Source organism: Neisseria subflava (assembly GCF_003044645.1).
Classification (GTDB): Bacteria; Pseudomonadota; Gammaproteobacteria; order Burkholderiales; family Neisseriaceae; genus Neisseria; species Neisseria subflava_B.
The window spans coordinates 1-57250 of sequence record NZ_POXL01000005.1 but is presented as its reverse complement, the minus strand read 5'-3'; the positions used below and the strand labels follow the sequence as shown (position 1 = coordinate 57250).

Sequence of the window (57250 nt, the reverse complement as noted above, 5' to 3'; positions counted from 1 at the left end):
CGACCGGACTGTCATCGCCAAACAAAAGTGCATCGTCGGTGAAATCATCCATATCCACATCGTCGGCCTTATCGGCCTCTTGCACGATTAACTTTTTCAATTCCGCTTCCAGCTCGTGCTCGGCCAGCGTAAAGGTGTAAGACATTTTTTAAACTCCCATTTTTATATCATGAAGCAACAACTTGTTTTAGCGAAACTCGCTACGCTCGTTTTCAGACGGCCCGAACTTTATGCAAAATCGCCCCAAAGCGTCTGCATGGCGGCGATGGCCGCAAGTGAGGCGGTTTCGGTACGCAACACCCGTTTACCAAGCGTAACGGATTGAAAACCGGCATCAAATGCCTGTTGCTCTTCCTTCTCCGTCCAGCCGCCTTCCGGGCCGACCATAAACACGACCTTACCGGACTGCGGCTGAACATCGCTCAGTTTTTGTGCGCGGTTCAAGCTCATTAACAGTTTGGTTGTTTCCTGCGGCAACTGCTGCAGAGCCTGTGCATAAGTCGTCAGTGGCAAAACCTTCGGCACAATATTGCGGCCGCTTTGTTCACACGCCGAAACGACGATTTCCTGCCAACGCGCTACCCGCTTTTCAGCGCGTTCGCCGCTCAAGCGGACGACACAGCGTTCGCTGATGACCGGGCGAATTTCTGCCACGCCCAATTCCACGCTTTTCTGCAAAGTGAAATCCATGCGCTCGGCGGCGGATACCGCCTGTACCAATGTAATGTTCAGCGGCGATTCGTTGTCCGTTGCCTCTTCACGCAAAATGCGCACGCTGGCGCGGCGTTTTTCCAAAACTTCGGGCAAAGCCGGATATGCCTTGCCATTGCCGTTGAACAACACGATTTCTTCCATGTTTTTCACGCGCAATACATTCAAATGGCGCACCACATTATCGGGCAATTCGACCACGCTGTCGGGGCTTAAGGCAAAATCAACATAAAATCGGGGCATGGTTTCCTGCTTTATTCATGTATATAATTTGAACTTTCGTGAACGAAGTTGAAACACGGCGACATACACTTGCCTGCCTGATTTTGATTTCATCCACTATAATTTAAAACTTCCCGAATTTTAATCCACTGTCACGCAAAACTGCAAAAAACAAGGATACGCCGTGCTATACCGTTTACAGAAAGTCGTCCGCCACATCGCCCAAACCGAAGTCATGCCGCGTTTTCTGAACACGCCGTCACGACGCAAGGAAGACGGCTCGGTTTTGAGTGAAGCGGATTTGGCCGCACAAACCGCTTTTGCCGCCGCCCTGCCCTTATTGGAGGATTGTCCGATGTTGGGCGAGGAGATGAGCGTTCAGGAGCAAACCCGTTTGTGGAACGAACATTCAGACGGCCTGTGGATTGTCGACCCTATCGACGGCACAAACAACTTCGTCAACGGTTTGCCGCATTTTGCCGTATCCGTCGCGCTGGTTAAAAACGGCCACGCCGAATTAGGCGTGATTTACAATCCGGTCAGCGGCGAATGTTTCTATGCCGAACGCGGCAAAGGCGCATTTCTCAACGGCACGCCGCTGCCGCTGCGTTCCGAAAACAAAAAACTCAACGAATCCATTGCCGGCGTGGAAATCAAATACCTGCGTTCGGGCAAACTCGCCAGCCGCATGAATACCCTTGCCCCATTCGGCACAATCCGCAGCATGGGCAGCAGCACGCTCGATTGGTGCTACCTTGCCAGCGGCCGCTACGATATTTACATCCACGGTGGACAAAAGCTGTGGGACTACGCTGCCGGCGCATTAATTTTTGAAGAAGCCGGCGGCTGCCTGACCACTTTGGAAGGCGACGATTTTTGGAGCGGCGAACATGTATTCAAGCGTTCCGTCATCGCCGCATTGCAACCCGAGCTGTTTCAGCAATGGGTGAAATGGATTCGAGAAAATCAGTAAAAATACCGTTTATCTTCAAAAAATCACGATTATCTTGCAACTTATTGAAATTATTTCACTTCTTAACAGCATTTAATACTAAAAACGGTAGAATATTAATCGCTGACACAACACCGCTCTTTCATCCCTTTTGGGCGGTGCAGCAAGTAAGACGTTTTCCCGCAATGTATTGGCCATTCATACTTCTCCCTTAGTATGAATGGTTTTTTTTATCTGCAAAAACAGCTCAGGCCGTTTGAACGTTCAGACGGCCTGTTTACACTACTATTTGAAAAACTGTCCGCAACACGCCTTAAACTTTTTACCCGAACCGCACAAACAAGGCTGTTTCATCGTCGGCAAAGCAACGGTTGGATCAATAAAGTACCAACGCCCGTCTATTTTCACAAACGCCGACAATTCATGATGGCACTCAGTTTGCCCGTTCTCTTCAAAATACGCCTCAAACTCGACCAAAGCATGCAGCTTCCCAAACGGCACATGACGGATAACCTTCAATCCCGACCACTGAGTCTGCCTACTCCATGCCGCCAAATCCTGCTTGTCCAACAAATTCTGCTGCGCAGGGACAGTCGTGTCCACGATATAGTCGATTTCCTGCAAAACATACGCGCTGTAACGCGAACGCATCAACTCTTCCGCCGTCAAGGCCGCCGCCTCACACGCATGAAACGGTGCGCAACATTCCGTATAAACACGCCCCGACTGACAAGGGCAAAGTGTAGCCGTCATTTCTAATTACCCGAATAAATCCATTTCAAAATTATAACGCAAACCCGACTCAGGCCGTCTGAAAACGAGTGTAGCGGGTTTCGCTAAAACGGGCGTAAAGAGTTTCGCTAAAATAAGCAAAGCGGGTTTCGCCAAAATAAACGCAACAATCTGATATAATGCGCCTTTTCGATTTTGACTATCCATGATGACCATTCCCATCCAAAGCATCAGCCGCCTGTTGCCGCAAACCCAATGTCGTGAGTGCGGCTATGAAGGTTGCCTACCCTATGCGCGCGCCCTGTCGGCAGGAGAAGCATCGGTAAACCTGTGCGCGCCGGGTGGGGAAACCGTCATGAAAGACATTGCCGACCTGTTGGGCAAGCCCTACCTCGCGCCGGCAAAAACACAAATCAAAGCCGTAGCCCTGATTGACGAAGCCGTCTGCATCGGCTGTACCGCCTGCATCCGCGCCTGCCCTGTCGATGCCATTATGGGCGCATCCAAACTGATGCACACCGTCATCAGCGACGAATGCACCGGCTGCGGCTTGTGCGTTACCCCATGTCCCGTCGACTGCATCGACATGGTTCCCGTATCGCAGCCCTTCCTGCCGTCCGCACGCCGTTTCAGCACCTCTGCCGAACCGCGCTTTGCCGCCGCCGAACACGCACAAAGCCGTTTTGAACGCCATACCGCGCGCAAACAGCGCGATGATGCCGAACGCAAAGCCCTGCTGGCGCAACGCGAAGCCGCCGTCAAAGCCAAACAGGCCGCACAGGCACAAACCCAAATAGCCGCACCAAGCGCCGCATTCAACCCCATGGATTTGATTGCCAAGGCCATGGCCAAAGCGCAATCGCAACAGGATAAACTCGTCTCCTCCGACAACCGAGAAGACTTCAAAGCGCGCCAAATCGAAGAAGCCAAAGAACGCGCCGAACTGCGCCGCGCCCAACGTGATGCCAAATACGGCAACGAAGCCGAAAAAGCCGCCGCCATCGAATTTCTGCGCCGCTACAAAGCCGAGCAGGAAGCGGCCAAGGAAGCCCGCTGATTTCCAAAACAACAAACCATTCCGACCGTATCAGGCCGTCTGAAAACATTGCATGAAAACCAATAACTTTATGACCACACAAGAATTTCCACACCAGCATACCGCCCATTGCGAAAGCGGTGTGATGTCCACCCTGCTCAAATACCATGGCCACAATTTAGACGAAGCCATGATTTTCGGTATTGCCCACGCGCTGACGTTTGTCTGGATGCCGCTGATCAAATTAAACGGCATGCCGCTGGTTTCCTACCGTACCGCGCCGCGCAGCATCATCAAAAACACCTGCAAAGCATTGGGGCTGAAATTATCCGTCCGCAAATTTTCCGACGCACAAAGCGGACAAGCCGCATTGGATGCCGCGCTATCCTCAGGCAAACTGGCCGGTTTGCAAACCTCCGTCTTTTGGCTGCCCTACTTCCCGCCACAAATGCGCTTCCATTTCAACGCACACAATCTTTTAGTGTACGGAAAAGACGGCAACGACTACCTCATCAGCGACCCCGTATTTGAAACCGTGCAACGCTGCGCCGCCGAAGATTTGCAACGGGCGCGCTTTGCCAAAGGCGTATTGGCGGCAAAAGGCATGATGTACACATTAGAAGACAACAGGCCGTCTGAAAAAATCATGGCAGACTTGCCCGCTATTATCCGCAAAGCCATACGCAAAAACGCCAAACATATGCTCGCGCCGGTCTTTTTCATCGGTGTAAAAGGCATCCGCACGCTGGCCAAAAAAATCGAGTCCCTGCCTGCCAAACAAAACGACAAATACAAAAAACTGTTCCTCGGCCATTTGGTGCGGATGCAGGAAGAAATCGGCACCGGCGGCGCGGGTTTCCGCTATATCTACGCCTATTTCCTCGAGCAGGCCGCCCGTATCTGCGACAGCCCCGCGTTTCAGACGGCCTCGGAACAAATGACCGCCATCGGCGACCAATGGCGGCAGTTTGCAGCAATGTGCGTGAAACAGTGCAAAAAGCCGTCCGAAAACGGCTGCCGCGAAATCGCCGCATTTTTGCGCAAGATTGCGGACGATGAAGAAGCCTTGTGGCGGGGATTGTTGAAATAATGGGAATCATGCGGCTTAACTTAAACCGCCGCGTACAGTTTTGAAATTAGGTCGTCTGAAAACTCAAAGAAAAGATAAAAATGCGTTACTTAACTGCTCTCTTATTATTGTGTTCCGCCTTAACCCATGCCGCGCCGCCGGACGGCTTTGCCTTGGTTCATGATGCCGACGGACATACCAATTTACGCGAAAGCCCCGATTTGAATGCCAAAGTCTTGGCAAAAATTCCCAACGGCACACCGTTGAAATGTCTGGGTGATGGCGGCGAAGGCAGCCTGAGTTTCTGTACTGCCCAGCTGCAACAACCTGCCGCAGAAGACTACGGTTTCATCCATTACAGCCGTCTGATATTTCCCGCCTCCGACAAAAGCTTCGCCCGACTGCGCGAACAATCTGGTCATGACGATACGCTGACTTTGTCCGGTAGCGGACAAAAGGTACACATCGTTGCCCGCCGCATCCATCCAAAACTCAGCGACTTCTCGGGCATCAACAAAGACAAATACACCGCGCGGCTCTATCGAGGCAAACCTTTCTATGGTACAGAGAACGACATTCCCAAAAGCGTATTTGCGCTTGAACGTATCACGCTAAACGGTCAAGCGGTTCCCGCTGCCGAACTGCAAGGACTGTTCTCGCCCGATTTTGCCGCCACCGCACGCGATAGCCAGGTGTACGACCGCTGGGAAGCCTATTACCGCAGCATCGATAAGAGACTCTATCTATTTGGCAGACAAGGCTCGGGCGCTGGTAGTTTCGATGTCTGCTTTATATTTAAGGACGGTAAATTCCAGCGCCGCTATTTATGGAATGCTGCGCTATAAATATCGCTCGAAAAGGTCGTCTGAAAACTCAAAGAAATGATCAAAATGCGTTACTTAGCTGCTCTCTTATTATTGTGTTCCGCCCTAACCCATGCCGCGCCGCCGAACGGCTTTGCCTTGGTTCATGATGCCGATGGACACACCAACTTACGAAAAAGACCCGATTTGAATGCCAAAGTCTTGGCAAAAATTCCCAACGGCACACCGTTGGAGTGTGTGGAAGAACTCAGTGAAAACAGACCGGACTTCTGTTTTGTTCAGCTACAACAGGCAAGCGCCGACGATTCCGGCTTTATCCATTACAGCCGCCTGATATTTCCCGCCGCCGATAAAAGCTTCGCCCGACTGCGCGAACAATCCGGTCGCGACGATACGCTGACTTTGTCCGGTAGCGGACAAAAGGTATACATCGTTGCCCGCCGCATCCATCCAAAACTCAGCGACTTCTCGGGTATCAACAAAGACAACTTCACGGCGCGTCTCTATCAAGGCAAACCGTTCTATGGCATGGACTCTATGATTCCCAAAAGCGTGTTCGCGCTTGAACGTATCACGCTAAACGGTCAAGCGGTTCCCGCTGCCGAACTGCAAGGACTCTTCTCGCCCGATTTTGCCTCCACCGCACGCGACAGCAATGTATATCAAGGCTGGGAAGCTTATTACCGCCGCAGCGATAAAACGCTTTATCTGTTCGGCAGACAAGGTTCGGACGGCGCTCCTTTCGATGTCTGCTTTATATTTAAAGACGGTAAATTCCAGCGCCGTTATTTATGGAGTGCTGCGATTTAAATATCGCTCGAAAAGGTCGTCTGAAAACTCAAAGAAATGATAAAAATGCGTTACTTAGCTTCCCTCTTATTATTGTGTTCCGCCTTAACCCATGCCGTGCCGCCGGACGGCTTTGCCTTGGTTCATGATGCCGACGGACACACCAATTTGCGCGAAAGCCCCGATTTGAATGCCAAAGTCTTGGCAAAAATTCCCAACGGCACGCCGTTGGAATGTGTAGGCGAAGCCAGCAAAGACAATCCGAATTTCTGTACCGCGCTGTTGCAACAGACAGCAATCGGCGGTTACGGCTTTATCCACCGCAGCCGCCTGATATTTCCCGCCTCCGACAAAAACTTCGTTGCACTACACGAACACTTCGGTCGCGGCGATACGTTGACTTTGTCCGGCAGCGGACAAACGGTACGCATCACTGCCCGCCGTATCCATCCCAAACGCAGCGACTTTTCAGGTATAGCCCCAAATAGTGATACCGCGCCTCTCTATCGAGGCAAACCATTTTATGGCACAGACGGCTCCATTCCGAAAAGCGTCTTTGCCATAGAACAGATCACGCTAAACGGTCAAGCAGTTCCCGCTGCCGAACTGCAAGGGCTGTTCTTGCCCGATTTTGCCACCACTGCACGCAGCAGCAATGCGTATGATGGCTGGGAAGCCTATTACCGCGGTAGCGATAAGACGCTTTATCTGTTTAATTCGGTGAATAATGATGCTGGCTCTTTCGGTATGTGTTTCGTATTTAAAGATGGCAAATTCCGGCAGCGTTATGTATGGACTGTATCACCATGAATATTCATTAAAGGGCAATTTGGAAACCATGATTCAAATCCAATCCCTCTCCCACCGTTATCCCAAAGCAGAAACTGCCGCGCTGGACAATGTGTCATTCGATATTGCCGACGGCGAATGTTTGGGGCTGCTCGGCCACAACGGTGCGGGGAAAACGACGCTGATGTCGCTTTTGGCAGGCTTGCAGGACGTACGGCAGGGCGAAATTTTGTTTGACGGCAAGCCGTTACACCTGTTGAGCCGCAGCGAGCGGCAGAAAATCGGTTTGGTGCCACAGGATTTTGCGTTTTATCCGCAGCTTTCTGTGTGGGACAACCTGCTGTTTTTCGCTTCGCTTTACAAAGTGCGCGACAAAGGTCGTCTGAACGCGCTGTTGGAACAGACCGATCTGACCGCCCATAAAAACAAAGCAGCAAAGCACCTTTCGGGCGGGCTTAAACGCCGTCTGAATTTTGCCATCGGTCTAATTAACACGCCGCAACTGGTGTTCCTCGACGAAATCACGGTCGGCATCGACCCGCAGTCGCGCCGCTTTATCCTCGACAGCGTGGCGGATTTGACACGGCAGGGAGTAACCGTGGTTTATACCTCACACTATCTGTCGGAAATCGAGCAGCTTTGCGGCAAAATTGCGCTGCTGCAACACGGCAAGCTGGTGTACCACGGCGGTTTGGATGAGCTTCTAAGCACGCAAACCGGTGTCGTGCGTTTTACCGTCGAACCGCCGCTGCCGCCTCAAACGCTGACCGCTTTGGGTGCAAAGCAAGTGGACAGCCGCGGCATGATGGAAACGGCGCACGATGCCGCCGCCGTTTATGCCGCCCTGCAACAAAGCGGCGCGCAAATCCGCTACTTCCAGCAGGGACACGGCTCACTGGAAACGTTTTACCTTGATTTCCTGCGTAAAGACGAACCGGCAACAGATAAGCAAAATCCACAATGACAACCTCCTCCCTCCTCAAAGAACTCAAACTGCTCTGCCGCGACCTGCACGGTTTGGCCGTGTTGTTTGTGATGCCCATCGCCTTCATGCTGATTATGTCGTTGGCGCTGAGCCGCGACCAAGACCCGCACACCGACAGCCGCATCGCGCTGGTCGGCGCGGCAGACGACAGCGTCAATACCGCACTGGCCGCCGCGCTGGAAAAAGAGCAGATTCATGTTACGCGGATGCCGTCTGAAAAGCTGACCAATGCGCAAAACGGCCTGCATGACAAGCGTTTCCAACTGGTGCTGCTCAACCCGAACCCCGCTTCCGGCAAAATCGCCGACGACAAAGCCCTGCAAATCTATGTACCACCCGATACCGAGCCTTCGTGGCTGGCGGCGGTCAAAGGCGTTTTGCAGCAGCACTACACCCAAACGCGGCTGGACGCTTATTTCGACAACAACGACGGCATCAAAATCGACAATAAAAAACTGCCCCGTTCCATCCGCAAAGACATCCAGAAAAAAGTCGATGAAAAAAACGACGAACAATTCGCCGCCGTGCGCAGCTTTTTAGATAAAAAAATGCTGGAAGAACACTATCTGAGCGCAGGCAGCGGCACGGTGGAAAAACCCAACGCCGTACAGCACAGCGTACCCGCATGGCTGATTTTCGGTATGTTTTTCATCATGATACCGCTGTCGAACGTCATGGCGCTGGAACGCCAGACCAACACCATCACCCGCCTGCGTCTCGCCCGCGCCTCCGCGTCCGGCCTGATTGCCGCCAAACTCGTCCCCTATTTCCTGATTAACCAGCTTCAATTTGTCGGAATGCTGCTGCTCGGCCGCTACCTGCTGCCCGAAATCGGCGTACCCGCCCTCATACTCAACGGTAGCCTTGTTCCCTACGCGTTGCTGTCCGTTACCGTCAGTGCCACCGCACTCGGCTACGCGCTATTAATCAGCGTCTGCGCCAAATCCACCGAACACGCCGTCGTCCTCGGCGGCGGCGGCATCATCCTGATGGCGGCAATCGGTGGCATTATGGTGCCTGCACACGTCATGCCCGAAACCATGCAGCAACTCACTTGGATTTCCCCAATGGCATGGGGCTTGAAGGCTTTTCAGGAATTACTGCTCAACCGCAGCGGACTGGACGGAATCGGCCGTTATCTGCTTCTACTGTCAGCATTCTCTTTTGCCACACTGACTGTTGCCGTATTGGTTTATCGTAGGCAGTTGCAGACGCAGATAAGGTTTTAAACGTTTGTCTGCCCTAAGTAGAAAACTTATTTCTCAAAACTATTCCTATAAAACTTCAGGCCGTCTGAAAATATCTTTCAGACGGCCTGATGCTTGATATGCTATGAATTGTTTCAATAACAAAATATTTTCAACAAAATCCTAAACTCCAAACGCAAAAAACCTGCTTTTTTCAAAGCAGGTTTTCATATTTGGTGGGTCGTGAGCGATTCGAACGCTCGACCAACGGATTAAAAGTCCGCTGCTCTACCGACTGAGCTAACGACCCGATAAGCTGTGCATTATATAGACGAGGCACACAGCTGTCAACACCTTTTTTAAACTTTTTTATTCGACGACGATTTTCGGGAAGCGGCTGCTGAAGTCTTTACCTTTATCGGCAATAGCCAGCGCAATTTGGAATGCGGCTTCGGTGTAGATGTCGGCGATGGTTTGGTTATTTTCAAACAAGGCCGAAGATGTGCCGCTGTCCATGGCTTCGCGTACAGGCAGGCTCAATGGAAGTTGGCCGAGCAACGGTACATTCAAACGCTCTGCCAAGTTTTTGCCGCCTTCTGCGCCGAAGATTGCTTCGGCATGGCCGCAGTTGGTGCAAATATGGACAGACATGTTTTCCAAAACGCCCAAAATCGGAATATTGACTTTGTTGAACATATCCACGGCTTTGCGTGCATCAATCAGGGCGATGTCTTGCGGCGTGGTGACGACAACGGAGCCGGTCACGGGGATTTTTTGCGACAGGGTCAATTGGATATCGCCAGTACCGGGCGGCAGGTCAATGAAGAGATAATCGACATTGTCCCACTCGCTTTGGAACATAAGCTGTTGCAAGGCTTGGCTGACCATCGGGCCGCGCCAAACGACGGCTTGGTCGGTATCGACCAGAAAACCGATGGACATCACTTGAATGCCGCTTTCGGCTTCAACGGGAATGAGTTTTTTGTTTTGTTGATCGGGTTTGCGGTCTTGTACGCCGAGCATGGTGGGCTGGCTTGGGCCGTACAGGTCGGCATCGAGTACGCCGACGCGTGCGCCCATTCTGGCCATTGCGGTGGCAAGGTTGGCAGTGGTCGTTGACTTGCCAACACCGCCTTTGCCCGATGCAACGGCGATGATGTTTTTCACGCCTTTGATGGTCGCCACGCCGGGTTGGACTTTGTGCGTACCGATTTCGGTATCGATACTCAAATGGATATGCGTGTCGCCGGTATGGGCCATGACAGCTTCTTGAAGGGCGTTGGCAATGTCTGCGGCGATATGGGCAACAGGGAACGCGAATTTCAGGCCGATATGCAGGCCGTCTGAACGCTCTTCAAGGAGTGTAACGGCTTTTTCGCTGCCTAAGGTGCGCATTGTGTGGGGAATCAATACGGCATCGAGTGCGGTTCGGATGGCTGGGATATTCATAATCTGCCTCTTGAATGTGGGAAATTGTTTATGTGCGTGATTTGTCGTGCGACAAATCTGCCGAATTATACCCTTGAACGCCATGCAAGGGATACGCCCGAAAAACTTCAGGCTGCCTGAAACATCGGGCAGCCTGAAAAGAGGGTCAACTAAAACGCGACCTTATTCGCTCAAGAGCGCAATGTCGGCAACTGCGTTCATTTGTTCTGCCAAGCGGTTCAGCAAGTTCAAACGGTTTTGTTTCACGGCGGCATCTTCGGCCATTACCATCACGCCGTCGAAGAATGCGTCGACTTGCGGTTTGACGGAAGCCAGCTCGGACAAAGCAGTTTGAAAATTGCCTTCGGCAACGGCGGCGGAGATTTTCGGCTGCAAACCTTGCGCGGCGGCGTACAGGGCTTTTTCTTCGTCCTGTTGCAGCAGGCTTTCGTTAACCGCGCCCAACTCGGCATCGGCTTTTTTCAGCAGGTTTTGTACGCGTTTGTTGGCTGCGGCCAATGCAGCGGCTTCGGGCAGCTGTTTGAACGCGGCAACGGCCTGCAGTTTGGCCACTACGTCGTCCAAACGGCGCGGCTGTTTCGCCAATACGGCGGCAACGATGTCTTGCGGATAATCGTTTTGCAATAACACGGCCAAACGCGCCTGCATGAAGTCGGCGGTTTCAGACGACGTTTTCTCGTTGAGCAAACCTTGCGGGAAGCTGTTGAAGGCCGTCTGAATCAGTTCGTTTACGTCCAAACCGTACTGCATCAGCATACGCAAAATACCCAATGCGGAGCGGCGCAGGGCGTATGGGTCTTTGTCGCCGGTCGGAATCAGACCGATGCCCCAAATGCCGACCAAGGTTTCCAGTTTGTCGGCTAAAGCAACGGCGGTTGCCACTTTGCCGTTCGGCAGGTTGTCGCCGGCAAAACGCGGTTGGTAGTGTTGCTCGATAGCTTCGGCGATTTCTTCGGTTTCGCCGTCCAAGCGGGCATAGTATTTGCCCATGGTGCCTTGCAATTCGGGGAACTCGCCGACCATTTCGGTCACCAAGTCGGCTTTTGCCAGACGCGCGGCGCGTTCGGCTGCGGCGGCATCTGCGCCCAGTGCTTTGGCGATGTGGGCGGCAATGCTTTGCAGGCGTTCGATGCGTTCGGCTTGCGAGCCGATTTTGTTGTGATAAACCACGTTCGCCAACTTGGGCAGGCGGCTTTCCAAAGTCGCTTTTTGGTCTTGCTTGTAGAAGAACTCGGCATCAGACAGGCGCGCGCGCAAAACGCGTTCGTTGCCTTGGATAATGTGCGATGGATCTTCGGTTTGTAGGTTGGACACCAGCAGGAAGCGGTTCATCAGCTTGCCGTTTTGGTCGAGCAGCGGGAAGTATTTTTGGTTTTGCTGCATGGTCAGAATCAGGCATTCTTGCGGCACGGCGAGGAAATGTTCTTCAAAACCGGCTTCCAATACCACAGGCCATTCGACCAATGCAGTCACTTCGTCCAACAATGCTTCATCGGCGGCAACGGTCGCGTTCAGACGGCCTGCTTGTTCGTTCAAGGCCGTCTGAATAGCGGCTTTGCGTTCGGCAAACGAGGCTTCTACTTTGCCTTGCTCACGCATTTGTGCGGCGTAGCTGTCGGCATTTTCAATGGCGATTTCGCCGCTGGAGAGGAAACGGTGACCCAATGTTTTGTTGCCGCTTTGCAGACCCAAAACGCTGACGTTTACGATGTCGCCGCCGTGCAGCACGATCAGGCTGTGTACAGGGCGCACGAAGGTAAATGTGCTGCTGCCCCAACGCATGACTTTAGGAATCGGCAGTTTTTTCACTGCGGCATTGATGATGTCTTCCAAGAGCTCGCTCAGCGGTTTGCCGGTTTGGACGTATTCGTAGGCGTACACGTCTTGCTTGCCGTCGTTGATGACGGTCAGGTCTTCGATTTTCGCACCCGCACCACGCGCAAAACCTTCCAAAGCCTTAGTCGGCGCACCGTCTTTCATGGCATTTGCCACGGCCGGGCCTTTTTTCACGATTTTTTGATCGGCTTGAACGGCCTTCACGTTTTTGACTTGAACGGCCAAACGGCGCGGAGAAGCGTAGGCAGTGTATTTTTCTACAGTCAATTCAAGTAGTTCTATCGCATCTATCTGATCACTATCAATCAGTTGCGCTTTTTCCAAGCCTTCAACAACGGAGGCGGCAAAATGGTTGCCCAGATTATTGAGGGCTTTTGGCGGGAGTTCTTCAGTGAGAAGTTCGATTAAGAGGGTTTGGGTTGTCATGTGCTTATCGTTAAATAGGAAATTGGTTTGGCGTCTGAATACGGCATCATGCGGTTTTCAGACGCAAGGTTAATTGAATTGACGGCGATTTTATCATTTTCAGACGGCCTGTGGCTGTCTTTCACAAACAATTTGCCTGATTTTCAAGCCACTTCATCCGCAACGGCTTCAATTCGTAGCGCGGATATACGGCAAACCGCTGGTTTCGTCGTATTCAGGAATGTCGCTCCCGGCAAACAGCGCACCGGCCAAACGCACGGCCGCGCCGGTCACGGCCGGGGAAATCATAAAGCCGTGGCGGAACAGGCCGTTGACTTCAATCAGGCGGCGTTCGCGGTTAAAGCGGATTTCGGGATTGTGGTGGTTTAAAGTCGGGCGCAGGCCGGTGGCCAGTTCCAAAAGGTTTGCCTCGCCAAATGCCGGATGCACGGCGTACAGCGCGGACAAAAGTTCCAAACCAGAACGCACGCTGGCCGGCGCTTGGCTTTCGCTTTCGATTTGGGTCGCACCAATCACAAAAATATGGTTTTCCTTCGGCGCGATATACAAAGGATAGCGCGGATGCAGCAGGCGCACGGGGCGGGACAGCTCGATTTCAGGGGCGTAAACGCGCGCCACTTCGCCGCGAACGCCGCGCAAAACGCTTTCAGACGGCCTGTTCCACGCTGCTTTTGCGCCGTAACCGCGGCAGTCGATGACCCAATCGTATTGCGCCGCCAAATCTTCGACTTCGCGTTCGCACGACCAATGACATGCCACATTCATTGATTCCAAAGCATCGGCAAGCGCATTCAATACTTGCCGTCCGTCCAACTGCCCTTCTGTCGGCAGATACAGGCCGTCTGAAAACCGCCCGGCCAGTTGCGGCTCGTTTGCTGCGATTTCATCCGCGTTCCAACGTATGGTTTCATGTTCCGCCACGCCGCCGCGCTTCAAATGACGGGCAAACTCGGCAGAAAGCGGCTTGTCCTGCGTGTGCCAGACAATCAGGCTACCGTTTTCCTGCATCATCACCGGCGTATTCAGACGGCCGATAATCGCGCGCCAAAGCGCAATGCTTTGTTTGCCCAAACGGATGACTTCGGGCGTTGCCTCCACCGCTTCGGCAGACGGCGCCAGCATGGCCGCGGCAACATAAGCGGCGGCTTGCGCGCCATTGCGTTCGCCTTTCTCAAACAACTCGACCGAAATGCCCTGCTCTGCCAGTTGGAATGCCATCAGACGGCCCGACAGACCGCCACCGAGTACCGCAACCTTAGACATCAGTTTCTCCTTGTTTTTAATATATAAATAAGCGACATATTTTAGAACTTGTTTTGCTGTATCACAATATCGACAGAAAATGAGAACAGTTTTTGCATATCATGCTCAAGCTGAATCAGTAATAAGTAAACAAAAAGCTTCCCTCTAGCTGCCAATCAGCTTTGATAAAAATATCTTCTTTACATATAAACCGAATATAATGGCATTTCTTGACACATTCATTCACTCGGCATTACTGCATTTATTGAATTGTTTTGATGTATATATTTGATTTTATAAGGAATAACGATGAAAAGCTTGGGCAGTACTTTATTTATCCTCGGCGTATTGGCATTCGGTTTGAATTATATGAACGCCGTCCCCAAAGTCTTGGCCTGGATTTACGAATGGGGCGAAGATACAGCCCTGTGGATTAAAGCAGGCATTACGGGCAGTGGCGCTTTACTGTGGTTGGCAGGCAATTTCCTTGAAAAACCGGAAAAGGCAGAAGCAGAACAGGAAGAAGAATAAATGCCATAAAAGGCTGTCTGAAAAGTTTCAGACGGCCTTTTTTATATCTTTGGCAAAACAGTACCTACTTTATATCCGAAAGTATGCCTTAATCGAATAAATTGCTACTTATCCGAACTTCACTTCTGCCCTGAATACTTCCTGCCATAGTTTTCGCACGTTGCCATAGTGGGTCAGCAATTCGTCCGTCACTTCGGTTTTTTTGGCGTCGCGCAGTTTGGTGTTGTGTTGCTGCTGGCGGTAGAAGCGGTAGGCGGTGCGGCTTTGTTCAGCGAGGGTTTTGTCGATGAGGCCGCAATCGGCAGCGATGTTCAACAGGGCGATGTTACCGTAGTTGTCCAAGAGTTGCGGATATTGGCGGGCATGGGCAAGGATCAGATATTGGACGATAAATTCGACATCGACCACGCCGCCGCGCGCGTATTTGACATTACTGTCGGCTGAGGGATGAGTGGGGAACATTTTTTCGCGCATTTCGATGATTTCGCCTGCCAAGGCGGTTTGGTCGCGTTCGGCGGTGAGGATTTCGGTGCGGATGCGGTCGAAGGCCGTCTGAATTTCGGGTGTGCCGCAGATGAAGCGGGCGCGTGTGAGGGACTGGTGTTCCCATGTCCATGCATTTTCGCGCTGATATTTTTCGAAGGCGGCGATGCTGTGCGCGAGAAAACCTGCGTCGCCGTTGGGGCGCAGGCGCAGGTCGGTTTCGTAGAGGCTGCCTGCACCGGTGGCGGCAGAAAGCCAGTTGGTCAGGCGGCGGGCGAGACGGCTGTACACGTCGCCTGCATCGGGATGCGGGTCGTCGTAAAGATAGACCAAGTCGAGGTCGGAGGAATAGCTGAGCTCTTTACCGCCCAGTTTGCCGTAGCCGATGATGGCGAATTGCGGCGTGTCGCGGTGTTTTTTGGGCATATCCGCCCACGCGCATGGCACGGCGGCGGCGAGAATGGTGTCGGCAAGGGCGGATAGCTGGTCGGAAAGTGATTCTACCGTCCACAATCCGGCAAGGTCTTGAACGGCGAGGCGGAAGACTTGGGCGTGTTGGAAATGGCGCAGTGTGTCCATTTGCGCTTCGATGTCGCCGCCGCAGGCTTTGAGGTCGTTTGAAAGTGCGGCGGCAAGGGCCGGCCAGTCAAACGTGGTATCCAAAAGCTGGGCGCTGATGAGTTCGTCCAGCAGAATCGGGTATTTGCTCAGATACGCCGCCACCCATGAGCTTTGGCTCATGATTTGTGCCAGATGCGCCAAGGTTTGCGGATGTTCGTTGAGGAAGGCGAGATAGGCGGAGCGGCGGCTGATGTTTTCGAGGAAGTCAAACAGCCGCATTAATGTGTCGGTCGGGTTGGGTTGCGCTGCCGCCGCCTGTACCAACAACGGCACAATCGCGTCAAAACGCGGCTGGGCGTGTGCGGAAAGGTGGCGGTATTTATGGCCGTTGCGGATTTGATCGAGCCGTGTGGCGATGGTTTCGGCATCAAACCCATATTCTTTCAGACGGCCTAGCCGTTCTTCTTCGTCGGGTTTTTCCTGCCATGCCCATTGCCATTCGCTGTTGTCTTGCGTTTGTTCTTCGGGTTCGCTCAAGATTTCGTTGAACAACTGATTGACTTTGTTCCGATGAACATTGAGGCCGTCTGAAAAGGCGGCATAGCTGTCGAAACCCATGCTTTCGGCGAGCAGTTGTTGCTGTTCGGGCGAGGTCGGCAGGGTTTGGGTTTGCTGGTCGTCCCAGTATTGTAGGCGGTGTTCGACATCGCGCAGGAAGCGGTAGGCGGCAAGCAGGGTTTCGACGTTTTCAGACGGCATGATGCCCAGCTCGGCAAGCTTCTTCAGCGTTTCTTGCGTGCCTTTCAGTTGCAGCGCACGCATTTGGCCGCCGCGTATCATCTGGAATATCTGGGCGATAAATTCGACTTCACGGATGCCGCCCGCGCCGAGTTTGATGTTGTCCGCCATGCCTTTTTTGCTGACTTCGCTGCGGATTTGACGGTGCAGGTTGCGCATTGCTTCATATGCGCTGTAATCCAGATATTTGCGGAACACAAAGGGGCGCACCAGCGCTTTAATGTCGTTCGGATACGGCGTAACCACGCGGCCTTTGCACCACGCATAGCGTTCCCATTCGCGCCCCTGCGTAATCAGGTATTGCTCCAGCGCGGTTTCACTCAACACCAGCGCGCCCGAATCTCCGTCCGGCCGCAGCCGCATATCGACGCGGAACACCTGCCCGTCGGCGGTAATGTCGTTCAACAATGCAATCAGTTTCTGCCCGACTTTGGTGAAAAACTCCTGATTCCCCCGTTCGCGCCTGCCGTCGGTGTCTCCCGATTCGGGATAGACGAAAATCAAATCGATGTCGGAAGACACGTTCAACTCATAGCCGCCCGCCTTGCCCATCGCCACCACGCTCAAATGCTGCGGCGATTTGGTATAACGCCCGATCGGCGTGCCGTACATATCCTGATAATAGGCGTAGGAAAAGTCCAACGCGGTATTGACGGCAAAATCGGCAAACAGCGTAATCGTACGGGTTACTTCATTCAAATCACTGATGCGGTTTATATCGCGCACGATAATCTGCGACACCACATAACGGCGCAACTCGCGCAACTGCCGCGCTAATTCTTCCTCATTTTCTTCCGCACGGATTTTGTCCCAGTCGGCAAAGGCTTGGAAATCAGCTTCGGTTAAAACTTTGTCCAACATAGGCAGGAAGATTTCGGGCTTGAGTTTGCCTGAATCAAGGTTGCGGGCGAGAAAAAGGGAATAACGGCGGGCAGTATCGAGGCGGTTCATAATCTTTGCCTGAATAAACAGAAAAGACCATCATAGCAAGGTTTCAGGCCGTCTGAAACCCACGCTTTCCCCTATCCGTGCAATCGGCTAAAATACCAACCTTTGCAACCCTACATAAGGAAACCGCCATGACCCGTATGGTTCACTGCGTCAAACTCGGCAAAGAAGCCGAAGGCATGAAATTTCCGCCGCTGCCCAACGAATTGGGCAAACGCATTTTTGAAAACGTTTCCCAAGAAGCATGGATGGCTTGGACCCGTCACCAAACCATGCTCATCAACGAAAACCGCCTAAGCCTTGCCGATCCGCGCGCACGCGAATACCTCGCCCAGCAGATGGAACAATACTTCTTCGGCGACGGCGCAGACGCCGTACAAGGCTATGTTCCGCAAGAGCCTAAATAAGCATTGAAAAAACCAAGGCCGTCTGAAACCCGATTTTCAGACGGCCTTTAAAATTCCCGATTGCCCCGCATATTAGGCAAATAGAACAGATAAATCATACAAACCCATGATTCTCTGTTAAAATCCAAATTTCATTCATTTTCAACCCACATTGGAGCAAACGCCATGCAAAACGACGTTTACGACTATACCTCGCAAGGCTCGGTTGCCAAAAATACCGTCCTGCAAAAAACCTACCGCCTGCTCGGCCTGTCTTTCATTCCTGCCGTTGCCGGCGCATTCTTTTCCGCCAAAACAGGCTTTAACATTTTCTCCATGTTCGGTTCATCTTGGATTGCCCTGGCTGCCTTCTTCGGCTTCTTCTACGGCATGACCTTCCTGATCGAGAAAAACCGTTACAGCAACGTCGGCGTAGCCCTGTTGATGATCTTCACTTTCGGCATGGGCCTTGCCATCAGCCCTATGTTGCAATACGCCCTGGCTATCAACAACGGCGCGCAAATCGTCGGTACGGCCGCCGCTATGACCGCCGGTGTATTCTTCACCATGTCCGCCATGGCACGCCGCACCACAATGAACATGAACAAACTCGGCAGCTTCCTCGGTGCCGGTGCGATAGTGCTCATGATTGCCGTTGTGGCCAACATCTTCCTCAACATCCCAGCCCTGAGCCTGACCATCGCGGCCGGCTTCGTTGTCTTCAGTTCCCTGATGATTATGTGGCAAGTTCGTGCCGTTATCGATGGCGGTGAAGACAGCCACATCAGCGCGGCGCTGACCATCTTCATCTCCATCTACAACATTTTCAGCAGCCTCCTGAGAATCCTCATCTCTATTAGTGGTGACGACTGATAAAGCCGCAAAGGCCGTCTGAAATTTCAGACGGCCTTTTTGATTTTTGACATCACCGGCAAACTCCCCTATCCTGAACGCCACACAAACCCCATTCCCAACCTAAAATGACCACGACCACTCCGCGCCGTGCCGTGTACGCAGGCAGCTTCGACCCTCCCACCCTCGGCCACCTGTGGATGATACAGGAAGCCCAATCCCTCTTTGACGAACTCATCGTCGCCATCGGTACCAATCCCGAAAAGCGCAACACCTACACCATAGAAGAACGCCGCGCCATGCTCGATGCCATTACCCACCCCTTCCCCAACGTCCGCATCAGCGTGTTTGAAAACCGCTTTTTGGTCGATTACGCCCGCGAAGCCAACGCCAATTTCATCGTCCGCGGCATCCGTTCCGCCGCCGACTACGAATACGAACGCTCGATGCGCTACATCAACAGCGACATCGCCCCCGAAATCTCCACCGTCTTCCTGATGCCACCGCGCGAAATAGCCGAAGTGTCCTCCACCATGGTCAAAGGCTTGGTCGGCCCACAAGGCTGGCGCGACATGATAGGCCGCTACCTCCCCGACCCCGTCTATAAAAAAATCCTGCAAGACCACGAAACAAACACATAAAACAAAGGCCGTCTGAACATTTCAGACGGCCTTCCAATTTCCATTGATTATTTACGGGCAGACGTCAACGCCTGCAGATTTTGATTCAACGTTTCCATGTCCAACCAACCGGCGGCAATAAACAGCATCAGAATCACCGTACCCACACACAGCACCCCGATACCATACAACAGATAGCCCACCAAAACACGGCCTAGCGTCGCATTTCCCATCCACATCAAACCGCGTACCTGCACCACAAACACCCAAGCCTGCCACAACAGCGCAAACGCAGCCAACGCCGGCACATACAACACCAGCAACAGCGGCAGCAGCAAAGCCTCAGACACCAAAATAAAGCCCCACAAAGGCAGCCGGGGCGCACCGTAATAATGCAGCACCTTGCGCATCGAGCGGCTCAACACCAACCATTTCACAATCACCAAAATCACCGACAGGCACACCGCCGCCGCGCCACTGCCAAACAAAGGCGACATGCTGGCCGCGTTCACCACACCCAACAGCAGCAGCACCGCTGCCATCACCAAAGGCGAATACAAATACGTCTCCGGCGAACGATAGCGCAAACGCAAAACATCCCACATATCACGAACAAACACATACAGCATGGCATAAATCCAAAGCAAAAAAGCCGATTGTATCTTAGGCCGTCTGAAAATCAAACCGGCAAACCTAAAAACCGCCAATTAAAACGAAAAATAATTCAATACAAAACAAAATCTTAATTTACCGCCTCAAAAATAAAGCCTACAACCGCTTGCACAAGGCAACGAAATTTGGTTTAATTCACATCTCGCAACGAAACACGCGAAGGCCAGATAGCTCAGTTGGTAGAGCAACGGATTGAAAATCCGTGTGTCGGCGGTTCGATTCCGCCTCTGGCCACCACCAACCGCCTTGAAGCGGTTATTTTTTTGTCTATACGATTTACACGCCATACTTAGCGCAAATCCTGCTCCAGACCATGCGTCCCGATTTCCACACAAGGCCGTCTGAAAATTTTCAGACGGCCGTTGTTCATGTTGGCATGGCATAAAAATCCGCTTTACCGCCCCATTCCGACAGAATACGGCGCTTCCATCCAAACCGGCTGAAACCTTCGCGAACATACTGAATATGAATAAAGTTCAAGGCAGGTCGGTTTACTATATAATACCGTCCAAACCAACCATAACTTACTCATTGCAGGGAAGATAATGAAAAAAGTGCTGATTGTGCATTACTCGCAAACGGGGCAGCTCTCCAGCCTGGCGCAAAATTTTGCCGCGCCGTTGCAAACAGCCGGTATACAGGTCGATTGCGTCAATATCGTACCGGAGCAGGAATTTCCGTTTCCATGGCCGTTTTGGCGTTTTTTCGATACCTTTCCGGAAACCGTCCATTTAAAACCCGCCCCGATTCTGCCGCCGCAAATTCCATCCGAAGATTACGATGTGGTGGTCATTGCCTACACCGTTTGGTTCCTCTCTCCTTCGCAACCGATTACCGCCTTTTTGCAACGCGAAGAAACGCGCCGGCTGCTGGACAGCAAACCGGTCATCACGCTTATCGGTTGCCGCAATATGTGGCTGGGCGCGCAGGAAAAAATGAAATCTTTGCTGAAACAAAACGGCGCCAAACTCATCGGCAACATCGTAAAAATCGATGACTGCAACAGCGCGGCAAGTTTCATTACCACGCCCGCATGGATGCTGACCGGCGACAAACGCTATTTCCGCTCCCTGCCCTCCGCCGGCATTGCTGAAGAAGAATTGGCGGATGCGGCGCGGTTTGGTACGAAATTGCGCGATACATTATTGAACCGACAGCCTTTGGACGAAACCCTGTTTCAAAACATGGGCGCAGTGACAGTCAATGAAAAACTGATTTTCAGCGAACGTACCGCCGGCCGCAGCTTCTTCATCTGGGGCAAGCTTTTGATGGCGGCAGGCCGTATTTCTCCGCTCTTGCGCCGTGCCTTGTTGTGCTTCTACATCGTCTTTTTATTGGCGATGATTTTGGTGGTTTTACCCATCAGTGTAATTTTGAAAAAACTGCTGCATCCGCTGCTCAAAGGCCGTCTGAAAAAGCTGGCGGATTATTATGAACAACCGTCAGGCAGATAATCTGTTTCAGACGGCCTCAAACCAGGAATCCATCATGCCCGAAGTTATCCACTACCCCGAACGCCGTCGCTTTCAAATCGATATTGACGGTTTGGAAGCAGGCTATATCAGCTATACCGAACACAACGGCGGCTGGGACGTAAACCATACCGTGGTCTCGCCCAACTTCCGTCATCGCGGCATTGCCAAACTGCTGGTGAGCGCGCTGATGGAATACGCTGAAACACACCACATCCCGTTAACTGCAAGCTGCGACTACGCGGCGCGGTTTATCGGTTGATTATTTTGACAAACACATCATGACATCGAATAACACACTCAAAGACGTTTATCTCAACCGCGTTTCTGCCTTCTTGCCCAATGCCCCCGTCGGCAATAACGAAATGGAAGCCGTCCTCGGCATGGCAGGCGATGTGCCGTCACGCGTGCGCCGTATGATTTTGCGTTCCAACGGCATTTTGTCGCGCCATTACGCCATCGACCCCGAAAGCCGCCGCACGACGCACACCAATGCCGAATTGGCCGCCGAAGCGGTCAACGGCTTATTTGCCCAAGGCGTTCCTGCAGAAGCCATCGGCAGCTTGGCCTGCGCCACTTCTTATCCCGACCAAACCATGCCCGGACACGGCGTGATGGTGCATGGCTTGCTGGATATGCCGCCTTGCGAAGTGTTCAGCATGGCAGGCGTATGCGCGGCAGGTATGGCGGCGATGAAACACGCTTACAACGCCGTGCGCACCGGCGAACACGCACATGCGGTTTCCGTTGCTTCCGAGAACGCCTCGGCGGTCATGCGCGGAGAAGTGTTTCAAAGTGAAACCGACCATAAAAAACTGGAAAACGCTTCCCCCGAAATCGGTTTTGAAAAAGACTTTTTGCGCTGGATGCTGTCTGACGGCGCAGGCGCGGTGTATCTGTCCGACCATCCCAATTCAGACGGCCTCAGCCTGAAAATCCATTGGATAGACCTGCTTTCCTACGCCAACGAAATGCCGCCCTGCATGTATGCCGGCGCAGAATTCCGCGACGGCGTATTTGAAGGCTGGAAACACGCCGATGCCGATTACGGCCGCCGCCACAGCCTGATGGCGGTCAAACAAGACGTGAAACTGCTGAACGAAAATATCGTCCGCTATACAGTGGAAAAACCCCTCTCCCAAATCGCCGCCAAACACGGCATCCGCGCCGAAGAAATCGATTGGTTCCTACCCCACTACTCTTCCGGCTTTTTCCGCGACCGCCTTTCAGACGGCCTGAAAAACATCGGCTTCGACATTCCGCAGGAAAAATGGTTTACCAATCTGCACAGCAAGGGCAACACGGGTTCGGCCTCGATTTACATCATCCTTGAAGAATTTATGCGCACTTTCCCCATCGAACACGGCCAAAAAATCCTGTGTTACGTGCCGGAAAGCGGACGCTTTTCAACATGTTTCATGCTTTTGGAAGCAGTAAAGGCCGTCTGAATGAAGATTGACGACATCCCTCAAGACAACAGCGCCAGCTACCACGGCCACCGCAAAGTTATCTACGGCACCCGCGACGGCTACTACGAAGCGGCCACCAGCAACGGTTGGCAGGACGAAGCCTACGCCACCGAAATGGCGGTGTGCGAACTCGATGCCCAAACGCAGGCCGCGCGCGAAGCCGTCGAAAAAGGCGAATATTCGCCGCTGTACTACCATATGTTCCGCTGCCGTTATGATGAAACCGGCTTGGCCATGGCAGCAGGCGTATGGAAATGGCAGCTGCGTCGGCATTTCCGTCCCGAAGTGTTCGCCAAACTACCGGCCAAAACCCTGCAAAAATACGCCGATGCCTGCCAAATCAGCATAGACGACCTCAAACAAACCGATATTTAAAGTCCCTCATGATTACCCTGCATTCGCTCGACCAATCCCGCGCCCTGCGCATTGTTTGGCTGCTTGAAATCCTCGGTACGCCCTACCGCCTGCAAACCTACCGCCGTCATCCCGACACTTTGCTCGCCCCTGACGAACTCAAAGCCATCCATCCCTTGGGCAAATCGCCTTTATTGGATGATGACGGTTTTATCTTGGCGGAAAGCGGCGCGATTACCGACTATCTGATTCAAACCTACGGCAACCGTCTGATGCCCGAACGCGGCAGCCGCGAATACTGGCAATATCAACGCTGGCTACATTATGCCGAAGGTTCGCTGATGCCGTTATTGCTGCTCGGACTGGTGTTCCGCCGGATTGAAAGCGCGCCCATGCCGTTTTTCGTCAAACCGATTGCCCGCAAAATCAGCGGCAGCGTCAAAAGCAGCTTTATCCATCCGCAAGCCGCCCTGCATCTTTCCCACATCGACAGCGAGTTGGAAAACCGCGAATGGTTGGTCGGCAACAGCCTCAGCGGTGCCGACATCATGATGAGCTATCCGCTGCAAGCCGCGGCCGACCGCTTCGATTTTACCGACTACCCCAATATCCGCGCTTATTTGCAACGCATCGAAGCGCATGAAGCCTACCGCCGCGCCGTTGAAAAAGCAGGTTCGCCTTTATTGAAACTCGACAAATAAAACAAGGCCGTCTGAAACATTTTCAGACGGCCTGAAACCTTGGTTCACTTATCGAATAGCTTTGCGGCAAACGGCGTTTTTACCCAAGCGCCGCCCGAGTGCTTTGTTCCCCCTCGCCGTTCCACTATAATGGCAACCCATATCCTTCTAAAAAATAACACCATGCCAACCGACAACCGCCCGACTCTTGCCATTGACACCAGCACATCCTTTTTGTCCATCGCATTGGAACATCAAGGCGAAGTCCGCCTGTTTCACGAAAACGTCGGCACCAAGCAATCCGAACAAATCCTGCCGCAAATCGAACGCCTCTTTAAAGAAGCGGGCATCACGGCCGCCGATTTGGGCTGCATTGTTTATGCACAAGGCCCCGGCGCATTTACCGGCCTGCGTATCGGCGCGGCGGTTGCACAAGGTTTGGCCACGCCGTTTGACACGCCCATGATCGGTATTCCCTGCCTCGATGCCGCCGCTTCGCTGCTGCCGCCATCAAGCTGTGTACTGGCGGTCACCGATGCGCGTATGGGCGAAGTGTTCTACGCATGGTTTGATACGCAAAACCACGTCCGCTTGAGCGATTACACGGTTGGCAAAGCCGCCGCTATTGCCGCGCCCGAAGGCAAAACGCCTACCGGCGGCATCGGCAATGCCTTTGCCCTCGCCGACAAACCGCCTTTTGACGGTCAAGCCGATATGCCGACTGCCGCCGATTATCTCAAACTTGCCCGCAGCGGCCGCTATGTTGCCACCGATGCGGCGCACGCCGAGCTGCTCTACGTCCGCAACAAAATTGCCCTGACCGCGCAAGAGCAAGCCCAACAAAAGGTCAAACCGTGAACCTGCGCCCAGCCTTACTTGCCGACTGCTCCACCCTTGCCGCCATTGACGCACAAGGTAATCCTTCGTCGTGGACGGCGCAGCAGTTTGAATCAGCCGTTCAACACCATCCCGACAGCGTTTGGCTCAGCCAGACTGACCACCAAATTACCGGCTTTATCGTGTGGCAAACCGTGTTTGACGAATCCGAGCTACATTTGATTGCCGTCGCCCCCGAACACCGCCGACAAGGCATTGCGTCCGCCCTGTTGCAAAACTGGCAAAATGCAGCGCAACAGCAAGGCGCAACCCGATTACTGCTCGAAGTCCGCGCAAGCAATGAAACCGCGCAACAGCTCTACCGCAAACACGGCTTCCAAACCTGCGGCCGCCGCAAAAACTACTACGCCCTGCCCGACGGTGGCAGCGAAGATGCCGTATTGATGGAGAAATCATGTTAAGCAGCCGCTACCTGCACCTGCACGAAGCCTTGGGCTTGGGCCCGATGTGGCTGAACCGAAACGCCAAAATCATCCATGCCGCGCCTCAAGCCGCAGCATCAGCCGCACCCGTCCGCCCCAAAACCATTGCCGCCGATACCGCGCAAGCCGTGCGCACTTTATCCGCAGGTGCACATCAGGCACGCACTGCCGCCATTGCCACTGCGCAAACGGCCAAACCGGCTGTCCGCGCTCCCGAAGCATCACCCAAAGCCATTGTCGAAACACCGGCAAAAACAGAAAAAGCCGCGCATTCAGACAATCTGCCCCGTCTTGACATAACCATCAGGCCGTCTGAAATCATGGTGGTCAGCATTTGCCCGTCCACCGAAGACAGCCTGCACGGTACGCTGTTTAGCGGCGACGTCGGCACGCTTCTCGACAACATCCTCGCCGCCATCGGCCTCAAGCCCGAGCAGGCGCACAAAACCGCATGGGTCAAAACCGCGCCCGTGTTCACCGCCCTGCCCGATGCCGAACACATCCGCGCCGAGCTTGCCGAAATGCAAGACGAGCTGACCGCTTCGCAAGCGCGCGCAGTCTTGTTTCTCGGCAAAATCTTCGACAGCCCCGACATGATCGGACTGATGAACGAATTGTACGGGAAGCGGCCGCATTTCGTCATTCCCCACCCCGCCCGCCTGCTGATGCAGCCTCAACTCAAAGCGCAGGCATGGCAAATCTTAAAGCCATTGAAACAGCTTTTGGCCAAGGCCGTCTGAACATTCTGTTCAACCTGAAATCAGGTTTTCCACCAATAAAAAAGGGCGTGTTCGACACGCCCTAATGTTTATCAATATTCCGCCGAATGCCAGAAAGGCTGGCCCACCGTCGGCGTACTGGCGCGCGCTTTCTCACGCGCCTCCACAGGTTCCGCCTCATAAGCCAGACGGCCCGACTCGACCGCAAGCGCAAAAGCGCGTGCCATATTGACCGGATCGCCGCTGCGGGAAACGGCGGTATTCAGCAACACGCCGTCAAAACCCCATTCCATCACTTGCACCGCCTGCGAAGGCAAACCCAAGCCTGCGTCGATAATCAACGGCGTGTCGGGCAGGCGTTCGCGCAGGACTTTCAGCGCATAAGCATGAACCGCGCCCAATCCCGTGCCAATCGGCGCCGCCCACGGCATCAACGCCTGACAGCCTGCGTCGAGCAGACGGCGGCAGGCAATCAGGTCTTCGGTGCAATAAGGCAGCACTTTGAAGCCGTCTTTAATCAGAATTTCCGCCGCTTCGACAAGCTGGAACACGTCCGGCTGCAACGTATCATCATCGCCGATAAGTTCAAGCTTGATCCAATCGGTATCAAACACTTCGCGCGCCATTTGCGCAGTGGTCACGGCTTCCTGCACACTTTGGCAACCTGCGGTATTGGGCAATACAGGTACGCCCATTTCTTCCAATAACGACCAAAAACCCTGCCCGTGCGCTTCGCCGCCGCTGCCGGCACGGCGCAATGAAACGGTAATCATCGCCGGTTGCGCGATTTGGACAGACTGCTTGAGGATTTCCGGCGTCGGATAAGCAGCCGTACCGAGCAGCAGCCGTGAAGGGAAAGTTTCTCCGTATAGGGTAAACATGATGGATTCCTTTGTAATATTATTTTTGGGGCAATAGCTTCTGAAAAATCGGTTTAGATAGTTTCCAAATAATTTTCAAGTCCTTCGGCGACCTTGGTCGGAATAAACTCGGTAATCGTGTATTTCGCTACGCCTTCTCGGTGAAACGGGTCTTCTGCAATTAACTTTTCCACCTGTTCCCTGCCTGATGCTTTCATCAGGATAACGCCGCCTGTCCGCGGCTGTTTGCGTCCAGACATCACAAATACACCTGCTTGATAATACCGTTCGAGATACGCGATATGCTCGGCCAGGTAGGTTTCAACCGCAGCCAATTCTTTCATATATTCCAACGATACGATAAACATCTCTTTTCCTTTTCTCAGCATTAAACCAATAGCGCAGCTATACGCGCAGTAAAACCGCTTATCCGCCGACTACCGGGCGCACAATGTCCACTTTATCGTTTTCGTTCAAAACCGTTTCTGCATACGTGCCTTTGGAGACAAACTGGGTATTGACGGCAACGGCAAACGGTTTTGGCGGCGAAGTTTGGGCGATAAGGTCGGCAACGGTTGTGCCGTTTAATGTGATGGTTTCATTGTTCAATATAATCTTCATGATGTTTGCTCCTCTTGTCAGACTTCTTATTTTCAGACGGCCTTATTCATCCCACAAAGCCTGAAACGCTTTAACCACCGCTTCGGGATTTTCCGCTTCGGTCACGGCGCGGACGACGGCAAGTGAGGAAACGCCGGTGGCAAGCACATCTTCGGCGTTGTTCAAATCGATGCCGCCGATGGCGACGACGGGCGTGCCGCGTGCCTGTCTGACGTATTCGCGCAGTTTGTCCAAACCTTGCGGGGCGGTCGGCATTTGCTTGGTCGTGGTCGGGAAAATCGCACCGCTGGCGACGTAGCTAGGTTGTACGGACAAGGCGCGATCGAGTTCGGCAACAGAGTGCGTACTCAAGCCCAAGCGCAAACCGGCAGCTTCAATCGCGGCTAGGTCGGCAGTGTCCATGTCTTCCTGCCCGAGATGCACGCCGTATGCACCTGCGGCAATCGCTTCGCGCCAGTGGTCGTTGATGAAAAGCTGGGTTGCACTGTTTTGACAGGCTACGACGCAACGTTCGATTTCGCGTTTCAACTCGTCGCCATGCAGGATTTTACAGCGCAGTTGCACCGTGTCGGCACCTGCTTTGACCATGCGCTCGACCCAGTCAGCAGTGGGAACAACGGCGTAAAATTTCAGGGGAGATTTGAGTGGCGGGAAGGTCATAACGGCTCCGAAAGGAATAATTCGTTGTTATATTATCAGAAAAGGCCGTCTGAATAATAATTGTTTTCAGACGGCCTGATTGAAAAAATGAATATTGCCCTATTCGGCTTTGGCTTTATAAAAATATGAACATACTGATGGGTTATCAAAATGAGTGCCATATTGGCGCCCCACATTCGGAGACCCAACCCATGAAAAAAATTTCTCTTGTTAGCCGCCCTTCCCTTACTGTTTACCACTTATTCAAATGCCGCCACGCCTAAAGCGGAAGCTTCAAAACCAGCTTCGGCACACAAACAAACCAAGCAGCGTTTTTCCGGCAAAATCACCGGCTATCAAACCGCCGAGCATTTGTTCTCCGTACGCAAGGGCGACCGCCTGCGCATCAGTAAAACCGGCAGCCCTAACGCCTATTTCAACGTATGGGCACCCAAAGACGATGAAGCCGTATTTAACGGTTCGGCACAAGGCGATAAATTTGACGGTATCGCTACCCAATCGGGCAAATATAAAGTGCAGGTCTATATGATGCGCGCCCAAGCCCGCCGTAACACTACTGCCCATTACGCCGTAAACGTCATCAAAAACTAAGGGGCTGACGTAGATTAGCCCTAAATTCCACACCAATCTCGCAGGATTTTAAGCTGTTGAGACGGTGTGCCGAAGTTAAATCGAAATTCGCATTCTTTCAAGAACAGCGGGAAAGATTTGCGATCGATTCCGTTGTATTTTCGCAAGAAACGTTTTGCCTGATTCCAAAAATTCTCAATGCCGTTAATGTGGTTCTGACGGTCGACAAATTCCTTGGAATGGTTGATGCGGTAATGGATAAAACCGCTCACGTCCAACTTATCATAGCTGCTCAGGCTATCCGTGTAAACAATGCTGTCCGGCATGATTTTCTTTTTGATGACAGGGAATAACGTTTCAGACTTGGCATTATCCACCACAACGGTATAGACCCGTCCGTTGCGTTTCAGAATGCCGAAGACAACCACTTTTCCTGCCGCACCTCGACCACGTCTGCCTTTACGCTGTCCGCCGAAATAGCTTTCGTCCAGCTCGACAGAGCCCTCGAAAACCTCATCGGCAGCCAAGGCCAAATGATGGATGATGACATACATATTTTGCGGTAGAATAGAGTTATTTATCCTGCGACTAGGTAGAAGGCGCGGAAAGTCCGGCAGAACTGGTCAGCCTGATTGAAAGCGGCGACTACGAAGCCCTGCTTGCCGAAGATTCGGACGAACATGGCCAAGGCCACGAACATCATTGCGGCTGCGGCTGTTCCCTCGGCTGAGTCAGCCTGCCCATATTATCTACCGCCTCGATTTTCATATTAAAAGGAGACTTACCAGCATGATAAGCAAAGCAAAATTCAATACCGTTGTCGGCAGCATAGGAGCGGCAATAGGTATTTTCGTATTTGTCGCCTATATCCCCCAAATTATCGCCAATATGCAAGGGGCAAAGGCGCAGCCGTGGCAACCCCTGTTTGCAGCAGTATCCTGTCTGATTTGGGTTTTGTACGGTTGGAGCAAAGAACCCCGGAAAGACTGGATTCTGATTATACCCAACGCAGTCGGCGTGATATTGGGATTTCTGACTTTTCTGACTTCGCTTTAAACAAGGGGCTAATCTACGTCAGCCCCAAAACTAAACGCCCTCATGATGTAAAGCTTTAAAAAACAGCAAAGGCCGTCTGAAAATTGAAATTTCAGACGGCCTTTTAAACGGTTTGAAAAGGACGTATCGAACACGTCTTTTTTTTCCTATTACAACAGGAACATGGTTGCTAATCCCAAGAAAATCAGGAAGCCGCCGGAGTCGGTAACCGCGGTAATCAGCACCGAGCTGCCCAATGCCGGGTCGCGTCCGGCTTTGTCCATCATGACGGGAATGAGGACGCCGACGGTCGCGGCCAGCAAAAGGTTCAAGGTCATCGCGGCCACCATGACCAAACCGATGCCGATGTTGCCGTAGAGCAGCCATGAAATCACGCCCATTACCGTGCCCCAAATAATGCCGTTGACGAGGGCGACGCCGACTTCTTTTTTCAGCAGGCGGCCTGCCTGCGTACTGGTCATTTGTCCCATTGCCATGGCGCGGACGATCATGGTGATGGTTTGGTTGCCGGAGTTGCCGCCGATGCCGGCGACGATGGGCATCAGCGCAGCCAGTGCGACGATTTTCTCGATACTGCCTTCAAATGCGCCAATTACGCGGCTGGCGATAAAGGCGGTACACAGGTTGATGGCAAGCCACATCCAGCGGTTTTTCACCGAGTCCCAAATCGGGGCGAACAAGTCCTCTTCTTCTTGCAAACCGGCCATGTTAAACATGTCGGCTTCGGATTCTTCACGGATCACGTCCACCATTTCGTCAATGGTGATCCTGCCGATCAGCTTTTTGTTTTCATCGACAACCGGCGCGGTGACCAAGTCATAACGTTCAAACGCCTGTGCCGCTTCTTCCACGTCGTCTTCGGGACGGAAGCGCACGACATCGGTGGCCATCACGTCCGCCACCATGTCTTCGGGGTCGGCGACCAAGAGTTTGCGGATGGGCAGCACGCCTTGCAACACGTCGTTTTCATCAACCACGAAAATCTTGTCGGTATGGTCGGGCAGGCTGTCGAAACGGCGCAAGTAACGCAACACGACTTCACACGCTACATCGGCGCGGATACTGACCAATTCAAAGTCCATAATCGCGCCGACTTGATTGTCTTCGTAAGACATCGCCGCTTTGACCTGCTCGCGTTCTTCTTCATCACGCGTTTGCAGCGCTTCGTACACCACTTGGTGCGGCAAGTCGTCTGCCAGTTCTGCCAATTCGTCTGCGTCCAAATCATCGACGGCGGCCAACAGCTCGTCTTTGTCCATGGACTCGATCAACGTTTCGCGTACGGCGTCGGATACTTCCAGCAACACTTCGCCGTCGTCTTCCGGGGCAACCAAAAGCCAGACGATGTTACGCTCGCGCGGCGGCAGGGATTCCAAGACGGCGGCCACGTCGGCAGGGTGCAGCTCGGCCAAGAGGACGGTCAGCTCGGTAAACTTGTCGCGCAGGCTTTCGTCTTCTATCGGCACACCTGCTTCGATTTGTTCAAAGGACGGCTCGAGGATTTCGCATAAGGCGTGGATGCGGTCGATATCGTCAGAGATGCGATCGTCAGAAATGCGGTCTTCTACCACATCATTGTCGGGGGTATTGTCGAGATTCGGAGGGGTTTGTTCGATGCTCATAAATGCTCCGCCCGCCGGACGCGGGAAGGCATTTCGGCGGGATGATTATTGTTGTTGTGTGTCTGATGGGAAGTTCAAAGGCGAACTGGGAAGGTCCATAATTCGAGCCTGCTGAGAGGCGCAGAGTTGTAAACGGTGCATATTCTACTCTTTTTTAGGCCATTTTACCATTTTTAACGGGAAAGGCCGTCTGAAACCGGGTGATAACGACACCCCCTTTTTTTTCAGACGGCCTGATGATTTGATTTTATTTGTTTCGCCTGCCGAACGCTTCCCTGACCACGTCCAACCAAGCTCTTAAGGCCGGCGTCGGGCGTTGGTGTTTTTTCCATGCCATGGTGAGCTGCCAGCGGATTTCGGGTTCGACCAAAGGAATGGCGGCAAAGACATCGGGATTGATTTTTCGGGCATAGTATTCGGGCAGTAGGGCAATGCCCATATTGTGCGCCACCATGTCGGCAACCAAATTCCATTGCCCGGTACGGCAAACAACGTTGGGCGTAAAACCTTGATTGCGGCAGGCCGTCTGAATGGTTTCGTTGAGGGAAAAGCCGGCGCCGAACAGGATGAAGGGCTCGTGTTGTAGGCTTTTGAGCGTCAGCGCATCGTGTCTCGCCCGATTTTTCGGCATCAAGACCACCAGTGGATAGTCGCACAACGTGATGCTGTCGAAGTCTTCGTGAACCGGCGCGAGCAGCTGCCCGGCATCGAGTTCGTTGTTGCGCAGGGATTGCTCGATGGCGAGTGAGCCTTGTTCCAAAAACGACAATTCGATGTCCGGCCATTTGTGGTGGAAATCAAACAAAGCCTGCCCGAGCAAATCGCTGCCGAACAAGGCCAAACCCAAACGCAGCGTCCCGCTTTTGACATGGCGGTAATCGTCAATGCGGGCCAGCAGCAAATCACGTTCGTGCAAAAGGTTTAACGCATGGCGATAGACTTCTTCGCCGATTGCGGTCGGCTGCACCTGCCGCTTTTTGCGTCCGTTTTCTTTGCACAAAAGCGGCACGCCCAATTCTTCTTCCAAAGACTGGATGATTTTGCTGACCGTCGGCTGCGTCAAATTCAACGCGGAAGCCGTGGCCGAAAAACTTTGCAGGCGGATGAGTTCGGCAAAACAATACAGGCTTTTGAAGTCCATTATTCCTCTAATGCATGATTATTCGTTTAATAATTCATATTATGCAGAAACCAGGTTTCTATAATCAAGCCTTTCATTCAACACACACCCATATCATGGACTCCCTCACCAGATTTTTTCAGACGGCCTTGCAGCTTGCCATCATTGGCGCAGTATGGGGCGTCTCCGACCTTATCGTCCGCTTCACACATCTGCCTATTTCTTCAGGCGTATTGGGCTTGTTCCTCATGCTCGCCCTTTTGGGGCTCGGCATCATCCGCCCGGGCATGGTTGATCGCGGCGCCAAATGGGCATTGGGCGAACTCGTCTTTTTCTTCATCCCCATCATGGTTTCCGTCTTGCAATATCAAGACCTGCTGATGTCCGAAGGTTGGCAGCTGATTTTGACCATCGCCGTCGGCACCGCGCTCGTGATGATCAGCACCGCCCTGACCCTCGATTTCTGCTACCGCTGGAAACGCCGCCTCTACAAAAAACTCCACTCCTAAAAATAGAGAATAAAAATGGACTACACCGCCCTCGCCTGCCTGATTTGGACCTGTTTCGCCTACATCGTTGCCAAAAAAATCCACCGCAAAAAACCCTTAATGATTTTCTCCCCCGTCGTTACCGTCTCCGTCAGCACCATCCTCCTGCTGCTGGCATTCGGCGTCAATTACGACACCTACCACAAATATACCCAAGGCATCGTCTTCCTGCTTACTCCGGTTACCGTTGCCTTTGCCGTCCCCATTTATGAAAACCGCGAAGTCATCCGCCGCCAACTGCCCATCCTCTCCATCGCCATTATGGTGGGCATGTTTATCGGCGTAGTCAGCGCATTCCTCATGAGCCATATGTTCCACTTCAACAATGAAGTAACCAACAGCCTGATGGCGCGTTCCATCTCCACGCCGTTTGCCGTCGTCCTCGCCAGCGAAATCCACGGTTCAGCCTCGCTCGTTTCCCTGTTCACCATCATCACCGGCTTTGTCGGCATGATATTCGGCGACCTGTTTTTGGCCTTCACCCGCATCCGTTTCCGTACCGCCAACGGCGTAGCATTCGGCAATGCCGCCCACGGCTTCGGCACATCACGCGCCGGACAACGCCACGAAACCGAAGGCGTCATGGCGAGTCTGACCATGATTTTGGCCGGACTGTTTATGGTATTGTTTGGCCCGACCATGGTGCATTTGGTAATTTGGATGATGAGTTAGGCCCCGTCCTGATGACCATACACAAAAAGGCCGTCTGAAACATATATCGGTTTCAGACGGCCTTTTATATTATGGAATGATTACAGTTTGAAAATAGAAGCCTCTGCTAAATCATGAATGGTATCCAACGCAGATGAACCTGTACCATTGCTTGAATAGGTCGCATTGTCTGAGGAAAGACCGGCAGAAGAATCAAGAGGATCAGCCTCACCAAACGCACGGCTCAAAAGTTCATCGCCATCGAAAGCTTTGGATTCCAATATCGGCTTCGCGGCCGGCTGCGCAGGCTCGAAACCTTCCCACTCACGTGGATCAAGGCGGATGATATGATCATCGTCATAACCGTCATTAGGACCTTTGCCTTCCCCTGAAAAAGTACCGTCCCACTCGCGCGGATCGAGGCGGATGGTATGGTCATCATCATAGCTGTCATTAGGCCCTTTGCCTTCTCCTGAAAATGTACCGTCCCATTCGCGCGGATCGAGGCGGATGGTATGGTCATCATCATAGCCATCATTAGGTCCTTTGCCTTCTCCTGAAAAAGTACCGTCCCACTCGCGCGGATCGAGGCGGATAACAAAATCTTCAGAATCACTTTCTTTACTTGGTTGATGTACTTTAGCCATGAAATTCTCCTTAACAAATAAACGGATACTGTACCTAATGCCTCATAAAAGGTATTGCGGACTCTATTCTAGAACAAAGAAAACAGCGGGCAAAGATTGAAGGGAACAACGGTTTATTAACACGATAATCGTATTTAAATCTTTTTAAAACAAATAGATATAATTTATACATCATACCCGGTCATCCATAATTAAAAATCTCGCCCATGCCGTCCACCAAGATGATTTCCCCTCTTCCGTCCCCTTGCTATGTAACAAAAAGGCCGTCTGAAAAATGACTTTCAGACGGCCCTTTCATTTGCTCAAGCCTTATTCTTTAGGCAGGCGCAGGACGGAGACAATGAATCCGCCCCAAATGACGATCAATGCGACAAGCATCATAATAATGGCTGAAGTACTCATTATTCGTCTCCTTCACGTTCGTGTTCATGTTCGTCTTTGACGTTGAAGCCCTGACCGTGTTTCCACGGCAAGAACGACAGCAAGACCGACAATACGAGGATGGCGCCCACCATGCCCCAGCCGAAGATATTGAGGAAGCTGTCAGGATAGCCGCTGTAATTCTCTTTTAAGAGGCCGGCAGTATCCTGATAAAGCATATAGCCGAGCATGGCGACGGTAACCACCACGCTGGCGGTCCACACTTTGCCGACACGGATGGAAGACAGCGCGTTCAAGTGGTTACGCAGTTCCGGCAGCTTGTTCAACAAGACAATTGCCAAAACGTAAACAAAACCGGAAGCCACAATGCCGTAAGTATTGATGAATTTGTCCAATACGTCCAACACAGGCAGGCCGGTGGTCGTACCGAACAGCAAGGTGGAAATAATCGCCATGGGAACGCCTGCAATCATCGTTGCGCTGACACGGCCGATGTTCATTTTGTCTTGAATCGCGGCCACAATCACTTCAACGATGGAAATCATAGAAGTTACCCCCGCAAATACCAGCGAGCCGAAGAACAATACGCCGATCAATGCACCCATCGGCGCTTGGTTGATGATGGTCGGGAACGCGATAAACGCCAAACCGATACCGTTGGATGCCACTTCGCTGACTTCTTTGCCTGCGGCTTGAGCCATAAAGCCCAATGCGGCAAATACGCCGATACCGGCGAGCAACTCAAAGCTACTGTTGGCAAAGCCGACAACCAAGCCGGTGCCGCCCAAGTCGGTTTTTTTCTTCAGGTAAGAAGAATAAGTAATCATGATGCCGAAGCAGATGGAGAGCGAGAAGAAGATCTGGCCATATGCGGCTACCCAGACTTTCGGATCCGCCAAGCGGCTCCAGTCAGGCGTAAACAAAGCGTCCAAACCTTTTGCCGCGCCCGGCAGGGTCAGGGCGATGCCCACCATGATGACAAACATCACCACCAACAAAGGCATGAAGAATGTGGACGCACCGGCCACGCCTTTTTGCACGCCCAAAGCCATAATCGCCAGCGTAAACACCCACACGGCAATCAACGGACCGGCAACTTTGCCGACAAAATCCAAGCCCAAGTCTTTGGCATCGGCCATTTGCAGGAAGTCTTTGAAGAAGAATGCCTGCGGATCCGTACCCCATGCCGAAGTAAACGAATAATAGGCATAGCTTGCCGCCCAGCCGACAATCACGGCGTAGTAGATACAGATGATGACGTTGGTCAGGAAGTTCCACCAACCCACCGGCTCAAACCAACGGCCGAGGCGGCGAAAGGCCAAAGGAGGCGAACCGCGGTAACGGTGGCCGATGGCGTAGTCGAGCAGCAACAGCGGAATACCTGCCGTCAACAGCGCAACCAAGTAAGGGAGGACGAAAGCACCGCCGCCGTTGTCGAAGGCGATGTAAGGGAAACGCCAAATGTTGCCTAAGCCTACGGCCGAGCCGATGGCGGCAAACATAAAGGCACGGCGACTGCTAAACGTCGCGCGTTCGCTGGATTGAGAATTTGACACGATGAACCTCTTAAAAATCGAGTGTCGTCAAGGCCTCCCGGCCTTGCGCGTATATATTTAGAAATCAGGTCGGACAAACCGGCCGGTTAAAATAGATATTCGGACAAGGATAATATCCGGTATTTAAAGAATGCACCGCTTATGACCATGCAAACATAATCTGACCTTATCGTAAAAAAATTTAACACTGTTGGCAAGTCAGTATTGCATTAAAATCGCAAGGAAAATCTTCATGCACTGCGACTAAAATCTTCATACACTTCTTTATATACAAGCCAAACGCAACACCCAAGCCCCGTTTTTCCCTCCTCTTCCCACTGACAACCGCCCTCTCCGCAAACCGCCTTTCCCTTATCCTGTAAGGAAAAGCGGCAACCCAACGCATTCAAATCCCCCGTCATCAAAATGTTTCAGACGGCCTGTTTTCCTTCCGTCCAATCCGGGCCGTCTGAAAATTTCACTGTTGCATGTTGTAATCAAGAAACCGTCCCAAAATTCCGTTTAATATAAACAAAAACAATCCGCCTTTTCCCGTTTTCTTCATTACCATGATTTAAAACAGACATAAAACACCAAAATATGAAATTAATAAAAATAAAATTTCAAAAAATATTAAACAACATTAAATTTAAACCTGTATTTCTACTCTAATCATCTACAATCAAAAATAATCAAACCAAAAAATTTCAATAAAACATTAATTACACAACACTACATTTTTGCTATAATTGCCGCCATTCAATCCACAACCCAAACCCAAAAGAAGAGGAAAAGCCATGGGTATCAAAGTTGCCATCAACGGTTACGGCCGTATCGGCCGCCAAGTAGTGCGCGCTATTTTTGACTACAAACTGCAAGACCAACTCGACATCGTTGCCATCAATGCCAGCGGCAGCATCGAGACCAACGCTCACCTGACTAAATTCGACACTGTTCACGGCCGCTTTGACGCCGATGTTTCCCATGATGAAAAACACCTCATCATCAACGGTAAAAAAATCCCTTACTTCTCCACCCGCAACCCAGCCGAATTGCCATGGGGCGAATTGGGCGTTGACCTGGTAATGGAATGTACCGGCGCGTTTACCAGCAAAGAGAAAGCCAAAATCCACTTGGAAAGCGGCGCGAAAAAAGTGCTGATTTCCGCTCCCGGCGGCGATGACGTTGACGCAACCATCGTTTACGGCGTAAACGACGACGTGATTACCGACGACATGACCGTTATCTCCAACGCGTCTTGTACCACCAACTGCTTGGCACCTGTGGCCAAAGTGTTGAACGAAAACATCGGTATCGTAAACGGCGTGATGACCACCATCCACGCGCTGACCAACGACCAAACCGTAACCGACGTACGCCACAAAGACCTGCGCCGTGCGCGTAGCGGCGTGGAAAACATGATTCCGACCAAAACCGGCGCAGCAAAAGCCGTCGGTTTGGTATTGCCAGACCTGAAAGGCAAACTTGACGGCCTCGCCATCCGCGTACCGACCGTCAACGTTTCCCTGGTTGACCTGAGCTTCCAAGCAGGCCGCGACACTTCCGCCGAAGAAATCAACGCGCTGATGAAAGCCGCTTCCGAAGAAGGCCGTCTGAAAGGCGTATTGGCCTACAATACCCTACCGCTGGTTTCCATGGACTTCAACCACACTACCCAAGCCAGCACATTTGACTCTACGCTGACCAAAGTCACCGCAGGCAAAATGGTTAAAGTGTTCGCATGGTACGACAACGAGTGGGGCTTCAGCTGCCAAATGCTGAACACCGCGCGCCGTATGTTCGGTTTGGAAGTACGTCCGTTCTAATCGGCTTCCAACACAAAGGCCGTCTGAAACATCTTTTCAGACGGCCTTTTGTATTTCCTTTAAAATATCGCATTCCCATTTATTTTCAGACGGCCTCTTCATGTTTTCCAACGAATCCGCCCCCAATCTGCTGCAAGGCTTAAACCCCGAACAACTCTCCGCCGTAACCTGGCCGCCGCAATCCGCCCTCGTTTTGGCTGGCGCAGGCAGCGGCAAAACACGCGTACTGACCACGCGTATCGCATGGCTTTTGCAAAGCGGGCAAGCCAGCGTGCACAGCATTATGGCGGTAACGTTTACCAACAAAGCCGCCAAAGAAATGCAGACCCGTTTGGGCGCGATGATTCCCGTCAACGTCCGCGCCATGTGGCTCGGCACGTTCCACGGCCTCTGCCACCGCTTTCTACGCCTGCACCACCGCGACGCAGGCCTGCCCTCTTCCTTCCAAATCCTCGACAGCGGCGACCAGCTTTCCCTGATCAAACGTCTGCTCAAAAGCCTCAACATCGCCGAAGAAATCATCGCGCCGCGTTCGCTGCAAGGCTTTATCAACGCACAAAAAGAATCCGGCTTGCGCGCTTCCGTATTGAGCGCGCCCGATCCGCACACACGCCGCATGATTGAGTGCTACGCCGAATACGACAAAATCTGCCAACGCGAAGGCGTAGTCGATTTCGCCGAACTCATGCTCCGCAGCTACGAAATGCTGCAAAGCAACGAAATCCTGCGCCAACACTACCAAAACCGCTTCAACCACATTCTGGTCGACGAGTTCCAAGACACTAACAAGCTGCAATACGCCTGGCTGAAACTGATTGCCGGCAACAATGCCGCCGTCTTTGCCGTCGGCGACGACGACCAAAGCATCTACCGGTTCCGCGGCGCGCACGTCGGCAACATGACCGCGCTGATGGAAGAATTCCACATCGACGCGCCCGTCAAACTCGAACAAAACTACCGCTCCGTCGGCAACATCCTCGCCGCCGCCAACGCCGTCATCGAAAACAACGACGAACGCCTCGGCAAAAACCTGCGCACCGACGCCGAAGCTGGCGACAAAATCCGCTACTACTCCGCCTTTACCGACCTCGAAGAAGCCCAATTCATCGTGGACGAAACCAAAGCCCTCGAACGTGAAGGCTGGGATTTGGACGAAATCGCCGTCCTCTACCGCAGCAACGCCCAATCGCGCGTCATCGAACAAAGCCTGTTCCGCAGCGGCATCCCCTACAAAATCTACGGCGGCCTGCGCTTTTACGAACGCCAAGAAATCAAACACGCCCTCGCCTACCTGCGCCTCGCCGTCAATCCCGACGACGACAACGCCCTCTTGCGCGTCATCAACTTCCCACCGCGCGGCATCGGTGCACGCACCATCGAGAACCTTCAGACGGCCTCAAACGAACAAGGCATCACCCTCTGGCAGGCAGCCTGCAACGCCGGCGCAAAAGCCACCAAAATCGCCGCCTTCGTCCGCCTGATTGAAGCCCTGCGCAACCAAGTCGGACAACTGCCCCTGTCCGAAATCATCGTCGGCATCCTCAAAGACAGCGGCCTGACCCAACACTACCAAACCCAAAAAGGCGACAACCAAGACCGCCTCGATAACCTCGACGAACTCGTCAACGCCGCCATCGAGTTCAAACCCGAAGACAGCAACTTTGAAACTCTGCCCGAAAACATTTCAGACGACCCTGCCTTCCCTATCCTCGCTTTCTTGAGCAATGCCGCCCTCGAATCCGGCGAAAACCAAGCAGGCGCAGGCGAAAAAGCCGTCCAACTGATGACCGTCCACGCCTCCAAAGGCTTGGAATTCAACGCCGTCTTCCTCACCGGCATGGAAGAAGGCCGCTTCCCCAGTGAAATGAGCCTTGCCGAACGCGGCGGCCTCGAAGAAGAACGCCGCCTCATGTACGTCGCCATCACCCGCGCCCGCAAACGCCTCTACATCACCATGGCGCAACAACGTATGCTGCACGGACAAACCCAATTCGGCATCGTCTCCCGCTTCGTCGAAGAAATCCCGCCCGAAGTATTGCACTACCTGTCCGTTAAAAAACCCGCCTACGACAGCTACGGTAGCACGCGCCAGACCACCGTACAAAGGGACAAAATCATAGACGACTTCAAACAGCCGCAAACCTACGCAGGCTTCCGCATCGGCCAAAACGTCCGCCACGCCAAATTCGGCACCGGCGTCATCATCGATGCCGTGAACAAAGGCGAATCCGCCCGACTGACCATCAATTTCGGCAAACAGGGCGTGAAAGAGCTGGACACCAAGTTTGCAAAATTGGAAGAGATGTAAAAGGGAGATGACAGAGGTCGTCTGAAAAACGAGGGCAACAAGCTTTGCCCAAAATTCCGCCGTCATTACCGCTCAGGCGGGAATGACAGACAGTAAAAGTCGGGTATGAATATCCACCCACCTGTTATAACTGAAATCAATAAGGAAGAACATTATGCCCCAAGTTTTTAAAGATTTTGACTTGTCCTCCGTTTGGGAATCTAATAGTTGGGCGGATAAGGACTACAAAGAAACCCCATTTACCCCTGAGATTTTGGCCGCTGTAGAAAGTGAGCTAGGCTATAAATTACCGCAAAGTTTTATTGCATTGATGGCAGTACAAAACAGCGGGATATTTGTCAAAAACTGCTTTCCGACCACTCAGAGAAATTCGTGGTCGGAAGATCATGTGCAAATTTGCGAGGTATCAGGAATCGGTTTTGAAAAAGAAGGGAGTCTGTGCGGCGTGATGGGGCAAAAACTTTGGCTGGAAGAATGGGAGTATCCGCCTATCGGCGTGTATTTTGCTAACGACCCATCTGCAGGACATGCCATGTTTGCCTTGGACTATCAAGAGTGTGGAAAAGACGGAGAGCCGAAAGTGGTGCTTGTCGAACAAGAATGGGATTTTGAAATAGTCGAACTTGCCCCCGATTTTGAAACCTTTATCCGCAACTTGCGGCATGAAAATGAGTTTTCAGATAACTAATAAAGAGTAGGCCGTCTGAAAACTAAATGGTTTTTCAGACGGCCTAAAGTCTTTATTGTCTCATGTCCAAAATCATGTATCAGATAAAACTTACAGTCCCATGGTTTAGATTCTCAACCGATATTTTGGGAACAATCAGTCAAATAAAGATCGTTAACTGCTCAATACATCGCCCTTCTTCGTCAAAACATATTGATAAACTTCTTCTACCGTAGCTTCGTCATAGCTTTTGCCAAAGCGTTTTTTGTAGCCCAGCTCGTATAGTTTTACATGATGCCCTTCCGGGATTTCAACGCCCACATTTTCCAAACACGATTTGGCGCAATGCAGATGACAGCCGTCAATAACCAACATCGGCCGTCCGGACTGCGCTTTGCGCACCAACGGCGCGACTTTGCCGCCCACGCCGGAAATGCACGACATTTCAAACTCTCCGGCATGGTCGAGCGCCACGGCTGTGTTGTTGGCCAGCTGCGCCACATCGGAACATCCGGAACAAGAATAAATTAAGGGAAGCTCATTGCGGTTAGGCATTTTCTATTTCCTTCGGTAGCGGTTTTTATCTTTATGTATCCACCCATGGTCAGTCTGTCGGGCGCATCATGCGTGGTATGCAGACCCGTTTTCTTTTTTCAGACGGCCTACGGCTTATCCATTTATATATTAAAAGGCATCATAACTCAATACGATTAGACATTCTAGAATAAAGCAGATTGCACCTTCTAAAAAAATAAAGGCCGTCTGAAAACAGATAACGCTGCTTTTTCAGACGGCCTTTTTATTTGAGATTAATGATTAGGCTTTGTGTTCGCCATCATTCTCTGCTTTGGGAGGAACAGGAGCAAACCAGCCGACCAGAAGCAGCAGCAGGCCGACGATGATGAAGGAGACGATGCGCGCGATACCGCCGCTGTTGGAAAGCTCGATCAAGAAGAGTTTGACGACCACGATGCCCATCAGCGTCGCGCCTGTCATCCAGTAGGAGCGTTGTTTGCGGCGGTTGCCGAGTACCATCAAGATGATGGCGGTTACTGCCCAAACGACGGACAGGCTGGCTTGCAAGCCGAAGGATTGGAGCATGATGTCAAGACGCCAAGTAATGCCGTCGTAGAAATGCCATACACGCATCACGCCTGCGCTGATCAGCATAAATGCCAAGGCGGCGACAGTGGTCACTGTGGTACGGCGAAGCTCGGGCGACAAGGCTTCAGGCAGGGATTTCAGTGCAAACCAAAGCATACCGGCGCTGGTGAGTTCCACCGGATTGAGCACGGGAATATACGGCAACGGCGAAGGTTGGAACGGCGTGGAGAAATTGGTCCACAGCATCCAACAGGCAGCGGCAAGGGCGCACAACGGCATAGCAAAATGCTGATAAATGGCTTGATGCCGTCTGAAAAATTCGCGGTGGCGCTGCGTATGGAAAACAATCCACATCACCAAAGGCACGACAAGCCATGAGAGCTGCGACCAAACGCCGGAGAGAAGGCCGCCGACATACAGCGCCGTCCAAAGCGTCCAAAGTACGCCGAGTATCGTGATATTGAGTTTGTGTAACCAAATCAGATCAGGGCGTGGATAATTGTTCAGAATGATAAAGTTCAACACGGTGGCGGCGACAAGCGGCAAGGCTGCGGCGGCTGTCCATACGTGTTCGGTATGGTAGAAGACAAAATGCAGGGCAAACACGGGCAGGAATGCCAAGTTTGCCTGCAGCAACTCTTCCCATTTCAAACGTTTGGCAAACAGCAGTAAGCTGGCAAATATCGGCCACATCCACAACTCGATAAACAGGGTTTCCTCGCCTGTCCATTGCATATAAAGGGCGTAGCTGCCTGTTGCCAACGCAGTAAGCAGGATGATCCAGCCTGCAACCTTCGCAAAGTAAACCTCGTTTCCTTCCGGCTTTTCGGTTGCAACCGACACGCGCGGATATTGCAGCGCGTAGGCAGCCGCAAACAGCAAAGGCGTAGCGGCAATAAGGTACAGATGGCTCAGGAAACCTTGGGATTCATAAATAATACCGGCTTGCAGCAACAGGGCGAACAATACATTGCCCAAGGTAAATGTGATAAACACATTCGGCTCGTGTTTGCGCCGACAGAATGCCCACGCCGCCGCCAAAGCGGAAAGAGCGACAATGCTGCCGCGCTCGGCCAAGAAGAGCAAAGGCAAAATAGAGATGTACAGCAAGGCGGCAGACAACACGGCCGTCTGAACGGATTTTTCCCATTGCGCCGAACCTTCGCGACGCGAGAAATACCACAGCAAGTAAATCGCCGCTCCGCCAAGCAACACCACAACCGTTGTAAACCACTGCCCTTCCAGAACGGTATCGGTGCCGAAGCCCTGATAATTGCCCAACTGAATCAGTGCCGCCAAGAGATAAACCATCAGCGCACCCAAACGGATATGCGGACGCTGTTGGCGCAGACCGAAGAAATAAACCAGTGCAGATTCAGCACTCCACAAAATGACCGTATTGCTCGGTTCAAAATAAAGCGGAACGGCAATCGTGAGGAACAACACCGCCAACGCAAAAAATGCCTGACGCAAAATATACAAACCCTGCTGACGTTTCAGCAGCAGCGCGGCCAGTCCGTAAACCGCGGCAAAACCCAATGCAGAAAGCGCATCCGCAGACGGCCAATGCTCCACCATGCGGTATTGCAGGCCGAACGCCGCCGCCATCGTGCCAAACAATAAAGTATGGTCGAGGACATGCACGCGCAGGCCGTGTGTATAAATACTCTTGCCGATTTCTTCCAAAGTCGCATTGTCGGCAATCGGCGTAACGCCGTCTTCACTGTTTTCCGTCAACTTACGGCGTGCGAACAGATACGCGATAAAGGTATAGAGCAGCCAGTGGTAAATCAAGAAAGGCTCGGTAGTGGCGAAATGTTGCGGCGTATAACTTCGCATGCCCCACAGCGCGGCAATGGCAAAAGTAGCGACAAAACCCGTCAGGTTCAGCGGACGCCATGCCTTAAACCAAGCAATCGCGGCCACACCGCCGTTGAGCAGGGCAAGATAAGAAAACAGCACCAAATAATTGCCGCTGCCGTCTGAAGTCAGCAAAGGCGCGGCCATACCGCCGATTAAAGCAACCTGCGCCATAATTTGCGCATTCTGCCTTACCGCCAGCCACGCCATCAGCACAACCATCGCCACCATCAGCCCGAACACGACCGACACAGGCAGCAGCGGATGCAGTTTCAACGCCGCCAATGCCGTCAAATACATTACCGCCACGCCAAAACCCTGCAACACCAAGCCATATTCACGCTTACGGCTTTGCAGCTTCCAGCCGCCGACCACCGCCGCCAAACCCGCGCCTGCCACAGTCAGATAGCGCAGCTCCACCGGCACATGAACCCGCTCGGAAGCGTAGCGTAAGAGGAACGCCAAGCCGAGGAACAGCACCACAATACCGGTTTTCAACAGCGGATTACCGCGCAAGAACCAAGCAACAATCGGATTGTCGGAAAACTTATACTCTCCGCCTTCCACCTTATCTTTATGGATAACGAATTGACGCGATGGCGCTTCTTCGCTTTCAGACGACATCGAAGCAACAACAGCCTCTTTTTTAGACAGCCCTGCTTGTTCAGCAACAACCGGAGCAACCGCCTCGACAACTTCTTCCACAACAGGCTCAGACGAAGCAACAGCCTTGGCAGAAACAGGATTAATAGGTATAGAAAAAGAAGGAGCAAACGCTTCCTCAATTTTCTGCTTAACAGGCGCAGCTTCCGCCTCAGGCTCAACCCGAACATGACGCGGCTCGGAGGCCGTCTGAACATCGGCAACAGCCCGAACCTCAAGCCCCTGCCCTACCTTCGCCTCATCACGGACAGCCTCATGCTCCAACACCGACAAACGCCTTTTCAGCAGCTCGACTTCCTGCTCCAGCTTTTGCATCCTGTCGCCTGCCGTAGCAGATTCAGCCAAACGCTCTTCTTGACGCTGTTTCGCGATTGACCAAGCAACCAACCAAAACAACGATCCAATAATCACGCCCGTGGCCATCTCATCAAGAAAATAGCCGATAACAATAGGAATAAGCAGGCCGAAAAACTGCATGAAACACCTGTTTGATAACAATAAGAATATGCCGATTGTAACACCGGCAACATTATTCATGAAAAAAAGAGATAAAAGGCCGAGAATAAAAGCATACGGCAAATAGAATGTAGGGAATCAGTATAGAAAAAGGCCGCCTGAAAATAGTGTGAGGTTAAACCCACATTTTCAGACGGCCTCTACCTATTTCAACAACCCAACGCAAATCATGAAAAGAAACGCATTGGGTCTTGTTTCAAACTACGGCTTAACTTCCCGACAATACTGCCGCACCTGCTTTCGCGACGCTTTCGTCTTCATCGACCGAGCCGCCGCTCACACCGACACTGCCGACGATAACACCGTTTTTATCCACCAACAGCACACCGCCGGGAAAAATCACCAAACCGTCGTTAGTCACCTCAATACCGTAAAGCTCGCCGCCCGGCTGCGAAGCCTTGCCCAGATCGCGGGTGGACATATTGAAATAGCGTGCCGTTTTCGCCTTTTTCTGCGCAATATCGATGCTGCCGATAAACGCATCGTCCATACGCGCAAACGCCTTCAAATTACCGCCCGCGTCCATGACCGCGATATTCATCGGCACCTTGATTTCACGCGCCTTTTTCATCGAAGCCTGCACCACCGCCTGCGCCTGAGCCGTCGTCAAATCGCCCGGCAGCGTTTTGGTCAAACCCGCCGAAAACGCCGGCGCACCCAATGCCAAAGTACACAACAATGCAACTGATTTTATGCCGCGCATAACTATCTCCTTGTATTGAATCAATGAAAGGTACTGCACTTTTGATTGTATGCCTGTCGGCGGGAAGAATAAAGGTCGTCTGAAAACCATAAGATAGGTTTTCAGACGACCTCGGATGGGTTTTGGGTCAACTACCGTGTGCGTGTATTGAGGCATGCACGCAGTTTCAGTTTAGTAGATTGAACTCCCAAATCCGACGGCTTTTGAGACGACTGCGATTTTGTCGGATATTTAAGTATTCAACTCATAGCTAGCCATAAATCATGCACAAAGAATACACAGAATACAAGCTATGCGTTATGTAATAATTTTAAAATCTTAGTTCCTACATTTGTTTTGAGAAACTCTTCTTGTTCGGCAGCGATTCTCAAAAGAACTTCTATATCAGAAGCATATTTTTTACCAGATTTATCTTCCTTTAAAAGGTACTTTTTTGTATGGTGCAAAAAGAAATCTTTTAAAATTTCTGTAACATCATGTCCACGACTTAGTCTCCATTTAGGTTCAGTTTGCTTTAACTCATATGCTTTTTCAAATAAATCATCTATATCACTCTTTCTAGGGGAACATGAAGATAACCTTTTCCTGAGATTTTCTATATCAAAAGACATGTTCCAGTTAGATAGATTAGAATTATTGAACGAAATAAATTCAAATAAATCCACTCCGTCTAAGATCGTTCTTCTATCAGCCAACATTTCATTTGCTGCCCGAATAGCTCCTACTTCCCTAGAAAAATTTTCTAGTTTAGGAAGGAGAAGTCTAAGACAATCGTTAATATCGACATTATCTTTAGGATGTAAATTCACAAGCAACTTAGTTAATGCTTGTGAGTTAACTAAAAATGTTTCTATATCATTAAAGAAAAATGTTTTAGTATCAGTACAATAAAAAGAATAAATTAAATTGGAATCTTCTTTTATTCTGCTACATAAATAATCATAATCCACGTCTATCAAGAAATAAATTCCACGCTTTTCTACTTCCGATTTTTGGTTTAGAAGATCCAGCATATTTAAACTTTTGTCTTTACCTTTCGACTCCGTAAATCTAATTGGCTTCCCTATAAAGAAAGGAACTAATAAATCTTTATCTGTTTCTCCCTCTACAACCAATGTTATTTTTTTATATGAATTAAAAATTAATTTTGCCTCATCAATTATATACGTAGGTGATTGGGCAACATCCTTTAATGATTTATGTGGTTTAATCATTTCAATAATCCCCAATATTGCTCAGATAATTCTAGAACATTATCCCAATTTCCATTAATCAATGCAGGGGCATGTGTAGCGATTACCACAGAAAAGCTATTAATTTCTTGTATTTTTATCAAAATATTTACAAATTCTTCTTGCCATGCAGGATGTAAAGAAATTTCTGGCTCATCAATTAAAACTAGCGTATCAGAATCAATATTAAAAATTAATTTACCTATCAATAATATTAAATGCTGCTCACCAGAAGATAGCTCATCTAATGAGATGTTTTTAATATATTTTTGCTTAAAAATAGGATATATTTCAAACCCTATTTCAGGAGAAACTTTTATATATTTAAAAGAAAGTAAGGTATTTAGATTTTGGGTAAAAAGGGAGATTTTTTTTGCTAAAGGCTCTAATTTTGCAAGACGTTCCACAATATCAGTCAAATAAACCTCTAAAACTTTTTCTCCTGTATTATCTTTGATATGAGAAATGAGAGACTGAATTGAATTAGGATTTAATGCTACATTTGACAATATCCCTAAATCTTGAAAGTTTTCTTCGTACTTACTAATTTTTGTTAATAATGAAAAAATTTTTGTTGTTCTGTTTGATGTATTAGACTTATCTAATTGCTTCAATAATCTTTCTGGAAAGGAAGCTTCTCTTTTTCGATTTTCAGTAAATTGTATTCTTAGGGATTGTTGTATTAATTCCTGTATACTATTTTGTAAACCAAATATTGTAAGGCTATTTTTCTCATAATCAGATACTTCTCCATAATTTTGCATATGACTAAAATTAATTAATCTATTCGTCGATATGTATAATACTTGGATTTGTTGAGTAATCTCTATCAGCCATTCAAAATTTCTAGTTAACTCAAATATAGAAGTGTGGTTCTTAAACTTTCTAAGTATTTCTGGAAAGGTCAAGATAATATCTTCTGAGTCAAAAGATTTCCATTGATTTTCTCCAATCCTGTATATTGGCAAAAAATTTTCTAAATTAGCGATAGCATCAAAAAAATTACTATCTAACAATAATTTATTATGTAAGAAAGTTATATTTATTTCATCAATATAGTAATTGCTTTTTATTTTTCGAAAAGTAATAGGTTTATTTTGATTAGATATGAAAAATCTAATTTCTTGAAAATCAGTATGTATGAAAAATAAAAGATTATTTTGAGCAAATGCTTCAATAATTTTTAAAATCGTAGATTTTCCATACCCATTAGGAGCAGTAATAATCTTAATAAAATTTTCTTTACTGGTTAAATCTATATTATAATTGAACATACCAAATAATTTTTTGATTTCAATACGAGTGATTTTATTCGACATAATAAATATTTCCTTAAGTTCAAAATAAATAATTGGTGTTACTAACTCAATGTGCCTCTTCCCAATTCATACCCACGCCCACTTCTGCCACCAGCGGCACGTTCAACTTCCCTTCGTCCACTTTTGCCATAATCTGCGGCAGTTTTTCTTTGACTAAATCCAGCTCGGCTTCGGGTATTTCCAACACCAATTCGTCATGCACCTGCATAATCAGTTTGGTTTTCAGGCAGTCCCACGGGGAGGCTTTGCACTCTGAAAGCCAGCGGGATACGTCTATCATGGCGCGTTTGATGAGGTCGGAGGCGGTGCCCTGCATGGGGGCGTTGATGGCGGCGCGTTCGGCTCCAGCGCGGGCGTTGGCGTTTTTGTTGTGGATGTCGGGCAGGTAGAGGCGGCGGCCGAACAGGGTTTCGACGAAGCCTTGGGCGGCGGCTTGTTCTTTGGTGCGCTGCATGTATTCGGCGACGCCGGGATAGCGGGCGAAGTAGCGGTCGATAAAGTTTTTGGCGGAGATGTTGTCGATGCCCAATGATTTGGCAAGGCCGTATTGGCCCATGCCGTAAATGAGGCCGAAATTGATGGTTTTGGCATAGCGGCGTTGTTCGGACGAGACGTTTTCAGGGGCAATCCCGAACACTTCGGCGGCGGTGCGGCGGTGTACGTCTTCGCCGTTTTGGAACGCGGTAATCAGGGTTTTGTCACCGGAGAGGTGCGCCATGATGCGCAGCTCGATTTGGGAATAGTCGGCGGAAACGATGACGCTGCCTTGCGGTGCGGTAAAGGCACGGCGCACGCGGCGGCCTTCTACGGTGCGGATGGGGATGTTTTGCAGGTTGGGGTTGTTGCTGGCGAGGCGGCCGGTAATGGCGACGGCTTGGGCGTAAGTGGTATGCACGCGACCGTCTTTGGGGGAAATCATTTCGGGCAGTTTGTCGGTGTAGGTGGATTTAAGTTTCGCCAGGCTGCGGTTTTGCAGGATGATTTTGGGCAATGGATAGTCGGGCGCGAGCTGTTCGAGCACGGCTTCGTTGGTGGAAATGCCGCCTTTGGCGGTTTTTTTCAGGCCTTTGGTGGGGATGCCCATTTTATCGAACAGGATTTCTTGCAGCTGTTTGGGCGAGTTGAGGTTGAACGGCTGACCTGCGGCGGCGTAGGCTTCTTGTTCGAGCTTCATCAGCTCTGCGCCGAGTTCTGCGCTTTGGCGGGCGAGTTCGGCGCGGTCGATTTGCACGCCGTTGCGTTCCATTTCAAACAATACCTGTGCGACGGGCAGCTCCATTTTTTCATACATTTCAAGCTGTTTGGCGTCCATTTGCGCGCGCAGGTGCGCTTCGAGGCGCAGGGCGAAATCAGCGTCTTGGGCGGCGTATTCGGTCGCCTGCCCGATGGCGACATCGGCAAAACCGATTTGCTTCGCGCCTTTGCCGCACAACGATTCGTAAGTAATGGTTTCCAAGCCGAGCCAGCGTTCGGACAATTCGTCCAAGCCGTGTCCGAGATGGCTCTCAATAATGTAGGAAGCGAGCATGGAATCGCCGGCAATGCCGTTCAGGGCGATGTCGTAGTTGGCAAAAACATGTTGGTCGTATTTGAGGTTTTGCCCGATTTTTTTCAGGGCGGGGTTTTCCAAATGCGGTTTCAGACGGCCTAATACGTCTTGCAAATCAAGCTGTTCAGGCGCAGCAGTCAGGCTGTGTCCTACAGGAATGTAAACCGCTTCGCCTGCTTGGAACGCGATGCTGATGCCGACCAGCGAGGCGTTCATCGCGTCTAATGACGTGGTTTCCGTATCGATGCCGATTTTTTCCGCCTGAGCCAGTTTGTCCAACAAGGCGGCAAACTGCGCTTCGGTGGTAACGGCTTGATAATCCAGCTTTTCAGGGACTGGGGCGAGTTCGGGTTGTTTTTCAGGCTGTGTTTCCATCGCCAATGCGGCTTGTTCGCCGATATGCTCACTGCCGAACAAATCTGTGTTTTGCGCTTCGTGCATACGGCTTTCCGCCTCTTTCAGCCAAGTGCGGAAACCCCAGCGTTTGAAATCGACAACCAGCTGCGCCCATTTAGGCGTAGTACGGCGCAGGCTTTCAAGGCCGTCTGAAAGCTCGGTGTGCAAGTCCACATCGGTTTTAATCGTTACCAAATCATACGACAGCGGCAGTTGTTCCAAAGCGGCTTGCAGGTTTTCGCCGACCTTGCCTTTGACTTCGCCAGCGTGTTCCATCACGCCGGCCAGCGAGCCGTAGGCTTCCAGCCACTTCACCGCCGTTTTCGGGCCGCATTTTTCCACACCCGGCACGTTGTCCACCTTGTCGCCCATCAGCGCGAGATAATCGCGGATTTGGTCGGGACGCACGCCGAATTTTTCTTTCACGCCTTCAATGTCCAGCGTTTCGCCGCTCATCGTGTTCACCAGCGTCACGCGCTCGTTCACCAACTGCGCCATGTCCTTATCGCCGGTAGATACCACCACGTTCCACCCTGCTTCGCTAGCCATCTTAGCCAAAGTTCCGATAACGTCATCCGCTTCCACCTGCGGAATCACCAATACCGGCCAGCCCATCAGGCGCACCAAATCCGGCAAGGCTTCCGCCTGCGGGCGCAAATCGTCCGGCATCGGCGGGCGCGTCGCCTTATAGTCGGGGAACATCTCGTGGCGGAAATTCTTACCCTTAGCATCAAACACCACCGCGCAATAGTCGTGCACATAATCCGCACGCAGCCGGCGCAGCATATTCAACACGCCATACATCGCCCCAGTCGGCGCACCGTCGGGCGCAGACAAATTCTGCCCCATAGCATGATAGGCGCGGTAAAGATAAGAAGAGCCGTCAACGAGAAGGAGTGTGGGTTTGTTGGACATGGAGAACCTGCTGTGTGTATGAAAATAATGTACGGATTATAAAGGAAAAGGCCGTCTGAAAACCGAAAATCAAGTTTCAGACGGCCTGATGTTTACATAAATATACGGTTTCAGGTATTGCGCCTCAGAATCCCATCTTGTATATTTGTATTCAAATGAATACAAACCAAAGCAGACGAATATGAATGCAACGAACCGTATCCCAATTAGTGTGCGCATCACTCAGGAAGATGCTGATTTTATTGCCGAACTTAAAATCGAAGGAGCAAATACGCCGTCTGAAAAAATCCGCGAACTGCTCAAGCTGGCGCGCTTGGCGCATACGCAGACACGCGATTACAGCTCCGCACTGACGGCGCAGGAGCAATTTTTCCAAGCGGCAAAACACGAAATCTTGCACGCTGAAAAACAGGCCGGAGTGCATTCGCATATCGTGGCGAGGTTGTTTGAACAACTGCCTGACTTAGGCGCAACACTCGCCGCCGACCTGCCCGAAGAAGCTGACCTCGACGATTTGAAAAAATACGAGCGCGAACTGATGTGGCGCATCGTCCGCCTGACTGACAGCATCCTACAACTCGCCGTAACCGGCAAAGGCGCGGCATACGACGACAGCGTTCTGCAACAGCTTGAAAATACTTTGAGACTGGCAAAGATTGTACAACAGATAGGTGAGGAATGACGCACAACAGTAAACAGGCTGAACGACAGAGAAGGTACGAAAAGCGTATTGCAACCATCCAAGCCAGTAAATACGGCCTGATGAATAACAGCAAGTGGGCAAAAATCTTCCGTCTAATTACTGAATATACTGGCGTAGTAGAAGCCCGTGCCAAAATATTGGGTGATGAATATTTATATTCGATGAAATTGGAAATTTATGCCGACACGCTCAGTTCTTCCGAATCATATAGCACAAACCTGCGTGGCTATACGGCTGACGGCATGGCCGGCCCGTTAAAACTTGCAGAAATCGAATACATAATTGTTACACTTCCACCTAATATCGACCATGAAACATTACTCTTAATCATCCACCAAAGCGGACAATACGAAATTGAAATACAGGCCGATACGCTAATTGTATATGGCTGGAAATAATAAAAGGCCAGCAGAAAAACAAAGTGTGCAGCTTATATGTATTTATCAACATAAAGAAAGATAGAAAGGAAAATCCAAATGAGCGAAACCCTATCCCGCCGAGTAGGCCGTCTGGTGAGCGGCGGTTTTCATGCCCTGATTGATGCGGCGGAAAACCTCGCACCTGAAGCGGTAATGAACGAAAGCATCCGCGAAATTGAGCGCGCAGTAGATGAAGTGCGTGCTGAGTTGGGCAAAGTGTTGGCGCAGAAACATCTTGCCGCCAAGAAAATGGCCGATGAAAGCAACCGCCACGAGGCTATCGATGCCAATCTGCAAGCCGCCGTAGATGCCGGTCGAGATGACCTTGCCGAAGCGGGTATCGCCGAGCAGATGGACATCGAAGCGCGTTTGCCCATCTTGGAAAACACCATTGCCGATTGTGCCGCACAAGAAAAAGAGCTTGAAGGCTTTATCGCCGCCCTGCAGGCGAAAAAACGCGAGATGCAGCAGCAGTTGCAAGACTGGCGTGCCGCACAGCAGAATGCTGGCGCAGGCAAAACAGCCGGTGGTAACGGCAGCGACCTCAACCGCATTGCCCGTGATGCTGAAAAAAGCGGCAATGCCTTCGACCGTGTGATGGGTCGCCAAAACTCGGTACACAGCAGCACCGATGCGGCGCAGTTGGCCAAGCTGAAAGAACTGGAAGACTTAAGCCGCAACAACCGCATTGCCGAAAGATTGGCGGCATTGAAAGCGAAATCATAAGCTATATTGAGAAAATCGCGGTTTCAGACGGCCTTTATCTTCACGGGGCCGTCTGAAAAAAGAAAACCATACACGCTTCAATAACAAAAAGATGCCGGATTGAGAAAAATCCTGTCAGTTACGACAAATTAATAAAAATATCCATATCCAATCGGCTTAACTTTAAAATAAAATATATGCCGTCTGAAAATTAAAAAGAATAAGGAAATGCAATATGTGGAATTTAATCAACGCCCCCGAAACTGAAATCTTCGGCATTGCCATTGCGCTGATGGTTTTGCTCGGTGTGTTGGAAGTCATTTCCATGCTGGCAGGCGGTATCAGCGATTGGTTGGACAACCTATTGCCCGACAGTCTGACCGAAACCGCACACGCCGAGGTAGGATTGGATGTGGCGGATGCAGGCATATTCGTGCGTTTCCTGAGTTGGCTGTATGTCGGACGTATTCCGGTGTTGATGTTGATGGTGGTGTTTCTTGCCGTATACGGACTGACGGGTTATCTGTTTCAGACGGCCTTTGCCACTGTATTCGGCAGTTATCTGAATGGCACGCTGGCAGCAGTCATCGTTTGGTTTCTTTCCCTGCCCTTAGTACGGGTGACGGCTAGCGGTTTGTACAAAATTATGCCGAAAGATGAAACCACTGCCGTTTCGCAAGAAAGTTTAATCGGCCGCATCGGCACAGTGGTGCTGGGCGAAGCTCGGGTAGGCAATGCGGCGCAGGTGCGCGTGAAAGATGCTTACGGCCAACAGCATTATGTGATGGTAGAACCTGACTCTGAAGATGTATTAAAACAAGGAGATGCGGTATTGCTGGTGTCGTTGGACGGAAATACATTTAAAGCGATTTTGAATCCGAGCGGCAGCTTGGTTGATTAATGCCGTCTGAAATTACAAATTTTGCGGCACCGCCAAAAATACGAATATCGACTGCCATCATTCTAGCTAAGGTAGGAATTCAGTTCTTGGAATTTCAGTAAGATTTATAAATACCTGTAATTTTTAAAGTTCTAGATTTTCACCTACACAGGAATGACTATGATACATTTGTATTCTTTATTATCAATAATGAAATTTTTTGATAATTTATTTGTAAAGAGGAGCAATAAGAAATGTCTGAATGGTTAAAGGATTGGCCAAACATACTTAGTTTGATCGTATCCATCATCAGTATGTTTGGCTTTCCTAACTTAATACGCAGGTTTGGTGGGTTAGAAAGACTTTCTAAAAGTCAAATTGAATATAGACAGGCAAAAGAATTAATTCATCTTATTACGCAAGCAGAATACCAAGGTAGAAAGCCTCATGCTTATTTAATAGAAAAAGGATACGGGGCAATTTCTGGTACAAATAAATTAGATTCTGAGGAGATTATTTATTGCTTAGGGATGAAATCTCCTAATCGAGCTTTAAGGTATTACACTTTGGGATTGAAATACTTGGAATATTCTGCAATAGTTGGGAAAGTATGTTTTAAAGAAAAATTCAATGATAGAAAGAGAAGGTTAAAAAATTATATATTGAATTATATTAGATATTTTATTTTTGCAATAATAGCAGCAGTAATTTTATGGGTGCCTACCCAAGTTGATTTTAAAAACTCTTATTATTCTTTCATATTTTTAGCAATTATATCATTACCTTTTATAGGTTTATCATTTGTTTATTTGTCTGAAGCATCGGATTTGAATTTTGCAGAAAAATTCATGAAACTTCAAGCCGAAACGTTTAAAGAATCAGATTTTGAAACTTTAATAGCAAATGAACCTGAAACAAAAAAAACCTGAACGAGAAAACTAAGAATTTTAACCCTTTCAGACGGCCTCTTTCCCTCAAGGCCTTCTGAATCCACCGCCCTCAAAGGCTTATTAACAAGAAGAAAGGAAAAACCATGAACTTGGTCTCCATCGGCACCATCGCCGGCGTCATACTCGTCGCGCTAATTGTACTCGGCCTCATCCTGACCCGTCTGTATCGCCGTGCCAGTAAAGAAGTCTCATTTGTCCGCACTGGTTTTGGTGGTGAAAAAGTCATTATGAACGGCGGTGCGATGGTGCTGCCCGTATTGCACGAAATCATCCCCGTCAACATGAATACACTGCGCCTTGAAGTGCGCCGCGCTGCCCAACAAGCGCTGATTACCCGCGACCGTATGCGCGTTGACGTAATGGCAGAATTTTACGTCCGCGTTAAACCCAGCGCCGAGAGCATTGCGACTGCCGCGCAAACGCTGGGTATGAAAACCATGTCTCCCGATGAGTTGAAAGACCTCGTCGAAGGTAAATTCGTTGATGCCCTGCGCGCCGTTGCCGCAGAAATGGCAATGGAAGAACTTCATGAAAAACGTGTTGATTTCGTACAGAAAGTACAACAAGTCGTAAGCGAAGATTTGTTTAAAAACGGTCTCGAACTCGAAACCGTTTCCCTAACCGGCCTCGACCAAACCAGTTTTGAGTTCTTCAACCCGCAAAACGCCTTTGACGCGGAAGGTTTGACCAAACTGACCGAAACTATCGAAGGCCGCCGCAAAAAACGTAACGAAATCGAACAAGACACCGACTTGGCAATTAAAACCAAAAACCTCGAAGCCGAGCAGCAACGCCTGAAAATCTCACGCGAAGAAGAATACGCCAAACTCGAACAAGAGCGTGAAATTTCGGTACGCCGTGCTGAACAAGAAGCCAGCATCGCCGAACAAGAAGCTCAGAAAAAACGTGAAGCGGAAGAAGCCAAAATTGCCGCCGAACGCGAAGTGGATCTGAAACGCATCGCAGCCGAACGCGACATTAAAAACGAAGACATTAGAAAAGCCCAAGCCGTTGAGCAAGCGGAGGTTGAACGCCGCAAAGCCATCGAATTGGCCGAGCAAGACCGCGCCATCGCCGTTGCCGAAAAATCGCGTGCCGAATCTGAAGCCAAAGCTGAAGCCGATAAAGCCCGCGCCGCCGCCGTTCGCGAAGAAGAGAGCGTGATTACCGTACGCGAAACCGAACGCGCCGAGCGTGCCAAAGCGGTGGAACTGATTGCCGCTGAAGAAGCCGCGCAAAAAGATGCGATTTCGCTCACTGTTGCCGCTGAAGCCGAAAAACAAGCCGCACAAGACCGCGCAGAAGCCGTGCGTATTGCCGCCGAAGCCGAAGCCGAAAAACACCGCCTGCAAGCCAAAGGTGAGGCAGATGCCAAAATTCTGTTGGCGCAAGCGCAAGAGCAACAATACAAGGTTGACGCCGAAGGTACCCGCGCTGTGAACGAAGCTGCCAACGTCCTGAGCGTTGAACAGGTTGAAATGCAAGTCCGCCTTGCCCTCTTAAAACACCTGCCGGACATCATCCGCGAATCCGTCCGCCCAATGGAAAAAATCGAAGACATCAAAATCTTGCAAGTCAATGGTCTGGGTGGCTTTGCCGGTGGTGCAAACGGTGCGGAAGGTGTTTCAGACGGCCAAACCACACAAGCCAGCCTTGCAGACCAAATGGTCAACAGCGCCCTGCGCTACCGCAGCCAAGCCCCGTTGGTCGACGGTCTCTTGAAAGAGTTAGGACTGAATGGTGGCGACATCAACGGTCTGACCCAAGGACTGGATAAAACCATCGACCAATCATAAACGAATACCGTAATAATGATTTAAAGGCCGAGACCTTTGCAAAATTCCTTTTCCCCCTGACAGCCGAAACCCAAACACAGGTTTTCGGCTGTTTTTGTTTCAAATATCCATTGATTCTACTCAAATACCCTCTTAATCCCCCTTGGATACCTGATCAATCAGACATCCGGCCGCCTTTTAGGCGGCAACAGGTGCACTTAGTCTGTTGGCGGCTTTTAAAAGGTTCAGACACATCGCCTTCAGATGGCTTTGCGCACTCACTTTAATCAGCCCGAAATAGGCTGCCCGGGCATAGCGGAATTTACGGTGTAACGTACCGAAGCTTTGTTCGACTACATAACGGGTCTTCGACAAA

At 51.0% G+C, this 57250-nt stretch carries 57 protein-coding genes, 2 tRNA genes and 1 pseudogene (1 of these 60 cut by a window edge); 34 read left to right on the top strand and 26 right to left on the bottom strand.

What is annotated here, in order from left to right; all coding sequences use genetic code 11:
• Both DBY97_RS06635 and DBY97_RS06630 read right to left on the bottom strand, forming a co-directional pair.
• On the bottom strand, nt 1-145 hold the 5' portion of the coding sequence (locus DBY97_RS06635) for an acyl carrier protein (protein ID WP_003748215.1). It extends 146 nt beyond the left edge of the window; the window shows 145 of its 291 coding nt (coding positions 1-145); the start codon lies at nt 143-145; its stop codon lies beyond the left edge, outside the window.
• 83 nt (nt 146-228) lie between these two features.
• The gene (locus tag DBY97_RS06630) at nt 229-954 is read right to left on the bottom strand and encodes a 16S rRNA (uracil(1498)-N(3))-methyltransferase (RefSeq protein WP_107857872.1); all 726 of its coding nucleotides are present in this window, start codon (nt 952-954) and stop codon (nt 229-231) included.
• A gap of 163 nt (nt 955-1117) precedes the next feature.
• Between DBY97_RS06630 and DBY97_RS06625 the strand changes: the two genes are divergently transcribed.
• A complete protein-coding gene (locus DBY97_RS06625) occupies nt 1118-1906 on the top strand; it encodes an inositol monophosphatase family protein (protein ID WP_003684681.1) in 789 nt (262 codons plus the stop codon).
• A gap of 264 nt (nt 1907-2170) precedes the next feature.
• On the opposite strand, the gene DBY97_RS06620 is transcribed toward DBY97_RS06625, so the two are convergent.
• Nucleotides 2171-2638: a YchJ family protein gene (locus DBY97_RS06620; protein WP_107857871.1), complete on the bottom strand. Its 468-nt coding sequence runs from the start codon at nt 2636-2638 to the stop codon at nt 2171-2173.
• Nucleotides 2639-2825: 187 nt separating this feature from the next.
• On the opposite strand from DBY97_RS06620, the gene DBY97_RS06610 reads away from it, so the two are divergent.
• From DBY97_RS06610 to DBY97_RS06580, 7 genes are all read left to right on the top strand, one after another.
• Entirely contained in the window at nt 2826-3674 is an 849-nt protein-coding gene (locus tag DBY97_RS06610) for an RnfABCDGE type electron transport complex subunit B (RefSeq protein ID WP_199900744.1), read from the top strand.
• 70 nt (nt 3675-3744) lie between these two features.
• Nucleotides 3745-4743: a BtrH N-terminal domain-containing protein gene (locus DBY97_RS06605; protein WP_107857954.1), complete on the top strand. Its 999-nt coding sequence runs from the start codon at nt 3745-3747 to the stop codon at nt 4741-4743.
• An 80-nt stretch (nt 4744-4823) separates the two neighbouring features.
• Nucleotides 4824-5567: an SH3 domain-containing protein gene (locus DBY97_RS06600; RefSeq protein WP_107857868.1), complete on the top strand. Its 744-nt coding sequence runs from the start codon at nt 4824-4826 to the stop codon at nt 5565-5567.
• Nucleotides 5568-5612: 45 nt separating this feature from the next.
• A complete protein-coding gene (locus tag DBY97_RS06595; RefSeq protein ID WP_107857953.1) occupies nt 5613-6356 on the top strand; it encodes an SH3 domain-containing protein in 744 nt (247 codons plus the stop codon).
• 45 nt (nt 6357-6401) lie between these two features.
• Nucleotides 6402-7145, top strand: a complete 744-nt coding sequence (locus tag DBY97_RS06590) for an SH3 domain-containing protein (RefSeq protein WP_107857867.1) — start codon at nt 6402-6404, stop codon at nt 7143-7145.
• Between the two features lie 28 nt (nt 7146-7173).
• Complete coding sequence (locus tag DBY97_RS06585; protein ID WP_107857952.1) at nt 7174-8088, top strand: ABC transporter ATP-binding protein; 915 nt, start codon at nt 7174-7176, stop codon at nt 8086-8088.
• Entirely contained in the window at nt 8085-9338 is a 1254-nt protein-coding gene (locus tag DBY97_RS06580; RefSeq protein ID WP_107857866.1) for an ABC transporter permease, read from the top strand. Before DBY97_RS06585 ends, DBY97_RS06580 begins: the two co-directional genes overlap by 4 nt.
• 192 nt (nt 9339-9530) lie before the next feature.
• On the opposite strand, the gene DBY97_RS06575 is transcribed toward DBY97_RS06580, so the two are convergent.
• The 4 genes from DBY97_RS06575 to DBY97_RS06560 form a co-directional block, all read right to left on the bottom strand.
• A tRNA-Lys gene (locus tag DBY97_RS06575) sits at nt 9531-9606 on the bottom strand.
• A gap of 59 nt (nt 9607-9665) precedes the next feature.
• The gene (gene apbC / locus DBY97_RS06570; protein WP_049332209.1) at nt 9666-10745 is read right to left on the bottom strand and encodes an iron-sulfur cluster carrier protein ApbC; all 1080 of its coding nucleotides are present in this window, start codon (nt 10743-10745) and stop codon (nt 9666-9668) included.
• Between the two features lie 162 nt (nt 10746-10907).
• On the bottom strand, nt 10908-13007 hold the full coding sequence (glyS, locus tag DBY97_RS06565) for a glycine--tRNA ligase subunit beta (protein ID WP_107857865.1): 2100 nt from the start codon (nt 13005-13007) through the stop codon (nt 10908-10910).
• 168 nt (nt 13008-13175) lie between these two features.
• On the bottom strand, nt 13176-14270 hold the full coding sequence (locus DBY97_RS06560) for an FAD-dependent oxidoreductase (protein WP_107857864.1): 1095 nt from the start codon (nt 14268-14270) through the stop codon (nt 13176-13178).
• A 288-nt stretch (nt 14271-14558) separates the two neighbouring features.
• Here DBY97_RS06560 and DBY97_RS06555 point away from each other — a divergent pair, with 288 nt between their 5' ends.
• Nucleotides 14559-14780 (top strand): cell division protein, encoded by a 222-nt coding sequence (locus tag DBY97_RS06555; protein WP_107857863.1) that lies wholly within the window; start codon nt 14559-14561, stop codon nt 14778-14780.
• 108 nt (nt 14781-14888) lie between these two features.
• Here the strand turns inward: DBY97_RS06555 and glnE are convergent, their stop codons facing one another.
• Nucleotides 14889-17573, bottom strand: a complete 2685-nt coding sequence (glnE, locus tag DBY97_RS06550; protein WP_107857862.1) for a bifunctional [glutamate--ammonia ligase]-adenylyl-L-tyrosine phosphorylase/[glutamate--ammonia-ligase] adenylyltransferase — start codon at nt 17571-17573, stop codon at nt 14889-14891.
• A gap of 128 nt (nt 17574-17701) precedes the next feature.
• Here glnE and DBY97_RS06545 point away from each other — a divergent pair, with 128 nt between their 5' ends.
• The 3 genes from DBY97_RS06545 (at nt 17702) to coaD (ending at nt 19449) form a co-directional block, all read left to right on the top strand.
• The gene (locus DBY97_RS06545) at nt 17702-17977 is read left to right on the top strand and encodes an oxidative damage protection protein (RefSeq protein WP_003682648.1); all 276 of its coding nucleotides are present in this window, start codon (nt 17702-17704) and stop codon (nt 17975-17977) included.
• Nucleotides 17978-18142: 165 nt separating this feature from the next.
• Nucleotides 18143-18829: a Bax inhibitor-1 family protein gene (locus tag DBY97_RS06540; protein WP_049336659.1), complete on the top strand. Its 687-nt coding sequence runs from the start codon at nt 18143-18145 to the stop codon at nt 18827-18829.
• Between the two features lie 107 nt (nt 18830-18936).
• Nucleotides 18937-19449: a pantetheine-phosphate adenylyltransferase gene (coaD, locus tag DBY97_RS06535; protein WP_107857861.1), complete on the top strand. Its 513-nt coding sequence runs from the start codon at nt 18937-18939 to the stop codon at nt 19447-19449.
• A gap of 47 nt (nt 19450-19496) precedes the next feature.
• Here the strand turns inward: coaD and DBY97_RS06530 are convergent, their stop codons facing one another.
• Nucleotides 19497-20057 (bottom strand): hypothetical protein, encoded by a 561-nt coding sequence (locus DBY97_RS06530; RefSeq protein WP_070459658.1) that lies wholly within the window; start codon nt 20055-20057, stop codon nt 19497-19499.
• A gap of 204 nt (nt 20058-20261) precedes the next feature.
• Here DBY97_RS06530 and DBY97_RS06525 point away from each other — a divergent pair.
• The 9 genes from DBY97_RS06525 (at nt 20262) to DBY97_RS06485 (ending at nt 26134) form a co-directional block, all read left to right on the top strand.
• A tRNA-Phe gene (locus DBY97_RS06525) sits at nt 20262-20337 on the top strand.
• Between the two features lie 308 nt (nt 20338-20645).
• Nucleotides 20646-21554, top strand: a complete 909-nt coding sequence (locus DBY97_RS06520; protein WP_107857860.1) for a hypothetical protein — start codon at nt 20646-20648, stop codon at nt 21552-21554.
• Between the two features lie 34 nt (nt 21555-21588).
• Nucleotides 21589-21834, top strand: coding sequence for a GNAT family N-acetyltransferase (locus DBY97_RS06515; RefSeq protein ID WP_070459813.1), 246 nt, complete (start codon nt 21589-21591; stop codon nt 21832-21834).
• A 19-nt stretch (nt 21835-21853) separates the two neighbouring features.
• Nucleotides 21854-23020, top strand: coding sequence for a beta-ketoacyl-ACP synthase III (locus DBY97_RS06510; protein ID WP_107857859.1), 1167 nt, complete (start codon nt 21854-21856; stop codon nt 23018-23020).
• Entirely contained in the window at nt 23021-23416 is a 396-nt protein-coding gene (locus DBY97_RS06505; protein WP_107857858.1) for a hypothetical protein, read from the top strand.
• 8 nt (nt 23417-23424) lie between these two features.
• Entirely contained in the window at nt 23425-24096 is a 672-nt protein-coding gene (locus DBY97_RS06500) for a glutathione S-transferase family protein (protein ID WP_107857857.1), read from the top strand.
• Nucleotides 24097-24258: 162 nt separating this feature from the next.
• The gene (tsaB, locus tag DBY97_RS06495; RefSeq protein ID WP_199900743.1) at nt 24259-24933 is read left to right on the top strand and encodes a tRNA (adenosine(37)-N6)-threonylcarbamoyltransferase complex dimerization subunit type 1 TsaB; all 675 of its coding nucleotides are present in this window, start codon (nt 24259-24261) and stop codon (nt 24931-24933) included.
• Nucleotides 24930-25373, top strand: coding sequence for a ribosomal protein S18-alanine N-acetyltransferase (rimI, locus tag DBY97_RS06490; protein ID WP_107857855.1), 444 nt, complete (start codon nt 24930-24932; stop codon nt 25371-25373). The genes tsaB and rimI overlap by 4 nt, the downstream gene beginning before the upstream one ends.
• A complete protein-coding gene (locus DBY97_RS06485; protein WP_107857854.1) occupies nt 25367-26134 on the top strand; it encodes a uracil-DNA glycosylase family protein in 768 nt (255 codons plus the stop codon). Before rimI ends, DBY97_RS06485 begins: the two co-directional genes overlap by 7 nt.
• A 71-nt stretch (nt 26135-26205) precedes the next feature.
• Here DBY97_RS06485 and DBY97_RS06480 read toward each other — a convergent pair whose 3' ends face one another.
• The 4 genes from DBY97_RS06480 to thiE are packed head-to-tail and all read right to left on the bottom strand — an operon-like array spanning nt 26206 to nt 28254.
• Complete coding sequence (locus DBY97_RS06480; RefSeq protein WP_107857853.1) at nt 26206-26994, bottom strand: thiazole synthase; 789 nt, start codon at nt 26992-26994, stop codon at nt 26206-26208.
• A gap of 53 nt (nt 26995-27047) precedes the next feature.
• On the bottom strand, nt 27048-27341 hold the full coding sequence (locus DBY97_RS06475; protein ID WP_049332239.1) for a YciI family protein: 294 nt from the start codon (nt 27339-27341) through the stop codon (nt 27048-27050).
• 58 nt (nt 27342-27399) lie between these two features.
• Nucleotides 27400-27594, bottom strand: a complete 195-nt coding sequence (thiS, locus tag DBY97_RS06470; RefSeq protein ID WP_107857852.1) for a sulfur carrier protein ThiS — start codon at nt 27592-27594, stop codon at nt 27400-27402.
• A gap of 42 nt (nt 27595-27636) precedes the next feature.
• Nucleotides 27637-28254 carry a thiamine phosphate synthase gene (gene thiE / locus DBY97_RS06465; RefSeq protein WP_049329750.1) on the bottom strand — a complete coding sequence of 206 codons (618 nt, stop codon included), beginning with the start codon at nt 28252-28254 and terminating at the stop codon, nt 27637-27639.
• 207 nt (nt 28255-28461) lie between these two features.
• On the opposite strand from thiE, the gene DBY97_RS06460 reads away from it, so the two are divergent.
• A complete protein-coding gene (locus DBY97_RS06460; protein WP_004518967.1) occupies nt 28462-28845 on the top strand; it encodes a hypothetical protein in 384 nt (127 codons plus the stop codon).
• Nucleotides 28846-28865: 20 nt separating this feature from the next.
• Here DBY97_RS06460 and DBY97_RS06455 read toward each other — a convergent pair.
• Nucleotides 28866-29395, bottom strand: a pseudogene (locus tag DBY97_RS06455) (IS1595 family transposase); the annotation flags it as partial.
• 218 nt (nt 29396-29613) lie between these two features.
• Here DBY97_RS06455 and DBY97_RS06450 point away from each other — a divergent pair.
• Nucleotides 29614-29880 (top strand): SemiSWEET family transporter, encoded by a 267-nt coding sequence (locus DBY97_RS06450; RefSeq protein WP_004518970.1) that lies wholly within the window; start codon nt 29614-29616, stop codon nt 29878-29880.
• A gap of 149 nt (nt 29881-30029) precedes the next feature.
• Here DBY97_RS06450 and mgtE read toward each other — a convergent pair whose 3' ends face one another.
• Nucleotides 30030-31502 carry a magnesium transporter gene (mgtE, locus tag DBY97_RS06445; protein ID WP_107857851.1) on the bottom strand — a complete coding sequence of 491 codons (1473 nt, stop codon included), beginning with the start codon at nt 31500-31502 and terminating at the stop codon, nt 30030-30032.
• Nucleotides 31503-31749: 247 nt separating this feature from the next.
• Nucleotides 31750-32643, bottom strand: a complete 894-nt coding sequence (locus DBY97_RS06440) for a LysR family transcriptional regulator (RefSeq protein ID WP_107857850.1) — start codon at nt 32641-32643, stop codon at nt 31750-31752.
• A gap of 14 nt (nt 32644-32657) precedes the next feature.
• Here DBY97_RS06440 and DBY97_RS06435 point away from each other — a divergent pair, with 14 nt between their 5' ends.
• Both DBY97_RS06435 and DBY97_RS06430 read left to right on the top strand, forming a co-directional pair.
• Nucleotides 32658-33131, top strand: a complete 474-nt coding sequence (locus DBY97_RS06435; RefSeq protein ID WP_003748145.1) for a CidA/LrgA family protein — start codon at nt 32658-32660, stop codon at nt 33129-33131.
• Nucleotides 33132-33146: 15 nt separating this feature from the next.
• Nucleotides 33147-33842, top strand: a complete 696-nt coding sequence (locus tag DBY97_RS06430) for an LrgB family protein (RefSeq protein ID WP_107857849.1) — start codon at nt 33147-33149, stop codon at nt 33840-33842.
• 80 nt (nt 33843-33922) lie between these two features.
• Here DBY97_RS06430 and DBY97_RS06425 read toward each other — a convergent pair whose 3' ends face one another.
• From DBY97_RS06425 to DBY97_RS06415, 3 genes are all read right to left on the bottom strand, one after another.
• Complete coding sequence (locus DBY97_RS06425) at nt 33923-34468, bottom strand: hypothetical protein (protein ID WP_107857848.1); 546 nt, start codon at nt 34466-34468, stop codon at nt 33923-33925.
• A gap of 309 nt (nt 34469-34777) precedes the next feature.
• Nucleotides 34778-34870, bottom strand: a complete 93-nt coding sequence (locus DBY97_RS06420) for a methionine/alanine import family NSS transporter small subunit (protein ID WP_036472778.1) — start codon at nt 34868-34870, stop codon at nt 34778-34780.
• The gene (locus DBY97_RS06415) at nt 34870-36405 is read right to left on the bottom strand and encodes a sodium-dependent transporter (RefSeq protein ID WP_107857847.1); all 1536 of its coding nucleotides are present in this window, start codon (nt 36403-36405) and stop codon (nt 34870-34872) included. Before DBY97_RS06415 ends, DBY97_RS06420 begins: the two co-directional genes overlap by 1 nt.
• 776 nt (nt 36406-37181) lie before the next feature.
• On the opposite strand from DBY97_RS06415, the gene gap reads away from it, so the two are divergent.
• From gap to DBY97_RS06400, 3 genes are all read left to right on the top strand, one after another.
• Nucleotides 37182-38210 carry a type I glyceraldehyde-3-phosphate dehydrogenase gene (gene gap / locus DBY97_RS06410; protein WP_049335996.1) on the top strand — a complete coding sequence of 343 codons (1029 nt, stop codon included), beginning with the start codon at nt 37182-37184 and terminating at the stop codon, nt 38208-38210.
• A 100-nt stretch (nt 38211-38310) separates the two neighbouring features.
• The gene (uvrD, locus tag DBY97_RS06405) at nt 38311-40518 is read left to right on the top strand and encodes a DNA helicase II (RefSeq protein WP_107857846.1); all 2208 of its coding nucleotides are present in this window, start codon (nt 38311-38313) and stop codon (nt 40516-40518) included.
• A 154-nt stretch (nt 40519-40672) separates the two neighbouring features.
• Entirely contained in the window at nt 40673-41206 is a 534-nt protein-coding gene (locus DBY97_RS06400; protein ID WP_107857845.1) for an SMI1/KNR4 family protein, read from the top strand.
• Nucleotides 41207-41359: 153 nt separating this feature from the next.
• Here the strand turns inward: DBY97_RS06400 and DBY97_RS06395 are convergent, their stop codons facing one another.
• The 6 genes from DBY97_RS06395 to polA form a co-directional block, all read right to left on the bottom strand.
• Entirely contained in the window at nt 41360-41740 is a 381-nt protein-coding gene (locus DBY97_RS06395; RefSeq protein ID WP_003748129.1) for a putative zinc-binding protein, read from the bottom strand.
• A gap of 261 nt (nt 41741-42001) precedes the next feature.
• The gene (locus DBY97_RS06390; RefSeq protein WP_107857844.1) at nt 42002-45289 is read right to left on the bottom strand and encodes a DUF2339 domain-containing protein; all 3288 of its coding nucleotides are present in this window, start codon (nt 45287-45289) and stop codon (nt 42002-42004) included.
• 247 nt (nt 45290-45536) lie between these two features.
• A complete protein-coding gene (locus DBY97_RS06385; RefSeq protein ID WP_107848627.1) occupies nt 45537-46031 on the bottom strand; it encodes a GlcG/HbpS family heme-binding protein in 495 nt (164 codons plus the stop codon).
• 290 nt (nt 46032-46321) lie between these two features.
• Nucleotides 46322-47245, bottom strand: a complete 924-nt coding sequence (locus DBY97_RS06380) for a DUF4435 domain-containing protein (RefSeq protein ID WP_107848626.1) — start codon at nt 47243-47245, stop codon at nt 46322-46324.
• Nucleotides 47242-48582, bottom strand: a complete 1341-nt coding sequence (locus DBY97_RS06375; RefSeq protein WP_003748123.1) for an AAA family ATPase — start codon at nt 48580-48582, stop codon at nt 47242-47244. The genes DBY97_RS06380 and DBY97_RS06375 overlap by 4 nt, the downstream gene beginning before the upstream one ends.
• Before the next feature lie 46 nt (nt 48583-48628).
• Nucleotides 48629-51442: a DNA polymerase I gene (gene polA / locus DBY97_RS06370; RefSeq protein WP_107857843.1), complete on the bottom strand. Its 2814-nt coding sequence runs from the start codon at nt 51440-51442 to the stop codon at nt 48629-48631.
• A gap of 181 nt (nt 51443-51623) precedes the next feature.
• Here polA and DBY97_RS06365 point away from each other — a divergent pair, with 181 nt between their 5' ends.
• From DBY97_RS06365 to DBY97_RS06340, 6 genes are all read left to right on the top strand, one after another.
• Nucleotides 51624-52124, top strand: a complete 501-nt coding sequence (locus DBY97_RS06365) for a hypothetical protein (protein WP_107857842.1) — start codon at nt 51624-51626, stop codon at nt 52122-52124.
• Complete coding sequence (locus DBY97_RS06360; protein ID WP_107857841.1) at nt 52121-52543, top strand: toxin-antitoxin system protein; 423 nt, start codon at nt 52121-52123, stop codon at nt 52541-52543. The genes DBY97_RS06365 and DBY97_RS06360 overlap by 4 nt, the downstream gene beginning before the upstream one ends.
• A 78-nt stretch (nt 52544-52621) precedes the next feature.
• On the top strand, nt 52622-53290 hold the full coding sequence (locus DBY97_RS06355; protein ID WP_107857840.1) for a PspA/IM30 family protein: 669 nt from the start codon (nt 52622-52624) through the stop codon (nt 53288-53290).
• 214 nt (nt 53291-53504) lie between these two features.
• The gene (locus DBY97_RS06350) at nt 53505-54170 is read left to right on the top strand and encodes a YqiJ family protein (RefSeq protein ID WP_107857839.1); all 666 of its coding nucleotides are present in this window, start codon (nt 53505-53507) and stop codon (nt 54168-54170) included.
• 233 nt (nt 54171-54403) lie between these two features.
• Nucleotides 54404-55078 (top strand): hypothetical protein, encoded by a 675-nt coding sequence (locus DBY97_RS06345; protein ID WP_107857838.1) that lies wholly within the window; start codon nt 54404-54406, stop codon nt 55076-55078.
• 104 nt (nt 55079-55182) lie between these two features.
• Entirely contained in the window at nt 55183-56895 is a 1713-nt protein-coding gene (locus tag DBY97_RS06340) for a flotillin family protein (RefSeq protein WP_107857837.1), read from the top strand.
• Between the two features lie 177 nt (nt 56896-57072).
• On the opposite strand, the gene DBY97_RS06335 is transcribed toward DBY97_RS06340, so the two are convergent.
• The coding region (locus tag DBY97_RS06335) for a transposase (protein ID WP_143811553.1) at nt 57073-57250 on the bottom strand (178 nt) is incomplete at its 5' end.

What these genes read in the sequence shown, in the direction of transcription:
- DBY97_RS06340 (WP_107857837.1), top strand. Translation starts at nt 55,183, where the DNA reads ATGAACTTGGTCTCCATCGGCACCATCGCCGGCGTCATACTCGTCGCG.
- DBY97_RS06600 (WP_107857868.1), top strand. Translation starts at nt 4,824, where the DNA reads ATGCGTTACTTAACTGCTCTCTTATTATTGTGTTCCGCCTTAACCCAT.
- DBY97_RS06605 (WP_107857954.1), top strand. Translation starts at nt 3,745, where the DNA reads ATGACCACACAAGAATTTCCACACCAGCATACCGCCCATTGCGAAAGC.
- DBY97_RS06595 (WP_107857953.1), top strand. Translation starts at nt 5,613, where the DNA reads ATGCGTTACTTAGCTGCTCTCTTATTATTGTGTTCCGCCCTAACCCAT.
- DBY97_RS06620 (WP_107857871.1), bottom strand. Translation starts at nt 2,638, where the DNA reads ATGACGGCTACACTTTGCCCTTGTCAGTCGGGGCGTGTTTATACGGAA.
- coaD (WP_107857861.1), top strand. Translation starts at nt 18,937, where the DNA reads ATGACCACGACCACTCCGCGCCGTGCCGTGTACGCAGGCAGCTTCGAC.
- glnE (WP_107857862.1), bottom strand. Translation starts at nt 17,573, where the DNA reads ATGAACCGCCTCGATACTGCCCGCCGTTATTCCCTTTTTCTCGCCCGC.
- tsaB (WP_199900743.1), top strand. Translation starts at nt 24,259, where the DNA reads ATGCCAACCGACAACCGCCCGACTCTTGCCATTGACACCAGCACATCC.
- thiE (WP_049329750.1), bottom strand. Translation starts at nt 28,254, where the DNA reads ATGACCTTCCCGCCACTCAAATCTCCCCTGAAATTTTACGCCGTTGTT.
- mgtE (WP_107857851.1), bottom strand. Translation starts at nt 31,502, where the DNA reads ATGAGCATCGAACAAACCCCTCCGAATCTCGACAATACCCCCGACAAT.
- thiS (WP_107857852.1), bottom strand. Translation starts at nt 27,594, where the DNA reads ATGAAGATTATATTGAACAATGAAACCATCACATTAAACGGCACAACC.
- DBY97_RS06345 (WP_107857838.1), top strand. Translation starts at nt 54,404, where the DNA reads ATGTCTGAATGGTTAAAGGATTGGCCAAACATACTTAGTTTGATCGTA.
- DBY97_RS06375 (WP_003748123.1), bottom strand. Translation starts at nt 48,582, where the DNA reads ATGTCGAATAAAATCACTCGTATTGAAATCAAAAAATTATTTGGTATG.
- DBY97_RS06505 (WP_107857858.1), top strand. Translation starts at nt 23,021, where the DNA reads ATGAAGATTGACGACATCCCTCAAGACAACAGCGCCAGCTACCACGGC.
- DBY97_RS06350 (WP_107857839.1), top strand. Translation starts at nt 53,505, where the DNA reads ATGTGGAATTTAATCAACGCCCCCGAAACTGAAATCTTCGGCATTGCC.
- DBY97_RS06590 (WP_107857867.1), top strand. Translation starts at nt 6,402, where the DNA reads ATGCGTTACTTAGCTTCCCTCTTATTATTGTGTTCCGCCTTAACCCAT.
- DBY97_RS06395 (WP_003748129.1), bottom strand. Translation starts at nt 41,740, where the DNA reads ATGCCTAACCGCAATGAGCTTCCCTTAATTTATTCTTGTTCCGGATGT.
- DBY97_RS06500 (WP_107857857.1), top strand. Translation starts at nt 23,425, where the DNA reads ATGATTACCCTGCATTCGCTCGACCAATCCCGCGCCCTGCGCATTGTT.
- DBY97_RS06425 (WP_107857848.1), bottom strand. Translation starts at nt 34,468, where the DNA reads ATGGCTAAAGTACATCAACCAAGTAAAGAAAGTGATTCTGAAGATTTT.
- DBY97_RS06440 (WP_107857850.1), bottom strand. Translation starts at nt 32,643, where the DNA reads ATGGACTTCAAAAGCCTGTATTGTTTTGCCGAACTCATCCGCCTGCAA.
- DBY97_RS06430 (WP_107857849.1), top strand. Translation starts at nt 33,147, where the DNA reads ATGGACTACACCGCCCTCGCCTGCCTGATTTGGACCTGTTTCGCCTAC.
- DBY97_RS06540 (WP_049336659.1), top strand. Translation starts at nt 18,143, where the DNA reads ATGCAAAACGACGTTTACGACTATACCTCGCAAGGCTCGGTTGCCAAA.
- DBY97_RS06380 (WP_107848626.1), bottom strand. Translation starts at nt 47,245, where the DNA reads ATGATTAAACCACATAAATCATTAAAGGATGTTGCCCAATCACCTACG.
- DBY97_RS06435 (WP_003748145.1), top strand. Translation starts at nt 32,658, where the DNA reads ATGATTATTCGTTTAATAATTCATATTATGCAGAAACCAGGTTTCTAT.
- DBY97_RS06420 (WP_036472778.1), bottom strand. Translation starts at nt 34,870, where the DNA reads ATGAGTACTTCAGCCATTATTATGATGCTTGTCGCATTGATCGTCATT.
- DBY97_RS06610 (WP_199900744.1), top strand. Translation starts at nt 2,826, where the DNA reads ATGACCATTCCCATCCAAAGCATCAGCCGCCTGTTGCCGCAAACCCAA.
- DBY97_RS06520 (WP_107857860.1), top strand. Translation starts at nt 20,646, where the DNA reads ATGAAAAAAGTGCTGATTGTGCATTACTCGCAAACGGGGCAGCTCTCC.
- DBY97_RS06385 (WP_107848627.1), bottom strand. Translation starts at nt 46,031, where the DNA reads ATGCGCGGCATAAAATCAGTTGCATTGTTGTGTACTTTGGCATTGGGT.
- DBY97_RS06450 (WP_004518970.1), top strand. Translation starts at nt 29,614, where the DNA reads ATGATAAGCAAAGCAAAATTCAATACCGTTGTCGGCAGCATAGGAGCG.
- DBY97_RS06530 (WP_070459658.1), bottom strand. Translation starts at nt 20,057, where the DNA reads ATGCTGTATGTGTTTGTTCGTGATATGTGGGATGTTTTGCGTTTGCGC.
- DBY97_RS06630 (WP_107857872.1), bottom strand. Translation starts at nt 954, where the DNA reads ATGCCCCGATTTTATGTTGATTTTGCCTTAAGCCCCGACAGCGTGGTC.
- gap (WP_049335996.1), top strand. Translation starts at nt 37,182, where the DNA reads ATGGGTATCAAAGTTGCCATCAACGGTTACGGCCGTATCGGCCGCCAA.
- DBY97_RS06365 (WP_107857842.1), top strand. Translation starts at nt 51,624, where the DNA reads ATGAATGCAACGAACCGTATCCCAATTAGTGTGCGCATCACTCAGGAA.
- uvrD (WP_107857846.1), top strand. Translation starts at nt 38,311, where the DNA reads ATGTTTTCCAACGAATCCGCCCCCAATCTGCTGCAAGGCTTAAACCCC.
- DBY97_RS06560 (WP_107857864.1), bottom strand. Translation starts at nt 14,270, where the DNA reads ATGTCTAAGGTTGCGGTACTCGGTGGCGGTCTGTCGGGCCGTCTGATG.
- DBY97_RS06480 (WP_107857853.1), bottom strand. Translation starts at nt 26,994, where the DNA reads ATGTTTACCCTATACGGAGAAACTTTCCCTTCACGGCTGCTGCTCGGT.
- DBY97_RS06360 (WP_107857841.1), top strand. Translation starts at nt 52,121, where the DNA reads ATGACGCACAACAGTAAACAGGCTGAACGACAGAGAAGGTACGAAAAG.
- DBY97_RS06545 (WP_003682648.1), top strand. Translation starts at nt 17,702, where the DNA reads ATGACCCGTATGGTTCACTGCGTCAAACTCGGCAAAGAAGCCGAAGGC.
- glyS (WP_107857865.1), bottom strand. Translation starts at nt 13,007, where the DNA reads ATGACAACCCAAACCCTCTTAATCGAACTTCTCACTGAAGAACTCCCG.
- DBY97_RS06580 (WP_107857866.1), top strand. Translation starts at nt 8,085, where the DNA reads ATGACAACCTCCTCCCTCCTCAAAGAACTCAAACTGCTCTGCCGCGAC.
- DBY97_RS06485 (WP_107857854.1), top strand. Translation starts at nt 25,367, where the DNA reads ATGTTAAGCAGCCGCTACCTGCACCTGCACGAAGCCTTGGGCTTGGGC.
- DBY97_RS06585 (WP_107857952.1), top strand. Translation starts at nt 7,174, where the DNA reads ATGATTCAAATCCAATCCCTCTCCCACCGTTATCCCAAAGCAGAAACT.
- DBY97_RS06515 (WP_070459813.1), top strand. Translation starts at nt 21,589, where the DNA reads ATGCCCGAAGTTATCCACTACCCCGAACGCCGTCGCTTTCAAATCGAT.
- DBY97_RS06400 (WP_107857845.1), top strand. Translation starts at nt 40,673, where the DNA reads ATGCCCCAAGTTTTTAAAGATTTTGACTTGTCCTCCGTTTGGGAATCT.
- DBY97_RS06355 (WP_107857840.1), top strand. Translation starts at nt 52,622, where the DNA reads ATGAGCGAAACCCTATCCCGCCGAGTAGGCCGTCTGGTGAGCGGCGGT.
- DBY97_RS06510 (WP_107857859.1), top strand. Translation starts at nt 21,854, where the DNA reads ATGACATCGAATAACACACTCAAAGACGTTTATCTCAACCGCGTTTCT.
- DBY97_RS06475 (WP_049332239.1), bottom strand. Translation starts at nt 27,341, where the DNA reads ATGTTTATCGTATCGTTGGAATATATGAAAGAATTGGCTGCGGTTGAA.
- apbC (WP_049332209.1), bottom strand. Translation starts at nt 10,745, where the DNA reads ATGAATATCCCAGCCATCCGAACCGCACTCGATGCCGTATTGATTCCC.
- polA (WP_107857843.1), bottom strand. Translation starts at nt 51,442, where the DNA reads ATGTCCAACAAACCCACACTCCTTCTCGTTGACGGCTCTTCTTATCTT.
- DBY97_RS06390 (WP_107857844.1), bottom strand. Translation starts at nt 45,289, where the DNA reads ATGCAGTTTTTCGGCCTGCTTATTCCTATTGTTATCGGCTATTTTCTT.
- DBY97_RS06555 (WP_107857863.1), top strand. Translation starts at nt 14,559, where the DNA reads ATGAAAAGCTTGGGCAGTACTTTATTTATCCTCGGCGTATTGGCATTC.